Origin of the sequence: Mycolicibacterium baixiangningiae, from assembly GCF_016313185.1 — a bacterium.
Classification (GTDB): domain Bacteria; phylum Actinomycetota; class Actinomycetes; order Mycobacteriales; family Mycobacteriaceae; genus Mycobacterium; species Mycobacterium baixiangningiae.
In genome coordinates, this window is sequence record NZ_CP066218.1 from 4,929,333 (window position 1) to 4,985,433 (window position 56,101).

Here is a 56,101-nt window from a genome sequence, read left to right on the forward strand (position 1 = left end):
TCGCTGTCTGTAGAGAATCCAATTGGGCGACGACGTCTGAGCTCGGCACGACCGGGGTCACCTCACGTCCGTGAACGACGGAGATGCCTGCGTGCCGCACGCCCGGAATGATCTTCACGGCGGCGTTGACGATCACCCGCAACGTGGCATCACCTTGCGAAGTGCCCTGCAGTTCCACGGCGAGGTCGCCGAAGGCCCGTATCAGTCTTCGCTCGTGCGACGCCTCTTCCCCCACCTGCCCACCGTAGGCGATTTCTCATGGGCTGACGGTCCGGAAGGCAGACTTCATGAGGCCGTAAGGAGTGCGCGGGAGACGCGGTGCGAGCCCTACGCGGTGCGCGCCGTCGCGATGTCGTCGGCCAACGGCGCGACCACCCCGATGATCTCGGTGACCAGCGGCTTGGGGACTCCGGCGGCGTTCAGCGTGTCGGTGAGGTGGCCGGCGACGAGATTGAAGTGATGCACCGTGATGCCGCGGCCCTGATGGACTTGGCGCATCGGCGCCCCGGTGTACGGCTCCGGCCCGCCGAGCGCAGCGGCGAAGAACTCCACCTGCTTGCCTTTGAGCCGGGCCATGTTGGTGCCGGTGAAGAACCCCGCGAGTTGGCCGTCGGCCAGGACGCGGCGGTAGAAGTCCTCGACGACGCCCTCGAGTGCCTCGGCGCCGCCGATCTGCTCGTAGATCGTGGTCATGCACCGAGCAAAGTCGGCCACCGTTGCATGGCAGTTGCGCCGTTGTACCGGCGGCGCTAAGAACCGCTCACACCTTCGGGCTGTAGTGCATGGGACTGTCCCGGTATTCGACGGGCGGAAGGTTGCGAGCCGGCGTGTGCACCAGCGGCGCGTCGGCCGGCAGCCGGCCACCTTCGCGGTCCCAGCCGGCGCGGGCGCGCGGGTGGTAGCGCCTGCGCTCGGGCATCAGCTTGAACACCCGGTTCACTACGCGACCGAACAGCCGGTGAAGCCGCTCATCGCGCCGGGACCAGCTGTACCCCATCAGTTCCCGCACCGGCGGGTCGTACAGGCCGACGGTCACCCACACCGCGAACCGTCCGAGCACCTCGAGCTGCATTTTCCACAGCCAGTCCGGAACCCATTGCAGGGACGGATGTTTCGGCATCGTCGACAGGTCGAGCACTTCGCGCGCCGCCCAGTTGTTCTCCAACACGTTGCGGCACATGTGATCCCAGTACTCCTGGAATTGCTCCCACGTCTCGGGCACCGGCCGCATGCTCATCCCGTACATCCGGTACCAGGTGAGGTGCTCGTCGAACAGTTGGCGTTTCTGCGCTTCGGTGAGCCCGTCGCCGAAGCGCTCGGCGGTCAGGATCGTGCCCATGAAGAACGTCGAGTGCGCCCAGTAGAAGACGTCGGGGTTCAGCGCGCTGTAGCGACGCCCCTGATCGTCGACGCCCTTGATGCCGATGTGGTAGTCGCGCACCTCGGCGCCGGTCTGCGGGGCGCGATCGCCGTCGAACACCACCCCGCCGATCGGGTAGAGCGAGCGCAGCAGACGCGGCATCCGCTCGAGGAAGAAGATCGAGTGCTGCTGTACGGCGGCGCCGAGCTGGGGATGCATGTTCTGCATCGACCCCGCCCACGGTCCCTGGAGCAGACCGCGCCAGTCTCCGAACAGCTTCCACGTCAGGGAGTCGGGCCCCAGCGGCGGCGGGCCGTCGTAACCACCCGAGGACACCGGACATCCGCCGGCCACAGGCGCGGATTCGCTGGCCGGGACGGGTACCGCAGACGTATCTTGACTCACTGGTGCACTTCCTGTCGGCGTCAGTGACTAACTTTTGACTACATGCGTTGTCACGGCGAGCTTAGGAGCGATGTGAATTCCGGTCAACGACGCGGACGCTGGTCCGGGGTCCCCCTGCAGGACCGCCAGGCGTTGCGCCGCGACGAGCTCATCGCCGCCGGCGTGCAGCTCCTCGGCAGCGCGGCCGGTTCGGGACTGACCGTGCGCGCGGTCTGCCGCGAGGCCGGGCTGACCGAACGCTACTTCTATGAAAGCTTCGTCGACCGTGACCAATTCGTGCGCGCGGCCTACGACGACGTCTGCACCCGGGCGATGTCGACCCTGCTCAACGCCGAGACGCCGCGCGATGCCGTCGAACGCTTTGTGGCACTGATGGTCGACGATCCCACCCGCGGGCGGGTGCTGCTGCTGGCGCCGGCCTCCGAGCCCGTCCTCACCCAGTCCGGCGCGGAGTGGATGCCGAACTTCATCGACCTGGTGCAGCGCAAGCTCACCCGCATCACCGACCCGGCCGTCCAGGCGATGGTGGCCACCGGACTGATCGGTGCGCTGACCGCGTTGTTCACCGCTTATCTGGACAGCCGGCTGAGCGCCACCCGCGAACAGTTCATCGACTACTGCGTCGACATGCTGCTGAGCAGGGTGTCGAGCCACTGACACCGGGGTGGCCACGTCAGATCCGGGTACTCCGGGCGATATCGGAGAGCCCGAGAAAGTGGTCCCGGGTGCGTAAATGCGTGCTGGTGACCCACGTGACAGTCGCCGGACGAAACTTGATGTCACCGACGTACACAGATATGTTGAGTGCAACCAAGAGGCACAGATAGATAGCGCCGACGGGCTCCCGACGCGAGGAGGACAACGGGAATGCACGAGAACCTGACCGACCTGCACCTGCTGCACGAGTTGGAGCCGGTGGTCGAGAAACTGCTCAACCGGCACCTGACCATGCGCAAGGACTGGAATCCGCACGACTTCATTCCGTGGTCGGACGGCAAGAACTATTACGCTCTGGGCGGTCAGGACTGGGACCCCGAGCAGACCAAGCTCTCGGAAGTCGCCCGGACCGCGATGGTGCAGAACCTGCTGACCGAGGACAACCTGCCGTCGTATCACCGCGAGATTGCGATGAACATGAGCATGGACGGCGCGTGGGGTCAGTGGGTGAACCGGTGGACCGCCGAGGAGAACCGCCACGGCATCGCGCTGCGCGACTACCTCGTCGTCACCCGCTCGGTCGATCCCGTAGAGCTCGAGGAGCTGCGCGTCGAGCAGATGACCCGCGGCTTCTCCCCGGGCCAGAACCAGCAGGGCGACCTGTTCGCGGAGAGTGTGTTCGACTCGGTGATCTACGTGACCTTCCAGGAACTCGCGACCCGTGTCTCGCACCGCAACACCGGTAAGGCCTGTAACGACCCGATCGCCGACCAGCTGTTGCAGCGCGTCTCGGCCGACGAGAACCTGCACATGATCTTCTACCGCGACGTGTCCGAGGCCGGCTTCGACGTCGCCCCCGACCAGGCCATGCATTCACTGCACCGGGTGCTGCGCAACTTCAAGATGCCCGGATACACCGTGCCGGAGTTCCGCCGCAAGGCGGTGATCATCGCCGTCGGCGGCGTCTACGACCCGCGGATCCACCTCGACGACGTGGTCCGTCCGGTGCTCAAGAAGTGGCGCATCTTCGAGCGTGAGGACTTCACCGGCGAGGCCGCCCGCATGCGTGACGACCTCGGCGTGCTGGTCACCGAACTCGAGGAGACATGCGAGAAGTTCGAGAACGCCAAGCAGAAGCGCCTCGAACGCGAAGCCAAGATGGCCGAGAAGAAGGCCAGTAAGGTCCTCGCGTCATCAGCGTCGTAGCCCCGCCCGCCGATACGGCCCGGTCCGCGCCGATGAGCCGCTTGCGCGAAGAGCAGGCAGTCCTGCGGATCGGGCCGATGGCGTTGGCGAGCCCGGTGGTGCTGGCCCCGATGGCCGGGGTCACCAACATCGCCTTCCGGACGCTGTGCCGCGAACTGGAGGAGGCACGGACGGGAACCACCAGCGGCCTGTACGTGTGCGAGATGGTGACCGCGCGGGCGCTCGTCGAGCGGCATGCGTCCACCTTGCACATGACCGCTTTCGCACCGGACGAGTCGCCGCGCTCGTTGCAGCTCTACACCGTCGACCCGGCCACCACCTACGCCGCGGCCAAGATGATCGCCGACGAGAACATGGCCGACCACATCGACATGAACTTCGGCTGCCCGGTCCCGAAGGTGACCAAGCGTGGCGGCGGTGCCGCGCTGCCCTACAAGCGCAAGCTCTTCGGTCAGATCGTCGGCGCCGCGGTGCGCGCCACCGAGGGCACCGACATCCCCGTCACGGTGAAGTTCCGCATCGGCATCGACGACACCCACCACACCCACCTCGACGCGGGGCGCATCGCGGCCGAAGAGGGCGCAGCCGCCGTCGCCCTGCACGCCCGCACCGCGGCGCAACGCTATTCCGGCACCGCCGACTGGGAGCAGATCGCCGCGCTCAAAGCCCACGTCACCAGCGTTCCCGTGCTGGGCAACGGGGACATCTTCGACGCCGACGACGCGCTGACGATGATGGCCGCCACGGGGTGCGACGGTGTGGTGATCGGTCGCGGCTGCCTGGGCCGCCCGTGGCTGTTCGCCGAACTGTCGGCGAAGTTCACCGGCCGGCCCCTACCGGTGCCGCCCACGCTCGGCGAGGTCGCGGACATCATCCGCAGGCACGGCGAGCTGCTCACCGACCACTCCGGTGAGGACAAGGCCATGCGCGACATCCGCAAGCACATCGCCTGGTACCTGCACGGATTCCCCGCCGGATCGGATCTGCGCCGGGCCCTTGCGCTGGTCAAGACCCGCGCGGAGCTCTCCGAACTGCTCGACCGGCTCGATCCCGACGTCCCGTTCCCGCCCGCCGCGACGGGTCCGCGCGGACGTCAGGGCTCGGCCGCCTCGGTGTCCCTGCCCGACGGCTGGCTGGCCGATCCGGACGACTGCACGGTGCCCGCGGGTGCGGACGTCATGCACTCCGGCGGCTGACCCGTCGCGATACCGAGACGTTCTCGAGACGTCGCCGGCTGGATGACTCACAGGATCTCTCAGTACGATGTGGGTCTCGTTGTAGTCCGGCTCCGGTGGCGGAGTTCCGGTCGTGCTGCTACAAGACAGTGAGCACTGCGCAGATTCGCGACGCGTACAACGCTGGACACAGTCGGAGGCCGGTTGGAGATGAGTGATGGCGAGCGCCCAGGTGCTGATGCCACTCCTGACCCTCGGCGTCCCCGCGAGCCTCGGTCCGACTGGGACAACCAAAGGCATACCCGACCCGCACGGCGATCACCAGGTGCCGCGCCGTGGGAGCGCAAGCGCGCCGACCCCGAACCTGACCCCGGGGCCGACGAGTCCCACGAGCCCGACGAATCCGACGAGAGCACAGGCAGCCACACCGTAGGCGCCGTGACCGTCGCCGATCTGATCGCCAAGCTCAACGGCGACGGCGCCGGCCCGGTCGAGGTCGCCCCGAAGCGTCGGCGCGCCGAAGCCGAGCCGGAACCCGATCCCGTACCCGAGCCGCCCGCGCCGGCCACCGAGATCATCGAGCAGATCAACGAACCCGTCCTGGAGCTCATCCGGCGCCCCGCCGATCCGGACCGCCAGGACACCGAGATCATCCCGGCGGCCACCAGTGCCTACGCCGGGGAACTACCCATCCTGGCCGCGGAGCCCGACGACCGCGTGCCGCCGTACCGCATCGGCGACGGGGGCACGGTCACCGAGATCGACGAACCACACCGGCGCCGCCGGGTCATCTTCGCCGGACGCTCCGCGGCCGCACTGCTCGCGATTCTCGCGCTGGTGCTGACCGGCGGCGCCTGGCAGTGGCAGTCGTCGAAGAACAACAGCATGAACAAGGTCGCGGCGCTGGATCAGGCCTCCCGCGACATCATCGACGCCAACGCGCAGTTCGGCGACGAGAACTTCCTGATCGTCGGCGTGGACAGCCGCATCGGCCAGAACAGCGGCATGGGGGCGGGCACCACCGACGACGCCGCCGGGGCGCGGTCGGACACCGTGATGCTGGTCAACATCCCCGCCAACCGCAAACGCGTGGTCGCGGTGTCGTTCCCCCGCGATCTGTCCATCGATCCCATCGAATGCGAACCGTGGAACCCCGAGACCGGCCTGTACGGGCCGATCACCGACCCGGAGTCGCCGATGTACGGGCGCGAAACGGTCTACACCGAGTACAAGCTCAACTCGGCCTACGCGGTCGGCGGACCGAAGTGTCTGGTCAAGGTCGTGCAGAAGCTCTCCGGCCTGTCGGTCAACCGCTTCATGGCCGTGGACTTCGCCGGGTTCTCCAAGATGGTCGACGCAGTCGGTGGCGTCGAAGTGTGCAGCACCGAACCGTTGGAGGACTACGAACTCGGCACGGTGCTGCCGGTCGCCGGACGTCAGATGGTCGACGGGCACACCGCGCTCAACTACGTGCGCGCCCGGCAGGTCACCACCGAGATCAACGGCGACTACGGCCGCATCAAACGTCAGCAGCGGTTCCTGTCGTCGCTGCTGCGCTCGCTGATCTCCAAGGAAGTCTTCTTCTCGCTGTCGAAGCTGAACAACGTGGTCAACATGTTCATCGACGACAGCTACGTCGACAACATCGACACCCGCGACCTGGTGACGCTGGGCCAGTCGATCCAGGGCGTGACCGCGGGACGGATCACCTTCGTCACCGTGCCGACCACCGGTTACGCCGACGAGTACGGCAACGAGACGCCCCGCACCGACGACATGCGCGCACTGTTCGACGCAATCATCAACGACGACCCGCTGCCCGGGGAGAAGAACGCCGACAACACGCCCGTGCCCGGCACACCGGGGTCCACGACGGCGAACCCCGAGGCCGAGGCACCCGCAACCGGGCACGACTCGTCGGCCGAACTGGTCAACGCGGTCACCACTGAACCGCAGGACGTCACCGTGCAGGTGTCGAACTCCACCGGGCAGAGCGGGTTGGGCGCCACCACCGCCGACGCCCTGCAGCAGCACGGATTCAACGTCACCACCCCCGACGACTACCCGAGTGCGCTCAACGCGACGACGGTGTTCTTCTCCCCCGGCAACGAGCAGGCCGCCGCCACGGTCGCATCGTCGTTCGCGAACCCGACCATCGAACAGGTCACCGGGATGGGCGACGTCGTCCAGGTGGTGCTCGGCAGCGATTTCGACGCCGTCGGCGCCCCGACTCCCAGCGGTTCGCCGGTGCAGGTGAACGTGTTGCATGGCACCGGAAGCGCGCCCGGTCCCCTGCCGGAGGACCTCAACGTCACCAACGCCGCCGATACCACGTGTGAGTGACGCTTCCGGGAGCGTTTCGGCAGGTGGCATTCACCTTCAGTTCATCCGCGCCATCGTGACGATGCACCGTCATTACCTCTAGGCTTGACGCATGCGAACCGCGTACCACGAGCAACTAGGGGCTCTCACCGGTCAACTCGGCGAGATGTGCGGCCTGGCCGGCGGCGCGATGGAACGCGCGACGCAGGCCCTGCTGCAGGCCGACCTGGTGCTGGCCGAACAAGTCATCTCCGACCACGATCGGATCGCCACGATGAGCGCCCGCGCGGAGGAGTCGGCCTTCGTCCTCCTGGCCCTGCAGGCGCCGGTCGCCGGGGATCTGCGCGCCGTGGTCAGTTCCATCCAGATCGTCGCCGACGTGGACCGGATGGGCGCCCTGGCGCTGCACGTCGCCAAGATCGCCAGGCGCCGGCATCCGCAGCACGTCCTGCCCGAAGAGGTCAACGGCTACTTCGCCGAGATGGGGCGGGTCGCGGTCGAACTCGGCAACGCGGCCAAGGAAGTGCTGGAGACCCGCGACCCCGAGAAGGCGGCGCGCATCCAGGAGGAAGACGATGCGATGGACGATCTGCACCGTCACCTCTTCACCGTGCTGATGGACCGGGAGTGGAAGCACGGGGTGACCGCGGCCGTAGACGTGACGCTGCTGAGCCGGTTCTACGAACGCTTCGCCGACCACGCCGTCGAGGTGGCGCGCCGCGTCATCTTCCAGGTCACCGGTGCGTACCCGACCGAAGAGGTCATCCCCTCCGCGCGCTGAGGGGTGCGGATCTCTTGCTCGCGCAGAGGAACGGTCAGCCGAACCGGCCGGAGATGTAGTCCTCGGTGGCCTTCTGCGTCGGATTGGAGAAGATCCGCTCGGTGTCGTCGATCTCGATGAGCTTGCCGGGCTTACCGGTGGCCTCGAGGTTGAAGAACGCCGTCTGATCGCTCACCCGCGCCGCCTGCTGCATGTTGTGCGTGACGATCACGATGGTGAAGTCCTGCTTCAGCTCGGCGATGAGGTCTTCGATCGCCAGCGTCGAGATCGGGTCGAGCGCCGAACACGGCTCGTCCATCAGCAGCACGTCGGGCTGCACGGCGATCGCGCGCGCGATGCACAGCCGCTGCTGCTGGCCGCCCGACAGCCCGCCGCCCGGCTTGTCCAGCCGATCCTTGACCTCGTTCCACAGGTTGGCGCCCCGCAGCGATCGCTCGGCGACTTCGTCGAGGGTCTTGCGGCTGCGCATCCCCTGCAACTTGAGCCCGGCGACCACGTTGTCACGAATCGACATGGTGGGGAACGGATTCGGCCGCTGGAACACCATGCCGATGGTCTTGCGGACGCCGACCGGGTCGACACCGGCGCCGTAGATGTCCTCACCGTCGAGCAGCACCGACCCCTTGACGTAGGCGCCGGGGATCACCTCGTGCATGCGGTTGAGCGTGCGCAGCACCGTGGACTTGCCGCAGCCCGACGGGCCGATGAACGCGGTGACGCTCCGCGGCGGCACCGACATCGACACCTCGGCGACCGCGTGGAACGACCCGTAGTAGATGTTGACGTCCTTGAGGTCCAGACGCTTGGCCATGTCAGTAGCTCCGCTTCTTCTAACTGATCAAATCTTCTTGGGGGAAAAGAATTTCGCGAGGTAACGCGCGCCCACGTTGAGCAGCGCGATGAGCACGACGAGCGTGAGCGCCGCACCCCACAGGCGGTCCGTCGGCACCGGGTTGGCGCCTGCGCCGGCGGATGTCTGGTCGTACATCATCCCGGGCAGCGATCCCATGAAGCCGCCGAACATGTCGAAGTTCATCGCCTGGGCGTACCCGACGAGGATCAGCAGCGGCGCCGTCTCACCCATCACGCGGGCCAGCGCCAGCAGGATTCCGGTCACGATGCCCGACAGCGCCGTCGGGATCACGATGGCCGAGATGGTCTTCCATTTCGGTACGCCCAGTGCGTAACTGGCCTCGCGCAGGTCCATCGGCACGACCCGCAGCATCTCCTCGGTCGAGCGCACGATCACCGGGATCATGAGCAGCACCAGCGCCAGCGAGACCGCGAAACCCGACCGCTCGAAGCCCAGCGTCGCCACCCACAGCGCGTAGATGAACAGCGCCGCCACGATCGAGGGCACCCCGGTGAGGATGTCGACCATGAACGTGGTGATCTTGCCCAGCCGCGTCCCGCCGCCGTACTCCACCAGATAGATGCCGACGAAGACGCCGACCGGGATCGAGATGACCGCACACACCAGCGCCTGAAGGACGGTGCCGACGATGGCGTGGTAGGCACCGCCGCCCGCCTGGAACGCCGTCATCCCGGCCTGTGAGTTCGTCCACCAGTTAGCCGACGTCACCGCACCGATGCCCTTGGAGACCACCGTGAACAGCACCCACAGCAGCGGGACGATGGCGACCACCACGGACGCCGTCACCAGCAGGGTGGCGAGGTTGTTGGTGATCTTGCGCCGCGTGCTGACGCCCTGGAAGGTGGGCACCTTGACGGGGCTGTCGAGTGCCGGAGTCGTCGTCACGATGCGGACCTGTCCTTTCCGGAGACCGCGGCACGCGCCAGCGAGTTGACCACGAACGTGAGGATGAACAGCACCAGGCCCGCGGCGATGTAGGCGCCCGCCTTGTACTGATCGTTGAATTCCGATGCCGCGGCGGCGATCTTGCTGGCGAACGTGTAGCCGGCGTCGAACAGCGACCACCCGAACGCCTGCTGGGTGCCACGCAGGATGATCAGCAGCGCGATCGTCTCACCGAGCGCACGGCCCAGGCCCAGCATCGCGCCACTGATGTAGCCCGACATGCCGAACGGCAGCACCGTCGTGCGGACGACTTCCCAGCGGGTGGCGCCCAGCGCGAGCGCCGCCTCGATCTGGCCGCGCGGCGTCTGGACGAACACCTCGCGGGTGACCGCGGTGATGATCGGCAGGATCATCACCGCCAGCACGATGCCCGCGGTGAAGATGGTGCCGCCGCCGGCCACCGACGCGGTGCCGGTCTGGAACAGGAAAAGCCAGCCGAGGTTCTCGTTGAGCCACACCGCGAACGGTTTGATCGCCGGGGCCAGCACGTAGAGCCCCCACACGCCGTAGATGATCGACGGCACCGCGGCCAGCAGGTCGACCATGTATCCCAGCGGGCCGGCCACCCGCTTGTGGGCGTAGTTGGTCAGGTAGATCGCGATGCCGAGGGCGACGGGCATCGCCAACACCAGCGCGAACACCGATACGAACACGGTCACCTGCAGCAGGTCGAGGATGCCGAACTGCATCGCCGACGTGTTCGTGGTGACCCAGTTACCGCCGTAGAGGAAGAAGTTCGCCTCGTTGCGCGCCAGGGCAGGAACGGCGCGCCACAGCAGGAACAGCCCGATCGCCACGATGATGGCGACGATCAGGACGCCGGATCCCTCCGCGAGTCCGCGGAAGACCCGGTCGCCGAAGCGCACCCTCGAGTTCCTCGACGGGTCGGTGGAGATAGGTTCCGGCTCGGGGAAGGGCGCGGCTACTGCCTCGCCCGACCCCCGGTCCGTCGGATTGGGAAATGTCACATCCACCCTGTCGGTCATCGGATTCGCATCCCATCCTCACCGTGTTCGTGTCGCAGCGCCAGCAGGGGTCAGGCAGTTGAGCCGATGGCGTCGATCGAGCCGAGCAACCGCTCCTTGAAGCGGTCGGGCAGCGGGACGTAGCCGGCGTCGGAGAGACCGGCCTGTCCGTCGTTGGCGGCCACCGTGAGGAAGGACTTCACCGCGGCGGCCGTCTCGGGGTCGTAGCCCGTGGAGCAGACGATCTCGTAGGTGGCCAGGACCAGCGGATATGCGCCGGCTTCCTTGGTGCCGTAGAGGGACTCGAGGTCGAGGGTCAGGTCGTTGCCCTCGCCCGCGAACTGCGCGGCGTCGATGGCCGTGCCCGCGGTCTCGTCGGTCAGCTCCACCGCGCCGCCGCCGTTGTCGATCTGGGCGTAGGGAAGACCCGCCTGGTCGGCGAAGCCCTTCTCGACGTAACCGATCGCACCCGGGGTGGCCTGCACGGCCTGCGCCACACCAGCCGACTTCTGGGCACCCTCACCGGCGCCGCCCTGGAACTCGCTGCCGTCGCCCTTGGTCCACGTCTGCGGGGCCGCGGCGGTCAGGTACTTCTGGAAGTTGTCGGTGGTGCCCGAGGAGTCCGAGCGGAAGATCGGGGTGATCGCGGTGTCCGGCAGGGTCTTGCCCTGGTTCAGCCCGGCGATGGCCGGGTCGTTCCACGTCTTGATCTGTCCCTGGAAGATCTTGGCCAGCGTGTCACCGTTGAGCACCACATCGTCGACGCCCTCGATGTTGTAGGCGAGCGCGATCGGGCCGAACACCAGCGGAAGGTTCCACGCCGGGTTGCCGCCGCAGCGCTGTGTGGCCTGCTGCGCCTGCTCTTCTTTGATCGCCGAGTCCGAACCCGCGAAGTCGACGTTGCCTGCCACGAACTGCTCACGGCCCGCGCCGGATCCGGTCGGGTTGTAGGAGAGGTTCTTGCCCGCGCACTTCTGGCCCCACACCTGGTTGAACACCGCAATCGCGTTCTGCTGGGCGGTGGAGCCCTCGGCGGTCACCGAGTTCTTACCGGCGCAGTCCTCGGCGCTGGCGGAACCGGTATCGGATGCTCCGGGGCTGCTGGTGGTGCCGGCGTTGTTGTCGCTGCCGCAGGCGGTCAACGTCAGCGCGGCGATCGCCGTCGCGGACCACACCATGCCCATGCTGTTGAGCTTCACTTATCCCACTTTCCGTTGACGGCTCGAACCCAACGGCAACGTATGCGGCGCTGGTGGACGGATCGCGGATCGTGGGTGAACGCCCAGTGAACAGGTTCAGTGATCTCACAGGTTGGCGGCGGGCGCGGCGTACGCGGCGTCGACGCTGTACACGTCGAAGCCCAGTCGCCGGTAGGTTTTCACCGCTGCGGTGTTGTCGGCCTCGACGTAGAGCATCACCGTCGGATGGGCGGAATCCGACAGGCGATCGGCCAGATGGTGCAGTCCGGTCAGCGTGAGCGTGGCGCCGAGGCCGCGGCCCTGTGCGCCCGGATCGACGCCGACGACGTAGACCTCGCCGAGGTCGGGTCCGTGGATTTTCGTCCAGTGGAATCCGAGCAGTTCGCCCGACGCGTCGTCGAACGCCATGAACAGACCTTCGGGATCGAACCACGGTTCGCCGCGCCGCTCGTCGATGTCGGCGTCGGTCCAGCCGCCCTGCTCGGGATGCCAGGCGAACGCAGAGTTGTTGACCCGCAACAACTCTGGATCGTCGGAGGGGCCGGAGTAGGTGGTGAGATGGACACCGTCGGCCACCGTCACCGGCGGGAGGTCGGTGAGCGGACGGCGCATCTGCAACAGTTCGCGCACCACCCGCAGGCCCAGCGTCCGCGCGGTCGCCCGGGCGGATTCGAGGTTGCCGTGCGCCCAGATCCTCGCCCCGGCGCCCGCTTCGGCGAGTCCGGCGCGGGCCAGCGCCGCTCCGATCCCGCGGCGACGGGCGTCGGGATGCACCACGAGTTCGGCCATCGGCGGCGCGGTGTCCGAGGCGGGCGCGAGGTTGAGATAGCCGACCAGGCGACCGTCTGTGTCGGCGGCCAGCAGGTGGCGGGTCCGGTCGGCGGGAAGCTCGCGCAGCACCTGATCACCGACCGGCGCCACACCGTCGACGCGTGTCGCGGCAGCGATCACCTCGCGAACCCCGGCCTGCTCGTTCTCGGTCAGGGCGGTACGCCATTCGAGGGACGTCACGGGGCGCGCAGCGGGTCCGCCAGCGACGGCGGCACACTGTCGGGCGTTTCGTAGTCGTCGTCCTCGTCGTCGGGCACGTCCGCCTCCGGGGCGGGTGGCCGTCCGCGCGCGGGCCGCACCGCCTTGTAACCCACGTTGCGAACCGTGCCGATCAGCGACTCGTACTCGGGGCCGAGTTTCGCGCGCAACCGGCGTACGTGGACGTCGACGGTGCGGGTCCCGCCGAAGAAGTCGTATCCCCACACCTCCTGCAGCAGCTGGGCGCGGGTGAACACCCGGCCGGCGTGCTGGGCGAGGTACTTCAACAACTCGAACTCTTTGTAGGTGAGGTCCAGCGGACGACCACGCAACCGGGCCGTGTAGGTGCCCTCGTCGATCACGAGCTCACCGAGGCTGATCTTGCCGATGTTCTCCTGGTTGGCGATGCCGCCTCGGCGGCCGACCAGCAGCCGCAGGCGCGCGTCGATCTCCGCGGGTCCGGTGCCGGGCAGCAGGATCTCGTCGAGTCCCCACTCGTGGTTGACGGCGACGAGGCCGCCTTCGTTGACCACCGCGACCACCGGCACCGAGGTACCCGTCGTGCCCAGCAGCCGGCACAGTCCGCGGGCCGCGGCAAGGTCGGTTCGGGCGTCGACGATCGCGACGTCGGCGGTGCCGGCTTCCAGCAGCGACGAGACTTCGGTCGGGGCGGCCCGCACGTTGTGCGCGAGCAGAGACAATGACGGCAGAACCGACTCAGGGTGCGGGTCGACAGTCAACAGCAGCAGATCCACAGGCCCTCCAGCAGTCCGGGGACGTCGCCCGACGTCGATGTCTGTGGTGATCTCCCAGATTTGTGCCTGACATGCGGCCGTTACCGGCCGTTGGTCACGTAACGATAGCGCGGACTCGGCAAATGAGCCGCGTCAAGGCCGAACACGAGTTATGGGTGAGTCAGAATGTGGCGATGCGCAAGGTGCTGATCGGGCTGGCAGCGACGATGACCGCAGTGGTCGTCGGAGCGGTCGGAGTTGACTTCGGCACCGCCATCTACGCCGAATACCGCTGGTCACGGACGTTGCGGGACGTCGCGCACCTGGACTTCGACCCGTGGGTCGGCATCATCGGTTTCCCGTTCGTCCCGCAGGCGATTGGCCACCACTACGGCGAGGTGGAGATCCGGGCCAGTGGCGTTGATCACCCCGTGGTGGGTAAGGAATCGCTGGAAGCCACGCTGCACGACGTCGACCTGAGCGAGGCGTCCTGGCTCGTCCGGCCGGACGCGACCATGGCGGTCGGCAAGGTCGAGAGCCGCATCATCCTCGACTCCACCCACCTCGGCCGTTTCATCGGCATCCCCGACCTCCTCGTCGAAGCACCGACCGGGGAGACCAACGACGCGACCGGCGGCACCACCGAATCCGGCATCTCCAGCAACAGGGGGGTGGTGTTCACCGGCACCCCCGAGTCGGCGGGTTTCGACGAGAGGGTGTCGGTCGCCGTCGACCTGTCCGTCAGCGGACCCGACCAGACCACGCTGGTGGTGACCGCCACCGGCGTGCTGACCGGCGCGGGCACGGCCGGCCAGCCGGTGCCCGACGACAAGACCGCCGCCGTGCTCGAGGCGTTCAGCGCCACCCTGCCGGGTCAGAAGCTGCCGTTCGGCATCGCCCCGACCGCACAGGGTGCGCGCGGTTCGGATGTCATCATCGAGGGCATCACCGACAACATGACCATCACGCTCGACGGGTTCAGGCAGTCATGAGCTCGTCGTGGATCGTCGTGATCGCGGTGCTGATCGCGGTGTTCGGGGTGGCGATGGTGGTGGGCCGGTTGGTCAACCTGCGCGCCGGCCTGTTGAAGGGCGAGGCCGCCGCGGCCAACATCGACACCTCCGGGCTGGGCCTGTCCGACAGCGGCCCGACCGTCCTGCACTTCAGCGCCGTGTGGTGCGGCCCCTGCGAGGCGGTGCGCCGCGTGGTCGACCAGGTCTGCCGGGAACTGCCCGCCGTCTCCCACGTGGAGATCGATCTGGACGCCAATCCGGAAGCGGCCAGGCGGCTTTCGGTGCTCTCCCTGCCGACGACGATCATCTTCGACGCGGGCGGCCATCCGCGCTACCGGACCTCCGGCGTGCCGAAGGTCGCTGACCTGCGGTCGGTGCTGGAACCGCTGTTGGCTTGATCACCCTGTCATTGGGTAGGCTGTCGGCGTGTTCGCCCGCCTCGAGCTGATGCTCACCAAGCGCCGCGCAGTGGATCTGTGCCGCGTTGCGGGTTGTTGCTGTTGTTGTAGCTGCTGAACGCGGTTTTTCGCCGCGAACCGCGCTCGTGCGGAGCAGTCGATCTGGCTTGTCCGCCACCAGACCACCAACGCAACAGGAGTATCACGCCATGTCCATCGCCCCGGGGATGCACACCGATACCGCCAACGCGGTGCCTCAGGTCGACGTGCGCGGCCCCCGGTTCGCCGCCTGGCTCACCACCGCGGTGCTCGTCGTGGTCCTGCTCGTCTCCGCGGTGAGTTCACACGCCGCCGCCGTCATCCTCGGCCTACAGGCCGTCGTCTTCGCGATCGGCGCACTCCGCGGCCCCCGTGCACATCCCTACGGCATCGCGTTCGCTCGGCTCATCGCTCCCCGGCTGGGCCCGGTCACCGACCGGGAACCCGTGCCGCCGTTGAAGTTCGCTCAACTCGTCGGCTTCGTCTTCGCCGCCGTCGGGGCACTCGGATTCGCCGGGGGGCTTCCCGCAATCGGTCTCGTCTCCACCGCGTTCTCCCTATTTGCGGCGTTCCTCAACGCGGCCTTCGGCATCTGCCTGGGCTGCCGGCTCTACCCGCTCGCCGCCCGGCTCCGCCGGGTCCCCACCCCTGTATGACTTCGATCACCACGCAACGAAAGGATCATCGATGACTCGCTCCGACGTCCTGGTCAGCACCGACTGGGCCGAGAGCAATCTCAACGCGCCGAACACCGTGTTCGTCGAGGTCGACGAGGACACCTCGGCCTACGACACCGGACACATCGAGGGCGCGGTCAAGCTCGACTGGAAGACCGACCTCCAGGACCCCGTCCGGCGCGACTTCGTCGATGCCCAGCAGTTCTCCAAGCTGCTGTCCGACCGCGGTATCTCCAATGACGACACCGTGATCCTCTACGGCGGCAACAACAACTGGTTCGCCGCCTACGCCTACTGGTACTTCAAGCTCTACGGCCACGAGAACGTCAAACTGCTCGACGGCGGCCGCAAGAAGTGGGAGCTCGACGGTCGCCCGCTGTCCAGCGATCCGGTGACGCGTCCGGCCACCAGCTACACCGCCAAGCAGCCCGACACCAGCATCCGGGCGTTCCGCGACGAGGTGATCGCCGCGATCGGCGAGAAGAACCTGGTCGACGTGCGCTCCCCCGACGAGTTCTCCGGCAAGATTCTCGCCCCCGCGCACCTGCCGCAGGAGCAGAGCCAGCGCGCCGGCCACATCCCCACGGCCATCAACGTGCCGTGGAGCAAGGCCGCCAACGAGGACGGCACCTTCAAGTCGGACGAGGATCTCGCCAAGATCTACGCCGACGCCGGCCTGGACGGTGAGAAGGAAACCATCGCCTACTGCCGCATCGGTGAGCGCTCCTCGCACACCTGGTTCGTGCTGCAGGAACTGCTGGGACACAAGAACGTCAAGAACTACGACGGCAGTTGGACCGAATACGGCTCCCTGGTGGGGGCCCCGATCGAGTTGGGAAGTTAGTTATGTGCGCTCCTCCTAAGCAAGGCCTGGCACTGCCCGCCGGCGTCGACCTGGAGAAGGAAACCGTGATCACCGGTCGTGTCGTGGACGGCTCGGGACAGGCCGTCGGCGGCGCGTTCGTGCGTCTGCTGGACGCCTCCGACGAGTTCACCGCCGAGGTCGTCGCATCGGCCACCGGTGACTTCCGGTTCTTCGCCGCGCCGGGCACCTGGACGCTGCGCGCGCTGTCGAAGATCGGCAACGGAGATGCCACCGTCGCCCCGTCGGGCGCCGGCATCCACGAGGTCGACGTCAAGGTCGCCTGACCGGATCCGCTTGTTCGCCACGCCGGGGTGCCCTGCACCTCGGCGTGCGCATTGACGGCTTCGCACATTTGTCGCGAAACCCCGCACGATGCTCTGCGGTCAGCCACGATGTGGTCAGTTCCTGCGATGTCGCGGGATTCCACCGGTGAACAGGACTGACCATGAACGTGACCCTCGTGTGCGCGGCCGTCAGCGCCGTTGCGCTGGCGATGGCAACCGCACCCGTCGCGGCCGCGGGGCCGGAGGAGGACTTCCTCACCATCATCGCCAATGAAGGCATCGCGTGGGAACCGGCGGACGCCCCCGCGGTCCTCGACACCGGCCGCGCCGTGTGCACCGACTGGACCAACGGCGCCACGTTCGCCGACGAAGTGGCCGATCTGCTCAGCGTCACCGACTGGACCGACTATCAGGCGCGCGTCTTCATCGGGGCGGCGACCAGTGCGTTCTGTCCGCAGTTCGAATACAAGATCGGCTGACCGGCCGGACGCGAACCGCAGGGCTCCGGCGGTTAGACTGGTCGGCGTGGTCCTGTTCTACGAAATCCTGCTGGTGGTGTGCACCTTGGTGATCACGTGGTTTGCGCTGTATGCGCTGTACCGCCTCATCACCGACGAGTCGTGAACTCGCCGCAAGAACCTGAAGACGCCGCCGGATCCATCTTCTCGACATCCGGCGACCGGGCAGTAGCGGACGCCGCGCAGCGGGCCAGAATCACGGCCGCGCGCAACATCCCCGCCTTCGATGACCTCCCGCTGCCCGCGGACACCGCCAACCTGCGCGAGGGCGTCGGTTTCAACGACGCGCTGCTCGCCCTGCTGCCGCTTGTCGGTGTGTGGCGCGGTGAGGGTGAAGGCCGCGGCGCTGCGGGCGATTACCGGTTCGGCCAGCAGATCGTCGTCTCCCACGACGGCGGCGACTACCTCAACTGGGAAGCACGCTCGTGGCGGCTGACCGAAGACGGTGAGTTCGACCGGGTGGGGTTGCGGGAGACCGGTTTCTGGCGCTTCGTCAGCGATCCCGGGGACCCTGGCGAATCGCAGGCCATCGAACTGTTGCTGGCCCATTCGGCCGGCTACATCGAATTGTTCTACGGCCGCCCGCGCAATCAGTCCTCGTGGGAGTTGGTGACCGACGCGCTGGCGCGCAGCAAGTCCGGCATGCTGGTCGGCGGCGCGAAGCGGCTCTACGGCATCGTCGAAGGTGGCGATCTGGCCTACGTCGAGGAGCGGGTGGACGCCGACGGCGGGCTGGTGCCGCACCTGTCGGCGCGGTTGACGAGGTTCGTCGGCTAGTGCGGGTGCGGATTGTGACGGCCGCTCTTGCCGCCGCCGGATTGCTTGCGGCGTGCGCGGGCGAGGGTCCGTCGTCCGAACCCGCGCCCTCGTCCTCGTCCTCGTCCTCCTCGACGTCGAGCTCGAGTGGCCACGGCTCGTACGCGGAGTGCCTCAACGAGCACGGCGTTCCTGCCGCGCCGGGCCCGAGTACCGGACCGCCCGCGGGTGTCGACCGGGCGGCGTGGGACGAGGCGCTGCTGTCCTGCGCGTCGCTGGCGCCGGGACCGGGCTGAGCAGGCTCTCTAATCGGGTTGGTGGTGCTCCAACCACGGAGTTTGCTCGTCTGCGAGCAAGCCGCTGCGCACAGTCGTGCCCACTTGATTGCCATCAGTTGCGCAGGGCAAAGTTGGACCGAGTGGAAAAATTCGCCACAGGCGACGGTGACAGTCTTTGACACCCACGCGGGTAGGCGCCGTCCCCCAACGTCCGTCGACTGAAAGCGCCTCCATGAGCCTGCCTCCGCCGCCCGACCCCTGGGCGTCCTACCGCCCCTCGCCTGGACCGCAGTCGACTACGCCAAATCCACAACGATCCCACCGGCCGCGGGCATTGGCGGCGGTAGCGATCGGTGCAGCCGCCGTAGCGATCACCTCAGCGATAGTGGTGGTCAAGGCGACCGAAACCCCGACAGCGACACCTTCCCAGCCGACTCCGTCAGACGAAGACCACGGCCAATCCGTGTTGCCGCTTAGCGGACTCGTTGAGCCGCAGGGCGTCGCCCTGGACGCGCAAGGAACCGTGTACGTCGCCGACGCCGGTACGAGCGAGGTGCTCCGGCTTCCACAAGGCGCGACCGACGCTACGACGCTGCCCTTCGCAGACTCCGGTCCGGTCAGTGTGGCGGTAGGCAGCGACGGAAGCGTCTACACCACCGATTACGTCAACGATCGCGCCCTCAAGTGGTCCGACGGTGCTTCGGAACCCGTGGAGCTTCCCTTCACAGGCCTGAACAGGCCCGGCGGGATTGCAGTGGACGGCACGGGCAACGTCTTCGTCGCCGACTCCTACAACGACCGAATCATGAAGTTGGAGGCCGGCACGGGTACCGCAGGCGAACTGCCCTTCAGCGGTCTCAACAACCCGTTCGGTGTCGCGGTGGGTGCGGACGGAACTGTTTATGCCGCTGACACATACAACGATCGAGTGCTCGAACTTCCCGCAGGGGCGAGCGTCGCAAGTGAGTTGCCTTTCCCAGCTCTCCAAGGACCGAACGGTGTCGCGGTAGATGACGAAGGCTCGGTGTACGTCACGGCCTACGGTGACGGCCGAGTGTTCGCTTTGAAGGAGGGCGCCACAGAGCCGACCGCCTTGGCATTCGAAGGTCTCGACGAACCCTGGGGCATCGCCGTCGACGCCGATAGAAATGTTTACGTCGCAGACTCCGGCAATGGCCGAATACTCAAGCTCGCAGTGATCTGACTCTGCGCGGCTCACCCGGCCCCGGATATGGGGCGGCCCCCGAGCCGTTGGATCCTGGTTGGACGGACCGAGGGGCTCGGGGGCCGGGTGACTGCGGGGAATTCGCCAGCGCACACAGGTCGGTGCACGACTCCCCCGGTGCTGCTAGCGGGCAGCCACCTCACATGTCCATATGTCATTCAATTTCCCGGACCACCTCCTTCCTTGTGTACGAGCGACCGTACCCGCGGATGCCGGCACCGACAAGGAAGTTTCGGTTCGCCGTCAGCGATCACTGACGATGGCCGAGTCGACCAGGGCGGCCATCTCCGCGGCCAGCGGCGTCGGACGCAGCGAGGCACCGTCCAAGGTGTGTACCCGCGCCGCCAGCGTGATGCTCGACACAAGCCACACCCCTTGCGCCGCAACGAGATCGGCCGGGCGCAACGCCCGGTAATCGCAGTCGTAACCCTTGTTGCGCGCGACCTCGAACAGCGCCTGCTGGGTGGTGCCGCGCAGGATCGGATACCACGGCGGCGGGGTGAGCAACCCGAGTCCGCCGTCGTCCATCTCGGTGGCGATCACGACGGTCGAACGCGGGCCCTCGAGGATGTGGCCGTCGGAGCTGACGAAGATGACATCGCCCGCACCCTGCTTCTCGGCGTGCCGCAACGCCGCCATGTTCACCGCGTACGACAGCGTCTTGGCGCCCGCGAGCAGCCACGGCAGATCGGCGGCCTCAGTCGGCAGGCCGCGCGCCAGCGTCAGCGCGGCGACGCCTTCTCGGCGGGCGGAGGCCACCCGGGCAGGCAGCGCGCCGATCGTGACGAACGCCGTCGGCGGCCCCCCGCTCTCCCGTCCGCGGCTGTACACCCACCGCATCACCCCTTCGGCACCGCCGTCGGCCGTCCAGCACTGCACCGCGGAGCTCACCGCCGAACGCCAGCGCTCCAGATCCGGCGCCGGTAGCTCCATCAGCCGCGCCGAGTGGGTCAGCCGCCCGAGGTGCGCCTCCAGCAGACACGGTCTGCCGTCGCGGATCAGGAGCGTCTCGAAGATGCCGTCCCCACGAACGGCCGCCAGATCGTCGGCATGCAACAGGGGGGTCTGCGCGTCGTGGAGTGCACCGTCGAGGGTGACGACTACGCCGGGTCCGCTCGCCATGGCCCATCAGCGTAGCCCCGTAGAGTTGACGTATGTCAGCAGTTCCCGTGCCCGAAGGTGGACCCGATGCCGGGGCGGTGTGGCACTACGGCGACCCGCTCGGCGAGCAGCGCGCCGCCATCGACAGCGCCGTCGTCATCGACCGGTCCCACCGCGCGACGCTCGCGCTGACGGGCGCCGAACGCCGGTCGTGGCTGCACACGATTTCCAGCCAGCACGTCAGCGAACAACCGGATGGCACCGTCACCCAGAATCTGAGCCTCGACGGCCAGGGCCGGGTCGAGGACCACTGGTGGCAGACCGAGTTGGGCGGCGTCCTCTATCTGGACACCGAGCCCTGGCGCGGCGAGCCGCTGCTTGCTTACCTGCGCAAGATGGTGTTCTGGGCCGACGTGGCCATCGAGCCGGCCGGCCTGGCGGTGCTGTCACTGCTGGGCCCCGCCCTGAGCGACACGCCCGTCCTCGAGACTCTCGGGCTGGGTTCGCTACCGGCCGAATCGACCGCTGTCGCGCTGCCCGCCGGCGGGTTCCTGCGGCGGCTGCCCGGGCCGGATCTGCACCTGGACCTCGTGGTGCCGCGTGACCAGGCCGCCGACTGGCAGAACCGGCTCACCGCCGCAGGTGTCCGGCCCGCGGGGGTGTGGGCGTTCGAGGCGCACCGCGTGGCGACTCTGCAGCCCCGGCTCGGCGTCGACACCGATGAGCGCACGATTCCGCACGAGGTCGGCTGGATCGGCAGCGCAGTGCATCTCGACAAGGGCTGCTACCGCGGGCAGGAGACGGTCGCGCGAGTGCACAACCTGGGCAAACCGCCCCGCATCCTGGTCCGGCTGCAACTCGACGGGACGACCGACCGCCCGTCGACGGGTGACCCGGTGCTGGCCGGTGGCCGCACCGTCGGGCGGCTGGGGACGGTCGTGGAGCACATCGACGACGGTCCGGTCGCCCTGGCGCTCGTCAAACGCGGGCTGCCCGCGGGCACCGCGCTGACCACCGGCGGAGAGGTCGAGGCCAGCGCGGCCATCGACCCCGACTCGCTGCCGGTCACCGACCACGTGGGTGCGGGCCGGCTTGCGGTAGAGCGGCTTCGGGGTGGCGCCCGGTGAGTCTTGTCACCGCTGACTAGGGCCTGCCAGCAGATGGCGACCGGGCACGGTAAAGTATGGACAGGACAATAACGACATCGGAGAATCGGAGCCGCCTTCGTCTTGGGGCCGCTCCGTTATTGCGCGAGGGGGTCCCCTATGGGCCGCGGCCGGGCGAAGGCGAAGCAGACAAAGGTCGCTCGCGACCTCAAGTACAGCTCGCCTCAAACTGATTTCGAGCGGCTCCAGCGCGAGCTGGCGGGTGATCCCGGCGACGTCGACCCCAGCGACGGCGTAGTCGACGATCCCTGGGTGCCCGAGGACGACTGGCGCCGTTAGGCCTACCGCGTCATCAGAACCGCGGGTGCTGACCAACCAGTAGCGCCCGCGGCTCTTCTTTGCCGGCCTTCTGGACCGTTCCCAGCGTCCAGGAATGGATGTGACGGGCCGTCAGGATGGCCAGCGCGCGGTCGGTGTCCTCGGGCGCGACGACCGCGACCATTCCGACGCCCATGTTGAACGTCTTCTCCATCTCGGTGCGCTCGATGCGGCCCCGCTGGGCGATCATCTGGAACACCGGGGCGGGCGTCCAGGTGCCGCGATCGAGTTCGGCCATCAGGCCGTTGGGCACCACGCGCTCCAGGTTGCCCGCGAGCCCGCCGCCGGTCACGTGGCAGAACGTGCGGACCTGGGTCTCGGCGGCCAGCGCCAGACAGTCCTTGGCGTAGATCCGGGTCGGCTCGAGCAACTCCTCGCCCAGCGTGCGGCCGAACTCCTCGACATGACCGGCCAGGTTCATCCGGTCGATCTCCAGCAGCACCTTGCGGGCCAGCGAGTATCCGTTGGAGTGCAGCCCTGACGACCCCATCGCGATGATCACGTCGCCCGGGCGGACCCGGTCGGGGCCCAGGACGTCGTCGGCCTCGACGATGCCGACCCCGGTCGCCGAGATGTCGTAGTGGTCCGGGGCCATCAGGCCCGGATGCTCGGCGGTCTCGCCGCCCAGCAGCGCGCAGCCGGCCAACACGCAGCCTTCCGCGATCCCGGACACCAGCTGGCTGACCCGTTCGGGCACCGTGCGTCCGACCGCGATGTAGTCCTGCAGGAACAGCGGCTCGGCACCGCAGACCACGAGGTCGTCGACAACCATCGCGACGAGGTCGAGTCCGACCGTGTCGTGCTTGTCCATCGCCTGTGCGACGGCCAGCTTGGTGCCGACACCGTCGGTCGAGGACGCCAGCACGGGTTCGCGGTAGCCGCCGCGCAACGCGAACAGACCCGCGAACCCGCCGAGGCCTCCGCGGACCTCGGGTCGGGTGGCCTTTGCGGCCAGCGGTTTGAACAGTTCGACTGCGCGGTCACCGGCTTCGATGTCGACTCCGGCCGACGCGTAGGAAATGCCGTGTTGTTCGGCGCGTTCGGTCATCGAGGGCAAGGCTACCGGTCCACGCTGCGCGACGGAAAACGCCGTCGGTCATCGTTGCCTGGGCGTTTCCCCGCGGCGCCGGCAGCCGGGTGTGACAGCGTTGGCGATCATGAACCCTCTACGCCTCACCGTGACGGCCGCGGCACTGACTCTCGCGGCCTCGACGGCGCTGGCGGCACCCGCGGCCGCCACACCCCCACGCGATGTCGACGCCACCATCCTGTGGGAGATGACCGACGCCGGGAACGATTACATCTTCCGCGAGATCACCATCGCTCCGGGCGGCAGCACCGGCTGGCACTACCATCCCGGTCAGCTCCTCGCGACGGTCAAGGAGGGGGTCCTGCTGCACCACCGGTCCGACTGTTCGGTCGACGGCCTCTACGTCGCCGGCCAGGACATCACCGAGAAGGGCGGTCCGGGCTACGTGCACATCGGCCGCAGCGTGGGGCCGACACCGCTGGTGCTGCAGGTGCTCTACATCAATCCGGCGGGTGCACCGCTCGCCGACGATGCGCCCGATCCCGGCTGCGGGTTTGCCTGACCCGTCCGGCGGTCATCCGTGCCCATACCGGCTCCGAATCACTGGGCGAGACGGTAATGGGACGGAGATTTGGTGTGGCTGACAACATCCGCTGCCTGGTGACGGGCGCTACCGGTTATATCGGCGGTCGGCTGGTGCCCGCGCTGCTCGACCGCGGGCTTGCGGTCCGCGCGATGGCGCGCACCCCCGACAAGCTGGACGACGCCCCCTGGCGCGCCCAGGTCGAGGTGGCGCGCGGCGACCTGACCGACGCAGACTCGCTGGCGTCGGCGTTCGAGGGGATGGACGTCGTCTACTACCTCGTTCACTCGATGGGCACGTCGAAGGACTTCGTCGCCGAGGAGGCCGAATCGGCGCGCAACGTGGTGGCCGCGGCCCGCACCGCGGGGGTCAGGCGCCTGGTCTACCTCAGCGGTCTGCATCCCAGCGGCATCACACTGTCCCGGCACCTCTCGTCCCGCACCGAGGTGGGTGACATCCTCATCGACTCGGCTATCGAGACCGTCGTCCTGCAGGCCGGCATCGTCATCGGCGTCGGCTCGGCCTCATTCGAGCTGATGCGGCACCTGACGAATCGGCTGCCGGTGATGACGACACCGAAGTGGGTGCACAACAAGATCCAACCGATTGCGATCGACGACGCGCTGCACTATCTGGCCGAGGCGGCGTCGGCCCCGGTGCCGTCCTCGCGGACGTGGGACATCGGCGGACCGGACGTCCTCGAATACGGCGACGCCATGCAGGTGTACGCCGAGGAGGCCGGCCTGCGGCGGCGCTTCCTGGTGGCGGTGCCGGGACTGACACCGACGATCGCCAGCTGGTGGGTGGGCCTGGTGACCCCGATGCCTGCGGGTCTGGCACGGCCGCTGGTCGAATCCCTGGAATGCGACGCGGTGGTGGCTGATCACGACATCGACTCCGTGATCCCGCCGCCCGAGGGAGGGTTGACGCCGTACCGGAACGCCGTGGCAGCCGCCCTGCGGCAGGAGCCCCTGCCCAGCGACCCGCAGTGGGCCGGGAAGCGTTAAGGCGTCAAGGGCGTCTGAGCGCGGAGACGTTGTCGACCTTCTCCAGCGGGATCCCGCTGCGCGCGGCCGTGGCGAGCATGTGCTCGATGACGTTCTTGCCGAGCGCGGACTCGCCCGGCAGTTCGATCGGGTAGACGCCGTCGAAGCACGCGGAACACAGCCGTGACGCGGGCTGCTCGGTTGCCGCGATCATGCCCTGCTGCGAGATGTAGCCGAGTGTGTCGGCGCCGATCGCGCGACGGACGGCGTCGAGCATCTGGTCCTCGTCCTCGGCTCCGTTGGCGATCAACTCCGCGGGTGTGGCGAAGTCGATGCCGTAGAAGCACGGCCAGCGCACCGGCGGGGAGGCGATACGGACGTGCACTTCGAGGGCTCCGGCCTCACGCAGCATCCGGATCAGCGCCCGCTGGGTGTTGCCGCGCACGATCGAATCGTCGACGACGATCAACCGCTTACCGCGGATGACGTCTTTGAGCGGGTTGAGCTTGAGCCGGATGCCGAGCTGGCGGATCGTCTGCGACGGCTGGATGAAGGTCCGGCCGACGTAGGCGTTCTTCATCAGGCCCTGGCCGTAGGGGATGCCCGAGCCCTGTGCGTAGCCGACCGCGGCGGGGGTGCCGGATTCGGGGACGCCGATCACCAGATCGGCCTCGACGGGCATCTCACTGGCCAGCCGGCGGCCGATGTCGACGCGGGTGGCGTGCACCGAGCGGCCGCCGAGGGTGCTGTCAGGCCGGGCGAGGTACACGTACTCGAAGACGCATCCCTTGGGGGTGGGGTTGGCGAAGCGGGTGGACCGCACGCCGTCGGCGTCGATCGCCAGCAGTTCGCCGGGTTCGATGTCACGGACGAAGGAGGCGCCGACGATGTCGAGCGCGGCGGTCTCCGACGCCACCACCCAGCCGCGGTCCAGCCGGCCCAGCGACAGTGGGCGCACACCGTGGGGGTCGCGGGCGGCGTAGAGGGTGTTCTCGTCCATGAACGTCAGGCAGAACGCGCCCCGCACGGTCGGCAGCAGTTCGAGCGCCGCCTGTTCGAGGGTGGCGTCGGCCGCGCCGTGGGCCAACAGTGCGCCGAGAATGTCGGAGTCCGTCGTCGCGTTGCCGGGGGTACGGCCGTTGATCAGGCCGGCGTCGCGTGCGCGGGCGGCCAGTTCGGTGGTGTTGACCAGGTTTCCGTTGTGACCCAGCGCGACCCCGGTGCCCGCGGTGGTGTTGCGGAAGACGGGCTGGGCGTTCTCCCAGGTGGTCGAGCCGGTGGTCGAGTAGCGACAGTGGCCGATGGCGACGTGGCCGTGCATCGCAGCGAGCGTCGGCTCGTCGAATACCTGACTGACCAGGCCCAGATCCTTGAACACCAGAACCTGGGAGCCGTCGGCTACGGCGATGCCCGCGGCTTCCTGGCCGCGGTGCTGCAGCGCGTAGAGGCCGTAGTAGGTGAGTTTGGCGACATCCTCACCGGGGGCCCAGACGCCGAAGACGCCACATTCCTCACGGGGGTCATTCTCGGGCTCGAGTGCGTCGTGACCGATCACGATATGGCTGCTCCCAATGGGTGTGGTGACGGTATGAGTCTACGGGCCGTATACCCGCTTATGTGAATCCGCGACGTGTCGTGGGACACGTATTTCGGCCGGTCACCCGGGAGTGACGACCGGCAGCCAGTTGGCCACCTCGGGGGCACGGGCCCCGGACAGGCGCAGGGCCCCACTTGCCGCCGCATCGCCGAAGGACAGCAGGCCGGTGGCGACCAGCAGCCACGTGCGCGGATCGGTCTCCACCACGTTGGGCGGGTTGCCCCGCGTATGGGTCGGCCCGGCGATGCACTGCACGGCGACGAACGGCGGAACCCGCACCTCCACGCTCGCCCCGGGGGCCAGGTTCGCCACGGTGCGGGCGCTCAACCGGACCGCCTCGGCGAGCGTCGCGCGGTCAGGCGCCGGCGTGGTGTCGTCCCGCAGCCAGTTGACGACGGCGGACACCGCGGCGCGGGTCTGCGCCGGATCGGCGGTGCGGCGGGCGGGCACATCTCTCAGTGTCGCAGCCGGGCCGTGCGATGTCGCCCGGGGGCACGCCGCCGCCCGGCATCACGCGGTCGCGCCCGTCTCGCTCAAAAAACGAGTGACCACGGCTTTCGCCGCACACTGGCGCTTCGCGAACAGGTTGGTATCCATGGCGCGTCGACTCTCCGATCCACATTCCGAGGCATGACACGAAACCCGTTGCGTTTCAAAATCGTTAGACCGACCGCGGGGCGTTGGTGGTGTCACCGTGCCGCCCCCGTCCAACCGGATGGCGTCACACTTTCAAGACGCAGACGCCGCCCGAACGAATTGCATCGGTGCTCTTCTCGATGAACGCGAACGAAGTGCGGTCCGACGACGTTCTGAACCGAAGGAGTCCATGGCGTTTCAGCCACTGGACATCGGCGGAAGGGAATTCACATGGCACGACTGGACGACAAGATCGCCTTGGTGATCGGTGGCGCGAGCGGAATCGGCTACGCCATCTCGGAGCGCTTCGCCGCCGAGGGCGCCGAAACCTACCTGACGAGCCGGAGCAAGAGCAGTCTGGACGAGGCGGTCGAGCGCATCGGTGCCCGCGCGCACGCGGTTCCGATCGACGCCAGTCAGCTCGATGGACTCGAGGTGGGCATCGAGTCGGTGCGCGCGCAAGCGGGGCGCATCGACGTGCTCGTGGTCAACGCCGGCACGGGCGAGCCCGGCGGCATCGGCGAGATCACCGAGGACAACTTCGACCGTACGGTCGGGCTCAACCTGCGCTCGCTGCTGTTCGCTGTCCAGCTGGCCCTGCCACTGATGGGTCCGGGAGGCTCGATCGTCCTCATCGGTTCGTGTAGCGATGAGATGGGTTTCCCCGGCCTCGGCGTTTACGCGGCGACCAAGGCCGCCGTCAGGTCTCTCGCACGCACGTGGACGCTCGAACTTGCTCCACGCGCCATTCGAGTCAATGTGATCAGTCCCGGCCCCACCGACACCCCGATGCACCGCTCCGCCCCCGAGGAGGTCCGCCAGTGGTTGATCTCGAAGGTCCCCCTCGGACGGGCCGGGCGCCCCGAAGAGATCGCCGCCGCCGCACTGTTCCTGGCCAGTGATGAAAGCAGCTACGTGGCCGGGACCAGCCTCAGCGTGGACGGCGGCATGGCCCAGGTCTAGCAGCGGCCTCGCTGTACTGCCAGCGCGGCGAGCGCCCCCGCTTCGTTGACGGCCAGATGCGCCAGCATCGGGGCGACGAGGCTCCCGGACCGCTCCGCGAGCCGTGCGAACACCCAGCCCGCCACCCCGGTGGTCACCACGGTCCCGACCACCGGCTCACCGGCGGCGCGGGCATCCGCGATGTGTGACAGCCCGAACGCGGCCGACTGCAGCAGCCGCCCGCGGGCCGGTCCGAACGCCTCGGCAGCCAGATGCCCTAACGCGCCACGGTAGCTCGCCTCCTCGGCCCACACCGTTCCGAGCGGGATGCGCACCAGCAGCCACCAGGCCGGGGCATCGGGCAGACGCCGCTTCCTCATCGCCGATCGGACAGCGGGCAGCGCGGTGGACGCCGCGACACCTGAGGCCACGACGGCCGCGGCCGCCGCCCCTGTCCGCAGACCGCGTTGCAGCGCGGGAGGGCGCAGCCCCAGCGGTGCCCGGGTGACCCCCGCCAGCACGGCGCCGAACACCGCATGCACGACGACGACCCATCGCCCGGGCAGGCGCGGACTCACCAGACCGCTCAGCAGAACCAGCGCGATGGCCAGTGCCACAGACGTGATCCGGTTGTGCCGCATCAGTATTCGGGCCCGTCGATACCGGCGGAGTCGCGCAGCGCGGCGCGGATGCGTTCGGTGTCGCGCGGGGTCCACCCGGATGGCGGTGCGACAGCCGCCCACCCGTCGAGAACGGATTCGCCGTAGTTGTGTCCATGGCCGCCCGGCATCCCGGCGGCGTTGGTCATATCGGCGCTCACCTGCCAGAACGTGACGATGGGATACCAGCGCATCGATGCGCTGCGGTCCCGGCCCGGCGGCTCTCTCAGCCAGTCCGGGCGGGCAGTGAGCAGGTCCGGTGTCCACCAGACGATCGGGTCGGACGCGTGCTGCAGGAAGAGCACGCGGGCGCCGTGCCACTCTGCGGCGGTGTCGCGGGCGATGACGGCCGGATCGTTCGCCTGCGAGAACCGCACTGTGCGGCCACCGTCGTAACGCGGTTGCACCTCAGGAGTGCCGGGGTCACGCCTCTCGGTGATCGCCGTCCAGAGCGGGCTGGCGTTGGGCGGACCCACCCACAGCACCGACGTGAACCCCAGGTCGGCGATGTCGGGCAGCCAGGCGAAGGCGCCCTGGCCCGCCATCGACCCGAGGCTCTCGCCGTAGAGCACCAGCTTCGGCCGCTGTTGCGGCGGGCGCTGCGACCACCGCTGCTGCACCGCGTCGATCAGCATGCGGCCCGACTCCACCGACTTCTGCTGATCGCCGAGGAACGAGATCCAGCTGGGCAGATACGAATACTGCATCGCCACCATGGCGGTGTCGCCGTTGTACATCAACTCCAGCGCGCGGGCGGCGACCGGGTTGACCCACCCGGTTCCGGTGGTCGGCACGATCACCAGCAGTTCGCGGTCGAACGCCCCGGTCCGTTCCAGTTCGCTGAGCAGCACGGCGATCCGCTGTTCGTCGGTCCCGGCTGTCTGCAGGCCGGCGTAGACGCGAATGGGCTCCTGCGCCGGTCTGCGGTTGACCCGCTCGAGTTCCGCCGCGTCGGGTCCGGTGGCGACGAAGTTGCGGCCCTGATAGCCCAGAGTGTCCCACTCTGCGAAAGACGCAGGGCTGCCTGAACGTTCGCGCTGGGCCGGCTGACTGATGCCCTCGCGGGTAGTGGCGTTCTGCGGCTGGAAGATGCGGCTGGCACCGGCCAGGAACCCCTGCAGCAGTACCCCGTTGATCAAGGTGACGATTAAGACGACGACGACCGCGGTGCCGATCAGAAGCGCCATCTCGTCGCTGAGGCGCCACCGGCGGATGAGCAGGCGTGCAAGGGTTTTGATGGTGTCGAGCACTACTCGGGTGACCGCGACGCACACCGCGCCGACGAGGACCGCGACCACCAGCACCCGCAGGTAGCCGACCGTGTCGGGCCCCGGTAGACCCATCTCTGCCGAGACCTGCCGCTGCCAGGCAGCCGCGGGAACGACCATCAGCACGCTGGCGCCGAGGGCCAACCCGACGGTGCCGGCCTTGAGTGCGTACAGCTTCCGCCGAGACGGCGGCCACCCGGGCTGTCCGCGTACCACGAAGCGCGCCAGAATCTTCGAGAGGAAGGCACCGATTCCATAGCCGATCGCGCCGTTCAACCCTCCGATGAGGCCCTGGAACAACCAGTCGCGCGGCAGGAGCGACGGGGTCAGCGACAGGCAGAAGAACAGCGCGCCGAAAGCGACGCCGGTGAAGTCCAACCGGACCAGGCCCCATGCCCAGATGAGCAGGGGGTGGCGCCGCGGGCGTTCGGGAGTGTCGGTGACGGTGTCACCGGAGACGTCATTGGTCTGCGAAGTCACCCGAACAGTCCGGGCAGCACGCCCTCGGAGGTGGTGCGCAGTTCCGCGAGCGTCACCGTGAACTGGTCCTGCACCTCGACCGCGTCACTGCCCGGATCGACCACGCCGATCCGGGTGGCGGGCAGGCCGCGGGCTTCACACATCGAGCGGAACCTGCTCTCCTCCGTGCGGGGCACCGCCACGAGCACCCGGCCGGCGGACTCGCTGAAGAGGGTGACGAACGGGTCCGCGCCCTCGGGAAGCAGTAAGCGGCAACCGGTTTCGCCGGCCAGGGCGGCTTCCACCACCGCCTGGATCAGGCCGCCCTCGCTCAGATCGTGTGCGGCCGAGACCAATCCGTCCCGGGAAGCAGAGGTGAGGACATCGGCGAGCAGCTTCTCCCGGTCGAGGTCCACCTGCGGCGGTAGTCCGCCGAGGTGCCCGGCGATGACCTGCGCCCAGATGGACCCGTCGAATTCGTCGCGGGTGTCGCCGAGCAGGATCAGCGTCTCGCCCGGTTCGGTGCCGAAGCCCGTCGGGATGCGGCGTTTGACGTCGTCGAGCACCCCGAGCACACCCACCACCGGGGTGGGCAGGATAGCGGTGCTGCCCGTCTGGTTGTAGAAGCTGACGTTGCCGCCGGTGACCGGAATACCAAGGGCCGCACAGCCATCCGCGAGCCCCCGCACGGCCTGGCTGAACTGCCACATCACGCCGGGATCCTCCGGGGAGCCGAAGTTGAGGCAGTTGGTCACCGCGACCGGCGTCGCGCCGGTGACCGCGACGTTGCGGTAGGCCTCGGCCAGTGCGAGTTGCGCACCGGTGTACGGGTCGAGTGCGGTGTAGCGGCCCGAGGCGTCCGTCGAGACCGCGATGCCGCGCCCGGTGGCTTCGTCGATGCGCAGCACGCCGCCGTCGGCGTGCTCGGCGAGCACGGTGTTGCCACGCACGTAGCGGTCGTACTGTTCGGTGATGTAGCCGCGGCTGCACAGGTGCGGGCTGCCCACCATGGCCAACAGGGTGGCGCGCAGTTCGTCACCGGTGGCAGGTCGGGGCAGGCCGGCCGAGGTGTCCGCGTTGAGCGCATCCTGGGTGTCGGGCCGCGCGAGGGGACGCTCGTACACCGGCCCCTCGTGGGCGACGGTGCGCGGCGGCACGTCGACGACGGTCTCGCCGTGCCAGGTGATCTCCAGCCGGTCCCCGTCGGTGACCTCGCCGATCACGGTGGCCAGCACATCCCATTTGCGGCAGACCGCCATGAACGCGTCGACGTTGTCCGGGGTGACCACCGCACACATCCGCTCCTGCGATTCACTCGACAGAATCTCGGCGGGGGTCATATTGGCCGCCCGGAGTGGGACGCTGTCGAGCTCGACACGCATCCCGCCGTCGCCAGCGGATGCGAGTTCCGATGTCGCGCAGGACAATCCGGCTCCGCCGAGGTCCTGGATACCGACCACGAGGCCCGCGGCGTAGAGCTCGAGACAACACTCGATGAGCACCTTCTCCATGAAGGGGTCACCGACCTGCACCGAGGGGAGTTTCTTGCGGCCGGGGCCCGAACCCTCGTCACCGCCGAAGGTCTCGCTCGCCAGCACCGACACCCCACCGATGCCGTCGAGACCGGTGCGCGCGCCGAACAGGATGATCTTGTTACCCGCTCCGGACGCGAACGCGAGGTGCAGATCCTCTTTGCGCATCGCGCCGACGCACAGGGCATTGACCAAGGGATTGCCCGCATAGGAGGGGTCGAAGACGGTCTCGCCGCCGATGTTCGGAAGTCCCAGCGAGTTCCCGTATCCCCCGACGCCGCGGACCACGCCGTCGAGCACCCGCTTGGTGTCGGGGGCGTCGGCGGCGCCGAACCGAAGCTGGTCCATCACCGCGACGGGGCGCGCGCCCATCGCCATGATGTCGCGCACGATGCCGCCGACCCCGGTGGCCGCGCCCTGGTAGGGCTCGACGTAGGACGGGTGGTTGTGGGACTCGACCTTGAAGGTCACCGCCCAGCCGTCGCCGATGTCGACGACGCCGGCGTTCTCGCCGATACCCGCGAGCATCGCCGCGCGCATCTCGTCGGTGGTGGTCTCCCCGAAGTAGCGCAGATGCACCTTGGAGGATTTGTACGAGCAGTGCTCACTCCACATCACCGAGTACATCGCCAACTCGGCGTCGGTGGGCCTGCGGCCGAGAATGCCGCGAATGCGCTGGTACTCGTCGTCCTTGAGGCCCAGTTCGCGGAACGGTTGGGGCTGGTCTGGGGTGGCTGCGGCCCGCTCGACGGTGTCCGGCGATGGGGCAAGCTCCTGCGTCACGCAGACAGTCTATTTGCCTGGGTCGCTGTGTTCCGCCTCACGGGACGAACCGCGCCTCGCGGCGTAGGTGTGAGCGGCGGCCGGCGCGGCCAGACCGTGCATGACGACGCTGCCCAGCACGCACAGCACCACCACCAATCCCACGGTGGTCTCGTCGTGTCCGTCCAGCACGTTGAACGCCAGCAGACCGAACACGATGGTCGTGGTGCCCCGCGGTCCCAGCCCACCGACCAGCAACCGTTCATGCCCGCTGAACCGGGATCCGAGCATCCCGATCGCCACCGGCACGATGCGCACCACGGTGAGCGCCAGCAGGCAGAACACCACGGTGCCGACCGGCACGCCGCGCTCGAGGATCGCCACCGCCGTCACCCCGAAGGCGAACCACATGCCCACCGCCAGCAGGAAGCCGACGTCGTCGACGAGTTCGAGGTCACGACGGATGTCGTCGGAGTGCCTCAGGTACTTGAAGGCGATCCCGCAGACGAACGCCGATACGAAGCCGTTGCCGTCGACAGCGAGGCTCAGGCCGAAGGCCAGCAACGGCGCAGCCACCAGCACCAGCCGCTTGGACTGGACGGTCATCCAGTCGCGGCGCTGCGCGGCGTTGGCGGCGACCGCGAGGAGGGCGCCGATCACCAGACCGACCACGATGGCCTTGGCCGCCTGTGGCACCGCCGCGCCCAGCGCCTGCAGCGGGGTGTCGGCACGGGTGTCCTGGTCGGCGAGCACGAGCGCGAAGATGAAAACCGGGGACACGATGCCGTCGTTGTAGCCGGCCTCGACGTTGAGCACGTTGCGCACCCGCTCGGGCACCCGCCGGTCCCGCAGGATCGACGACACCGGCGCGAAGTCGATGGGCACGACGATGCAGGCGATCACCAACAGCACCGCCCACGACGAACCGGGCAGCAGCCACAACCCGCACAGCAGCGCGACCGCGACACTCAACGGCAGCGCGATGAACAGGATGCGCAGCGCGGCCTTCGGTTCGTAGCCGAGCAGTCCGCCGCGCACGTCGGTGGCATCGACGAACAGCAGGATGGCGAGGATGATCTCGGCGACGTGTTCGGCGATCTCGGTGTTGAGGCCGGCCGCCACCCGATCCGAGGTGGCGAGGCCGATCAGCACACCGGCCAGGACGATCACCATCGGCGCGGTGACACGCCAGCGCTCCATCCGACGGGCTGATACCGCCCACGCGGCCAGCACGGCCGACACCGCGATCAGGGACAGCAACACGGCGGGGTCAGGTACCCGCCACGCAGAACTCGTTGCCCTCGGGGTCGGCGAGCACGACCCAGCTGAAGTCGTCACCGAAACTGTGCGTGCCCCGCTCCGAAGCACCCATTCCGATCAGCCGTGTCACTTCGGCCACGACGTCGCCCGCGGTGAAGTCGATGTGGACGCGGTTCTTGCCCGGTGTCACGTCGGGCACCTTCTGGAAGCCCAGGCGTGGGCCGGTCTCACGCATGACGACGACGAATTCCCCCGGCGCGAAGGCACTCACCTCGCCACCGACGGCTTCCGCCCACCAGCCGGCCAGCGTGTCGGGATCGGTGCAGTCGAACGTGATCATCTCCACGGTGAGGGTCATGGCGCCAACCCTAAGTCAGCCCGGCGACAGAAACGCCTGCAGCGCTGCCGAGTACGCCGCGACGTCCGCGGCGCCCATGAGCTCCCGCGCGGAGTGCATGGCCAGCTGCGCCGCGCCGACGTCGACGGTGGGGATGCCGGTCCTGGCCGAGGTCATCGGGCCGATCGTCGATCCGCACGGTAGGTCGGCGCGGTGTTCGTAGCGCTGCATCGGCACCCCGGCTTGCGCGCACGCCAGCGCGAAGGCCGCGGCCGTGCGTCCGTCGGTGGCGTAGCGGAGGTTGGGCTGCACCTTGAGCACCGGCCCCGCGTTGACCTCGATGAGGTGGTTGGGCTCGTGCCGCTCCGGATAGTTGGGGTGGGTCGCATGCGCCATGTCGCCGGAGGCGACCATCGACCCGGACATCCGCCGCAGCAGGTCTTCGCGATGTCCGCCGGCCGCCAACGTGATTCGCTCCAGCACCGTGGGCAGCAGCTCGGACTGGGCGCCGTGATCGGAGGTGGAGCCGACCTCCTCGTGGTCGAAGAGCGCCAGCACCGGCACCACGTCGCGGGGCTGCGCGGCCAACAGTGCCTCCACTCCCGCGTAGCAGGTCGCCTGGTTGTCCAACCGCGGCGCACTCACCAGCTCCCGGTCGGTGCCGGCCAGTGTCGACGGTGTCAGGTCGTGGGTCATCAAATCCGCGGCGAGCACAGCATCTTCGGCCACTCCGGCGCGGTCGGCGACCCAGCCCAGGAAGGATCCGGCCGCACCGCCCACCCCCCACACCGCATTCACGTGACGCTGCGGATCGAGGCTGACCCCCTTGCGGTCGTCGGAGAGATGAATCGCCAACTGCGGCACCCGCAGAATCGGGTCGTCGATGCGGAGCAGCCGGTGCTCGATCCCGTCGCCGACCCGGATGGAGAGCCTGCCGCTGATTCCCAGATCCCGATCCAGCCACGAGTTCAGCCACGCGCCGCCGTAGGGCTGCAACGCCACGATGCGCCAACCGGCGACGAAGCGGTCCGGGTGTTGCTTGACGCGAAGGTTCGGGCTGTCGGTGTGACCGCCCACGATCCGGAACGGTGTGTGCGGGTCGGCACCTGCCCGCCATGCGACCAGCGAGCCGGCCCGCACGGTGAAGTAGTCGCCCGCCGCGGAAGGCCACGCGTCGCCTTCGGCGAGCTCGGTGAACCCGGCGCCGCGCAAGCGGTCCGCGACGGTGCTGCACACGTGGAACGGGGACGGCGAGGCGTCGATGAACGCGCACAGGCTCTGGGGGCTGGGTGGCATCTTCTCATCTTGACGGTCGTTTCGTTGATCTTGAAGCTAGGGTTCACTTTGTGCCCGATCCACTGCCGTAACCGGTACTGGCGCCGCTGACCCCGTCGGCCATCTTTCTGGTGGCCACCATCGACGACGGCGGCGAATCCACGGTGCGGGAGGCGCTGCCGGGCATCGCGGGTCCGGTGCGGGCGATCGGTTTCCGCGATCCTTCGAAGAATCTGTCGGTCGTCACCTCCATCGGGTCCGACGCCTGGGACCGCCTCTTCACCGGACCGCGTCCCGCCGAACTGCACCCGTTCCGGCCCCTCGACGGTCCGCGCCACCGCGCACCGTCCACGCCGGGCGACCTGCTCTTCCACATCCGGGCCGAATCCATGGACATCTGCTTCGAACTGGCGATGAAGCTGACCCGGTCGATGGCCGGGGCGATCACACTCGTCGACGAGGTGCACGGTTTCAAGTTCTTCGGCAACCGCGACCTGCTGGGTTTCGTCGACGGCACCGAGAACCCGGACGGTCAGCTGGCGCGCAGCGCCACCCAGAGCGGTAACGAGGACCCCGCATTCGCCGGCGGCTGCTACGTGCACGTCCAGCGGTACGTGCACGACATGTCGGGGTGGAACTCGCTGTCGGTCGAGGAGCAGGAGCGCGTGATCGGACGCATTAAACTCGACGACATCGAACTGGGCGATGACGTCAAACCGGCCGATTCGCACCTGGCGCTCAACGTGATCGAGGATAGCGACGGCAACGAGCTGAAGATTTTCCGTCACAACATGCCGTTCGGTGAAGTGGGCAAGGGTGAGTTCGGCACGTACTACATCGGCTACGCGCGCACACCGACCGTCACCGAGCGCATGCTGACCAACATGTTCATCGGCCATCCGCCGGGCACCACCGACCGCATCCTCGACTTCCCCACGGCCGTCACCGGATCGCTTTTCTTCACCCCGACCGTCGAGTTCCTGAACACCCCGCCCCGCTGCCGGAACCGGTGGCTGCGCCGACACCACCGGCGCCGGAATCGCACGGCTCGCTCGCCACATCGCCGGAGGGCGGGTCATCGACGTCAGCGCCCCCGGCGGCCCTGTCACCGCGGCGATTTCGACCGGTCACCTCCGCGACGTGACGCCCCCCAGTGACGGGGTGGTCGTCACGCTGCGCGAGAGCAAGCCCACGGTGCGGTTGCGGGTGCCGTTTACCGTGTCCCGCGCCGCGGCCGACGACGTCGAGCGGGGTGCGCAGGACTCCGACTGGATCCGGTCAAGGATGTGGCGAAGTAGCTGGCATTCGTGGAAGACCGCGCGATCTTCGACGGCTGCAAAGCGGCGTCGATCAACGGCATAAGGACGTACAGCAGCAATCCGACGCTGACGCTGCCCGACGACGCTCGCGGGATCCCCGACGTGATCGCCCAAGCCCTGTCGGCGCTGCGCCTCGCCGGTGCCGACGGCCCGTACTCGGTCCTGCTGTCCGCTGAGGCGTACACCAAACGCGAGCGAGACCACCGAACACGGCTATCCGATCCTCGAGCAACTGAACCGAATAGTCGACGGCGACATCATCTGGGCGCGGGCGGTCGACGGCGCGTTCGTATTTTCAACGCGCGGCGGCGATTTCGACTTGCAGCTCGGCACGGACGTGTCCATCGGCTACCTGTCCCACGATGCGGGGACGGCGCAGCTCTACCGCGAGGAGACGCTGACGTTCGTGTGCTACACCGCCGAGGCATCCGTCGCGCTGACGGCCTGACGAGACCCACGAGCGTGCATGTCTGCACGCCGCGCGGGACGCACACCACGCGCGCCCCCGGGCGTATCGAGCGTGCGTTTCAGGGCGCAACCAGCGAGAAGAGCCTGTCATTGGTGCGCTGGACCAACGTGGTGTTCACCTTCCACACCTCTTTGGCTTCATTCGGCGCGGAGCCCGGGATCGACCACAGGACTTCACAAGTCGCCAGGTCCACGCCCTGGGCGGGTGAGCGGTCGCCGAGCGCGACAGCCACTTCGCCGTCGGACGCGAGGTAGTACGCGCCGAGGCCCTCACCTTCACACGTCTTTCCGGCGTCGCCGGTGTCGAGATCGAATTGCTGCCAGACCCGGTTCTCCGGGTCGGCAGCCAGATAGAACCAGGATCCGATCAGGCGGGCGCTCGTGGCCGGCTTCGACGGCGGCAGTTCGAGCAGTCGACGGCCATCAAGAGTGATGACTACACGACTTCTCTCGGCGGCGATCATCGGAATGTCGACGGACCCGCTGTCGAGCTTTCCGTGCACTGACGGCTCCGCGAGCTTACTGCCCGTGTCGTCGAAGAATGCCACTTGGTCCTTGGTGAAGTCGTCCGCTGGGACGAATTCGTATCCGAAGCCGCCGGGGTAGACGACAGCGCGCCCCAACTGAACACCATGCGACACCGCTGGATCGACGACCTGTCCGTCGACGACCGAGAACACGACATCGGCGACCTTGCCACTGCCCTGTACGGCGAGCGTCGAGGGAGCAGTGTCCCGTCCCGGACGGGTGAACTGGGTGGGCAGTATGCCGTCGCCGGGCACGAACCAGGTCACCTCGGCGCGTGCCCCCACCCCGTGCACACCCTCACCGGTGACGGCCGCTACCGCGTAGTCACCGACCTGCTCGAGACGCGGGTGACCCTGCGTCATCGCCACGCGTAGATCGGTCGGCCCATCGTAGGTCAGCTTGCCCGCCGACGTGTCGACAACCCATGCAGTCGACGGCGCGCTGGGATCAGGCCCTTGCCGGACGCAGAGCACCCTGGGTGGACCGTTGACGTAGCAGTTGAAATCTGTTGCGTCACCGGCTGATCCGAGTTGTAACGGACCGAACGATCGTTCTCCGCTGGTGACGTCGATACCGAGCAGCCACCAATCCTCGTCGGTGATACCGAGGAAGATGCCGCGGTCACCGATGTTCCCCACCGGACGGACGACAGTGCCAGCCGGGAGCCCGAGATTGTCGACAGTGACCGTCCATCCTGGCACCGGTTCCTGGCGCATCGATGCGGAGAGCAGAACCTGCTGTGGCAGCTTCGGTAGGGACGGTGCCTGCGGAGCACCTTCTGTGGTGCCGGCACAGCCGACGAGCGCAAGCAAGATGACCCCGAGAATCGACCATGCCTTGAGCCACAACGGGCGGTCACCCTTCGTCGTCATCAGGCACCCCGCGCCTGAGAGCGGAGCCGTGCCGCTGCGCTGCCGTCGGTCAATTCACTGCGATGCTCGGGATGCTGCCAGTAGAAACGCAAGAACTCCCTCAGGTCACCTCCCCCGGGCGTGTACCAGTCCGTCGGCAACTCCCGCATGCGACCGTCATCTCCGACGATGTATGTGGTTCCGGTTGGCCGGTCCTCCTTCTTCGCCCTGTCGGCGATGTCCGCGATCTCCTCCCACGGTCGCTTCACGGAGGTCATCGTGTTCCCTGTCTCGACGCCGTCAACGGTGAGCCGTAGGTAGCTGGTTCCACGCCGCCAGATGATCTGCCTCAAGCTGAGAACGCCGACGAATAGACCTGCAGCGCATATGAAGACGAAGTAGCGCTGATTTCCGCTCGGCACATCGACGTCGAGCATGGCAAGCGGGGCGAAGACCGCATAGACGGCCATGGCGACGTATGCCCCAACGGTCGACGCCATTAGCGAACCGTCCACTTTTTTGTCCGGGCGCACCATGACGGCTCCGTCATCGTAGGTCACGCGAGGTGCCACCTTTCGCGACGCGACGCTCAACAACATGGCAACCAGTCCGAGCGTGAAGACGGCGAACCCCAGGGCCACCACGGCGGAAAGGTATTCGCCTCGCATCACGAAGCGAAGAGTCCAGGTAAGGCAGAAGATCCCGAAAGGTGCGAAGACAATGCAGAGGAAGGCGACAGCGATCGGCGATTTCATGGTCCACACACCACGTTGCCGATCAATTTCCCGACATAGCCGAACGCGAAGCCGCCGGCGACGTTGGCGCCCATCGCCGCGAAGGGACCAACGCCCGGAATGGCTCCGACGGCGACGGAGGTCGCGATGCCGCCGGCGAAGCCGACACCACCCGACCACGTGGCGACACACTGCTCGTACACCGTATTGGCCGTATAGACGCCGAGGACGGCTTGAGCAATGCCCATCGCCGGACCACCCCACTTGGCGCCGGCCTTGAGTCCGTCGAGAACCGGGGCACTCAGCCCCTGAATGCCCTTACCCGCCTGCACCTCCAGTCCAGACAGCGCACCGCCGGCCAACGTAGGGATGGGATCTTGAAAGAACGAATCCGGCAGGGCGGAGTGCTTTCCGTCAGGGGTGGTGCAACCGCCGGACTGCGTGCCATCCGGATTCTGTGAGATGTCGATCTTCGTCCCACCGGCGTACCACACCTCGGTGAGCTTGCCACCATCCTCCCGGGGCGTGGTCATGGTCTCTGAGACGAAGTTCCCGTTCTTGTCGGTGTGCACCACCTTGAGAGTCCCTGCGGCATACATCTGTTGACTGGGCAATCCCTGATCGATGTACTCGGTCGCGACCTGTGTACTGCCGTCGAGCATTCTGTAGGTCGTGACCAGGTTGCCGTCTCGGTCGGTCGACTCGCTGACGTCGCGCACCGTGGTCGCCAGGTCCTGGTCGCGCGCCATCTCCTGGAACTGCTTTCCGTCCGGCGTTGAGGGATCGGGAACGTCATCCGGTGGTGGGGCGGGCACCGGGCCGGGCGGCCCGTATTCGAGATTCTCGAAGCTCAGGCCCTCGCCCCTTGCCACGATGAGTTGCTGCGCAGTTCGGTCGTCGCTTTCGCCGACCGCGTTCAGCATTCCATTCACTTCGGCTTGTGCTGCCTCGGCCAGCTTCTGGAGCTCTGCCGCCTGCTCCGCGGACATCTCCGCAGGGTCGATCATCACGACCCACTGATCCGTGACGTTCAGCGGGCCTGCGTCGATCTCGTCTGCCTTGGCGAGCAGGGTGGTCCGGGCGCTGCCGATCGACGCACTTCCGGTACGCAAAGCTCGAGCGAATGCATCGGTGTAATTCTTGAGACTCGACGACCGCTCGGTCGCCCGGGTGAACATCCGGGTGGCAGCGTCGTGGCCCTGCCCGGCCCAGCCCCGCGACTCGGGCATCCGGTCGATGCGGTCGTCGAGGTTGACGACTGAGTTGTAGATCGATTCGCCGGAAGCCGCGATCGTCGATGCGGCCGCCGCCAGCGACTCGGGGCTCCAGCTCTTGAGCCGTGAACGTGAGGGCAGCACTGTCAGAACAGCTGGTCGAAGGTGCCTGCCAAGCCGGCGTCCTCGACTTCGTAGCAATCGCCTGCCCCGCGGACCGCGACGCCCATCGCCTGGACGTCCGTGACGATGTCGCTTGCCGCCAACCCGAGGTGGTGGCCGACCTCCCGGGCCGCCCACTGCGTAGACGAGCCGGGCAGCCCGTCCGCCGCAGAAGGCGCGAGATTGCCGACATTCAACCCGCTGATCGCGGTCGCGGCCGCATCTACCTGCGCAGCAAAGGCGCGCAGCACCTCGGGATCGACCAACACCGCTCGAACCTAACACCGGTCCGAACCGGCTCAGCGCACGAATTCAGACCGTGAGCACCGCGTCGAGCGCCGACAGGAACAGGCCGAGCCCGTCGTCGGACGGTCCGGTGAGCGCCTCTGTCGCATGTTCGGGGTGCGGCATCAGGCCGACGACGCGGCCGTTGGCCGAACTGATCCCCGCGATGTCGCGCATGGACCCGTTGAGGTTCTCGCGGTAGCGGAAGACCACCCGGCCCTCACCCTCGAGTTCGTCGAGCACCTTCTCGCTCGCGACGTAGCGGCCCTCCCCCGACTTCAGCGGGATGAGGAGGTCGGCGCCGTTCTCGTAGCGCGTGGTCCACGCCGAGGTGTTCGAGGCGACCTGCAGCCACGTGTCGCGGCAGATGAAGTGCAGCCCGATGTTTCGGGTCAGCGCCCCCGGCAGCAGGCCGGATTCGCACAGCACCTGGAACCCGTTGCAGATGCCGAGCACCGGCATGCCCTGCTCGGCCGAGCGGATGACCTCACCCATGACGGGCGCGAACTTCGCAATGGCGCCCGCGCGCAGGTAGTCACCGTAGGAGAAACCGCCCGGCACCACGACGGCGTCCACACCCTTGAGGTCGGCGTCGGCATGCCACAGGCTGACCGGCTCGGCACCGGCGAGCCGCACTGCGCGTGCGGCGTCGATGTCATCGAGTGTTCCCGGGAACGTGATCACTCCCACCCGTGCGCTCATGCGTCACCCCTGGACACGGACCAGTCCTCGATGACGGTGTTGGCCAGGAGGGATTCGGCGATTTCGGCCACCGTCTCGTCCGTGACGTCGCCGTCGATCTCCAACTCGAATCGTTTGCCTTGCCGGACATCTGAGACACCCGTCACACCGAGACGTCCCAACGCGCCGACGATCGCCTGACCCTGGGGGTCGAGGATCTCCGCCTTGGGCATCACGTGCACCACCACCTTCGCCACGGCGATGACTTTACCGGTGCCGCGGCACCTTGCCGGTTACCGGCATGAGCCGATGTACGCGGTACAGAGTGGCGCGGCCAGCGCGTCGAGCACAGCGGCGTCCGCAACGGGACGCCAGAGCACCGACGGTTGTGCCGTGGACCACAGCGCCAGCTCGGTGATCGTGCTGTTGCGCGTGTCGGCGACGAGGTACTGGTGCAGCACCGTACGGTCGGGTGCGCTCAGCACGGCCGCCATCCGTGTGGGTTCGGCGGCGGTCACCGACGGCGAGGTGGACGGGGCGCTGAGCTGGCAGTTCCGCAGCGCGGTGACCGCCTCGTCGAACACCGCGGTCGCCAGCTCGCCGCCGCGCCAGGTCTCCCCGCGCCAGTGGATGACCTGGGCCTGCAGGTGCCACTGCCGGTCCGGCGAGGTGATGGACGCCCGGGACGCGACCGCCCAGGTGCGTGGGTCGTCGACGGCCGCCGCCGGCGTGGCGCACATCTCCTCGAATCGGAACAGCGGAGTGACCGCGGTGACCGACAGCGTCGACAATTCCGGCCAGCGGTACACGTCGTACAGCGGTATCGAGGGCGGCGCGATCCATGCCGACCGGGGAATCCGGTCGCAGTTCGGTGGACAGTCGAGTGGGTTGGCCGGAGCCGAAACCGGGGTGATCAACGCCACCCCGCAGCTGGCCAGCACCGCCGCCACAAGTAACCGCATCCGAACCCCCACCCACGGCCCCCGCCTGAGCGCCAGAATATAGCCATGCAATTGACTCATTTCGGCCATTCGTGCTTACTCGCGAGCTTTCCCGACGGTTCCGGGACCGATACGACGGTTTTGTTCGATCCGGGCACTTTTTCGCACGGATTCGAAGGCGTCACCGGGCTGTCGGCGATCCTGATCACCCATCAACATCCCGACCACGCGGACACCAGCCGCCTACCGGCCCTGCTCGAGTCCAATCCGCAGGCCGCTCTGTACTGCGATCCGCAGTCCGCGCAGCAGCTCGGCGGCACGTGGCGGGCAGTGCACGCCGGCGACGCGTTCACTGTCGGACACCTGAGCGTGCGCGGCGTCGGCGGCCACCACGCGATCATCCACCCGGAACTGCCCGAGATCGACAACATCTCGTACCTGCTCGGCGACGGCGACCACCCGGCCAGGCTGATGCACCCCGGCGACGCCCTGTACGAACCGGGGGAACCCGTCGACGTGCTGGCGACACCCGCGGCCGCGCCCTGGATGAAGATCTCCGAAGCGGTGGACTATCTGCGGGCCGTCGCACCCGCCCACGCGGTACCGATCCACCAGGGCATCATCGATCCGAGCGCTCGCGGAATCTACTACGGTCGCTTGAGCGAGATGACCGACACCGACTTCCAGGTCCTCGACGAGGAGAACGGCACCGAGTTCTAAGCGGCGGCGGTCTGAACGGCGGCGGTCTGAACGGCGGCGGTCTAAGCGGCATCCCTACGCGCCAGGCCCAATTCCCACCGGTACACGTGCGGTGTGCACTGATGCATCAACGCGAGGTCGATCGCGTCCAGTACGGCGTGGCGTGGGCCGGGGCGGCCGAGTTGCTTGGCGGAGACCGCGAGTCGGACCATGCCGGCACGGCGGGCGGTCCGCTCGGCGGAGAGCACCACGGTGCGGCACCACCACGGTTCGGCGACGAATCCTGCGCCGACGCCCACCACGCGTGCCCGCTCCGTGGTCCGACGAACCAGATCGGTCACCCCGCCGAAGCCGGCAAGCAAACGAAACCCGTTGCGTGGCAATGCGATAGACGTCCCATGCGACACCGTCCACCCCGGCGCGGCGAACAGCCGGGTGCGCAGCCCGAGGTGTTCGAGCACCCGGTCCGCGCCCATCAGCCGCAGATTCGCCTCGTGGGCGGCCAGCGAGGCGAACTCGCTGCGCCGCTTCTTGGTGGCGGCCTCGTCGAACCCGTGCAGGACGATCGCATCCCCGGCCGTCCGCCGCTCCTGGAGCCACTCGACCGTCGGGATGTCGCGCTCGAGGCGGTAGCCGCCCTTGAGGCGCGGGGCCACCAGGAAGGACACCGGCACGCCACGGGCGTCGAGGTCGGCACGGAAGTCCGCGACATCGCCGAGGGTGCGCGCACTGACGTGGGAGATGGAGACGATCAGTTGTCCTGCCACGCCCGAAGTGTGGCAACCCGAGGTGTCGCCACGGTTGCCGTCACGTCGACGGCAGCTGTCTATTTCGGCAGCACCGCTTCGATGGCCGCGATGACCTCGGGGGCGTCGGGTTCGGTGCGCGGGCGGAACCGGTTGACCACCTCGCCGCCGGGCGCGAGCAGGAACTTCTCGAAGTTCCACTGCACGTCGCCGGCCTCGCCGCTGTCGTCGGGCGTCTGCGTCAGCTCGGCGTAGAGCGGGTGGCGGTCCGGGCCGTTGACGTCGGCCTTGGCCAGCAACGGGAAGGTCACCCCGTAGGTGGTCGAGCAGAACGTCTGGATCTCCTCGGCCGTGCCGGGTTCCTGTCCCATGAACTGGTTGCACGGCACACCGATCACCGTCAGCCCGCGGTCGCCGTAGTCCTGGGCCAGCTTCTCCAGCGCGCCGTACTGGGGGGTGAGCCCGCACTTCGACGCGACGTTGACCACGAGTGCGGCGCCGTCGGCGAGTTCCCTCAGCGTGGTCGATTTACCGTCGAGGGTGTTGAGCTCGATGTCGAGCAGGTACGACTCAGTCATGCCCGGACGCTACCCCACGTCGCTAACCGGCGAACAGCATCTGCGCGGCCCGCTCGATCTGGGCGAGCGGATCGCCTTCGGTGGCGATCAGGTCGTTGAGCCACAGCATGATGAAGCCGTGCACCAGCGACCACGCGGCGAGTGCGGCACCCTCGGGGTCGGACCGGGAGCGGGCGTCCGTGAGTGTCGCGACGCCTCGTCTGAGCTCGGCCTCGGCCGCCGCTTTCGCTTCGCCCAGTTCAGCATTCGCGTCCTCGATCAGCGATTTGTCGAACATCACCTCGTAGTGGCCGGGATGTTCCAGCGCGAAGCGCACGTAGGCGCCGGCCGCGTCGAGGAAATCCGGGCGGGCGGTTGCCAGTGCTTCGGCGAGCATTCGCCACCCTTGGGCGGCCAGCGCGGTGAACAGCCCCCGGCGATCGGTGAAGTGGTGGGCGGGCGCCGCATGCGATACCCCGGCGGCACGGGCCAGTTCTCGTAGCGAGACGCCGTCCGCACCGCGCTCGGCGACCAACACCGCCGCCTGCGCCAGGATCACCGATCTCAGGTCACCGTGGTGGTAGCTCGACTTGGCCACTCCGCCATTCTAACCTGCGTCTTGACAGTGACTAGTTAGCCGTAGGTCTCCGGATCCGCGGTCGCCAGCACCCAGGCGTACTGGAAGGCGGCTTCCTTCCATCGCTCGTAGCGGCCGCTGATCCCGCCGTGCCCGGCACTCATCTCCGTCTTGAGTAGCACCGGATTGGAGTCGGTCTTCGAGTGACGCAGTGCGGCAACCCATTTGGCTGGCTCGACGTAATAGACCCGGGTGTCGTTGAGCGAGGTCATCGCCAGGATGGGTGGGTACCCCTTGGCGACGACGTTCTCGTAGGGCGAGTAGGACTTCATATAGTGGTAGACGAGTTCGTCCTCGAGCGGGTTACCCCACTCATCCCACTCCGTGACCGTCAGCGGTAACGACGGGTCGAGGATCGTGGTCAACGGATCCACGAACGGCACCTGTGCCAGGAAACCGGCGAAGAGTTCGGGTGCCAGGTTCGCGACCGCGCCGATCAACAACCCGCCCGCGCTTCCGCCGAGCGCCACCAGGTTCTGCGGCCGGGTGGTGTCGGTGGCGATGAGATGCCGTGCCACGGCGATGAAGTCGGTGAAGGTGTTGCCCTTCTCCAGGAGCTTGCCGTGCTCGTACCAGGGCCGGCCGAGTTCACCGCCCCCACGGACATGGGCGACCGCGAACACCATGCCGCGGTCCAGCAGCGAGAGCCGGGCGATCGAGAACCGCGGATCCTCACACGATTCGTAGGCGCCGTAGCCGTACAGCAGCGTCGGCGCCGGGAACTGAAGGCCGGTGCGGTGGACGATCGAGATGGGCACCCGTGCGCCGTCCGGTGCGACGGCCCACTCGCGCCGTTCGACGTAATCCTCGGGACGGTAGCCGCCCAGCACCGGCTGCTCACGCAGCAGCGTCCGCTCCCCCGTCGCCAGGTCGAGGTCGTAGATCCGCACCGGTGTGACGAAAGACGTTGCGCCGATGCGGAGTTTGGGCGCATCCCAGTTCGGGTTGGCGCCCAGGCCCGCCGAGGTCAGCTCGGTGTCGAACGTGATGTCCTCGGCGCGGCCGTAGGATCCGTCGGCGCCCAGTGGCCACAGCTGGATCTTGGGCAGCGCCTCTTCGCGGTAGCTCAGGACCAGGTGAGCGGCGAACGCGTCGACCCCGTCGAGCCGCACGTCCTCCCGGTGTTCGATGAGCGTCTGGACCGCGGTCGGATCCGCCACCGGGGCGTCGACCAGCGTGAAGTTCTCGGCGCCGTCGTTGTGCATGATGAGGAACCGGTCCTCACCGCCGACCACCGCGTGTTCGACCGAGTACTCGACCCCGTCGCGGCGCGGCCACACCACCGCGAACTCCGCGTGCGGATCAGTGGCATCGGCATAACGCACCTCCGAGGTGACGGCGCTGCCCGCGGCGATGATCAGGTACTGGTCGCTGCGGGTACGGCCGACGCCCAGCCAGTATTTCTCGTCGGGTTCGTGGTACACCCGCTCGGCGGGCAGCCCCGCGCCAAGCCGGTGGCGCCATACGGTGTCGGGCCGCCAGGCGTCGTCGACGGTGCTGTAGTAGACGGTCCGGTTGTCGGCGGCCCAGGTGGCGCCCGCGCCGATACCGACGATCGTGTCGTCGTACTGCTCACCGGTGCGCAGGTCCCGGAACCGCAACGTGTACCGCTCGTCACCGACGGTGTCCACGGAGTAGGCCAGGATGTTCCCGTCGATGCTGACGGTGGCCGCTCCCAACGCGAAGTATTCGTGGCCTTCGGCTTCGACGTTCTCGTCGAGGAGCACCTGTTCACCCGGAATCGTGGTGTTCTCGTCGAGTTGCGGAGGCGTCCAGTCGCCGGGATCGCCGACGCGGCAGCGGCATTGGACGCCGTACTGTTTACCCTCGAAGCTGCGGCCGTAGTACCACCAGTCCCCACGCCGCGTCGGCACCGACAGGTCGGTCTCCTTGGTGCGGGCCTTGATCTCGTCGAAGATCTTCTGCCGCAACGGCGCCAGATCCGCCGTCTGCTCCTCGGTGTAGGCGTTCTCGGCCTCGAGGTAGGCGATCACCTCGGGATCGGACTTGTCGCGCAGCCACTCGTAATGGTCGAGGAACACGTCGCCGTGGTGTTCGCGGCGCTGTTCGACGCGCTTGGCCTGCGGTGGCAGCACTGTCATGCGCTCTTCCCGATCCACGCGTCGAAGCTCAGGCCTGAAATGCGTTCGTAGGCTTCGATGTAACGCGACCGGGTGGCGTCGACGATCTCCGGCGGAAGCGGTGGCGGCGGCTGGTCGGTGGCGCGGTCCCAGCCGGAGTCAGGTCCGGTGAGCCAGTTGCGCACGAACTGCTTGTCGTAGCTTGGCTGCACCTCCCCCTCACGGTAGGTGTCGGCATACCAATACCGCGACGAGTCGGGAGTGAACACCTCGTCGGCGAGCACCAGCTCCCCCGCCTGGTCGACGCCGAATTCGAACTTGGTGTCCGCGATGATGATTCCCTTCGTCAGCGCGTGTTCGGCGCCCTGGGTGTAGATCTGCAGCGTGCGCTCACGCAACTGGCCGGCACGGTCTTCCCCGACCAACTCGACGGTGTCGTCGTAGCTGATGTTCTCGTCGTGTGCGCCGAGTTCGGCCTTGGACGCCGGGGTGTACAGCGGTTCAGCGAACTTGCTCGCCTCGGTCAGCCCGGGCGGCAGCGTCAACCCGCACAGGGTGCCGGTCTCGCGGTAGTCGATCAGCCCCGAGCCGGTGAGGTATCCGCGGGCCACGCATTCGACGGGCATCATCTCCAACTGGCGCACCACCAACGCGCGGCCGAGCACCTCCTCGGGGATCCGCGCGTCGTCGGGCGGGCCGGCGAGGTGATTGGGGGCGTCGATGAGGTCGAAGAAGAACACGCTCATCGCGGTGAGGATGCGGCCCTTGTCCGGGATCTGCGACGACAGGATGTGGTCGTACGCGGAGATGCGGTCGGTCGCGACGAACAGCAGATTCTCCTCGTCGATGCGGTACAGCTCGCGAACCTTGCCGCTGGCCAGATGGCGGTAGTCGGACAGAGCGGGGCGCATCGGGCCAGCCTATCGGGCACCATCTACACACATGACTTCGCGGTTTGTGCCCTACGCCACTACCCCCGGTCGACTGCTCGGCCAGCTGATCAGCGACATCGTCATCGCCGTATGGGTGTTGATCTGGGTCTTCGTCGGGATGGCCGTGCACTCTGCGGTGGCGACCATCGCGCAGGTCGGGCGCCAGGTCGAGGACGGGGCGAACGGTATCGCCGACAACCTCGAGTCGGCGGGCGACCAGACGGGCGACGTGCCGCTGCTCGGCAATGCCCTGCGCGGCCCGCTCAACGCCGCGGGCGAGGCCGCCCTCGACATCGCCAGCGCCGGCCACAACCTCGACACCACCGCCTCGTGGCTGGCCTGGGTGCTGGCGCTCGCGGTCGCGTCCCCGCCGATCCTCGCGGTCGCCATGCCGTGGGTGTTCCTGCGCGTGCGGTTCGTGCGGCGCAAGTGGACCGCGATCACGCTGGCCGCCACCCCCGCCGGCCAGCAGTTGTTGGCGCTGCGCGCGCTGGCCAACCGGCCGCTGGCCAAACTCGTCAGCGTCGACGCCGACCCGGTCGGCGCGTGGCGCAATCAGGACATCGCGGCGATCCGCGGCCTGGCCGTGCTGGAACTGCGGGCCGCCGGCATCGCCCGCCACTTGTAAGCCTGCGATTTGTGCACGATCAGGAGCGCCCACCGCTCGTGAATGTGCACAAATCGCATGGCGGGGAACCGTCGGCCGGGACACTCCGTCCTTTCAGACATGCTCGACGACCATCTCCGCCGGCACGACGGCGTGATCACGCTCGCGCAGGCTCAGCAGTGCGGGCTCAGTCGGCACGCCGTCGACCGGCGCGTCCGTTCCGGCCGCTGGCTCCGTTGCTCGCCGGGAGTGTTCTTCGCCGACGACAGGCCGTTCACCGACGCCGCCCGGGTACGAGCCGCCGTCTGGGCGTTCGGCCCGCGCGCGACGGCCAGCGGCCTGGCTGCGGCGTGGTGGCACGACGTCACGCGGTTCGCGCCGGAGATCGTCGAGGTCACGGTTCCTCGGGTGAGCAACCACCCACGGCGGCCCGGCATCCGCGTACGACGCCGCGACCTCGACCCGCACGACATCGTCGAGCGCAACGGCCTGCGGATTACCGCGCTGCCGCTGACGGTCGTCGAGGCCGCGGTGCGACGCGGCGGCGGCTCGAAGCTGATGGACACCGCGTTGCAGCGCCACGTCGAACTGGCCCAGCTGTGGCGGGCACACCTGCGAAACAAGGGCAGGCACGGTTCGCCCGCCGCGCGCCGGCTGTTGCGGGCGGCGCAGGACGGAGCGCGGTCGGAAGCTGAGCGGTTACTGGTGAAGCTGCTACGCGAGGCCGGGTTGACCGGCTGGAAGACGAACTACCCCGTCGGCGGCTACAAGGTGGACGTCGCGTTCCTTGGACCGAAGGTCGCGATCGAGGTCGACGGCTGGGCATTCCACACCGACAGCGAGGTGTTCCAGATCGACCGCCAACGGCAGAACGCCATCTCACTGCTCGGCTGGAACGTCCTGCGATTCACCTGGCTGGACCTCACCGAGTACCCCGACCGGGTGCTCGCGACGATCCGCTACGCGATTTCGGCGCGCTGATCGACGCTGGTGGGCGCACGTATCCGCGCCGAAATCACCGCAACACGCGCCGCAGCGCCGCGCCGAAGGGGTGCCGCACCGTCACTGAGCCCATGCGGACCCGCCCGCGGACCACGACGTGCAGGCGAGGCGACGGCGGCATGGCGGCGACGGTCACCGTGACGCTCCCCGCGACGGTCTCCACCTCGGTGGTGGCGGTGGCGTCGTCGGGCAGGATGATCTCGGTCGAACTGCAGTAGTCGTCGACGTGAATCTCGACGACCGGGCGTTGCAGGGTGGCCGCCCGGAAATCCAACGTGGTGTCGCACATCCGGGTGTCGACACGGATCCGCGGAGGTGCCACCCACCGGCCACGACGCGACAGCGACGTCATCCGTCCGCGCAGCACCAGCGGCTCGGGCGCCTTCGGCCCGCCCAGTGGCAGGTCGTCGAGAACGGCGGCGAGGTCGCCTCGGGTTCGCGCCGCCAAGACGACGTCGATACGTTCGGTGAATTCGTCGAGCGTCAGCATCCCTTCGCCGACGGCATGTTCCAGCAGCCGCCGCGCCTCGGCTCGCTCCGTGTTCGAGATGCGCAGGTGCGCGTCACCACTCGCTGGGTCCACGCCTTCCGAGGGTAGGCGCTCAGGACGCCGCGAGCCGCACCACCATGTGCCGGATCCCGGTGTGCCGGTTGCTGCGGGCCCACTCGACCGGTTCGACCAGCTGCACAGTGTCACACCGAGCCAGCAATTCCTCGAACAGCACCCGCAGCTCGAGCCGCGCGAGGTTGGCACCAAGGCAGTAGTGGACACCCTGCCCGAATCCCAAGTGAGGGTTGGGTTTTCGTGCGATGTCGAATACGTCCGGATCGGCGAACCCTGCCGCGTCGCGGTTCGCCGAACCCTCCCACACCAACACCTTCTGCCCGGCCAGGACGAGGTGTCCGCCGAGTTCGGTGTCGCACGTGGCGGTGCGGCGCTTGGACGGCGACGGCGATGTCCACCGCACCATCTCCTCGACAGCGGTGGGCAGCAGCGACGGATCGGCGCGCAGCGCGTCGAAGGCAGCCGGGTGTTCGACCAGCGCCAGCAGGCCGCCGGCGATCGAATTGCGCGTGGTTTCGGCGCCCGCGCTGAACAGCAGATAGAAGAACAGGTACAGCTCGGCGTCGGTCAGCCACGATTCGGCGGCCACCACCGACAGCATGTCGTCACCGGGCTCGGCGCGCTTGCGGGCCACCAGTTCCGAACCGTAGGCGTACATCCGGGAACCGGCGTCCTCCACCGTCAACCGCTCGATCGCGGCCTTGCGGGATCCGCGGAAGTCGAAGCCCGGTTCGACGGCCTCGAACAGCCAGTGCCGGTCGGACTCCGGCACGCCCAGCAGAATGCAGATCATCTGCATCGGCAGTTCGGCGGCCACCTGCGGCAGGAAGTCGAAAGCCTCCCCGTCGGCGACCTCATCGAGCAGCGTTCGGGCGCGCCGGCGCAGATCATCGGTGACGCGGGCGATCATCCGTGGCGACAGACCTGACGTCACCAGCCGGCGGATCTGCGAATGCCGCGGATCGTCCATCATGTTGAGCACTTGACCGGCGATCGGCAGATCCTGCAGCAACGTGCCGCCGTACGGCCTCTCGCCCCCGGTCACCGAGGAGTAGGTGGCCTGATCACGAAGCACCGCAAGGGTTTCGGGGTAGGTGGCGACAGACCAGAAGCCTTCGCCGTCCGGGGTGTGCTCGGTGGCTTCGTGCCAGTACACGGGCGCGTCGCGGCGGTGGATCGCGAACAGGTCGTGAGGGAAGCCGTCGGCGAAGTTGTCAAGATCGGTGAAGTCGATCTGCGACAGCTCCGCCGCCCGAGTCACAGGATGGCGCCCGAGGTGTACTTGGCCGCCTCCGGGTAACGGCTGACCAGCTCGTCGACCGCGGAAGCGACCCGGTCCACCTGGTCACCTGCGGCTCCGGTGAACGCCTGCTTGTCGGCCAGCGCATCCTCGAGTGCGACACGGTCCAGCGGCAACCGTGGGTCCGCGGCCAGCCGGTCCAGCAGGTCGGGTTCCTGACCCTTCTCGCGCATGGCCAGCGCGACGGCCACCGCGTGCTCCTTGATGACTTCGTGGGCGGTCTCCCGTCCGACACCGGCCCGCACCGCGGCGATCAGGATGCGGGTGGTCGCCAGGAACGGCAGGTAGCGGTCGAGTTCGCGCTGGATGACGGCCGGGTAGGCGCCGAACTCGTCGAGCACGGTCAGGAAGGTCTCGGTCTGCCCGTCGATCGCGAAGAACGCGTCGGGCAGCGCGACGCGGCGCACCACCGAGCAGAACACGTCGCCCTCGTTCCACTGCGCGCCGGCCAGTTCGGCGGCCATCGATGCGTAGCCGCGCAGCACCACCTGCAGGCCGTTGACCCGTTCGCACGACCGGGTGTTCATCTTGTGCGGCATCGCCGACGAGCCGACCTGCCCTGGCGCGAAGCCCTCGGTCACCAGTTCGTGGCCGGCCATCAGCCGGATGGTGTGCGCCATCGAGGACGGGCCCGCGCCGAGTTGCACCAGAGCCGAGACGGCGTCGTGGTCGAGCGACCGCGGGTACACCTGGCCGACGCTGGTGAAAACGTCTCGGAAACCCAGGAATTCGGCGACCCGCCGCTCGAGGTCGGCCAGTTTGGCGGTGTCGCCGCCGAAGAGGTCGAGCATGTCCTGCGCGGTGCCCATCGGGCCCTTGATGCCGCGCAGCGGATAGCGCGCGATCAGCTCCTCGACCCGCTTCAGCGCGAGCAGCATCTCTTCGGCGGCCGAGGCGAACCGCTTGCCCAGCGTGGTGGCCTGCGCGGCGACGTTGTGGCTGCGGCCGGCCATCACCAGGTCGCGATAGCTGACCGCGCGTTCGGCGAGCCGCGCGACGACGGCGACGCCGTGGGCGTGCACGAGTTCGAGGGAGCGACGGATCTGCAACTGCTCGACGTTCTCGGTGAGGTCGCGGCTGGTCATGCCCTTGTGCACGTGTTCGTGACCGGCCAGCGCGTTGAACTCCTCGATGCGCGCCTTGACGTCGTGGCGGGTCACCCGCTCGCGGGCCGCGATCGAGGCCAGGTCCACCTGCTCGAGGACGCGTTCGTAGTCGGCCACCACCCCGTCGGGCACGTCGACGCCGAGCTCGGCCTGGGCGCGCAGCACCGCCAGCCACAGCCGGCGCTCGGCGACGATCTTGGCCTCCGGCGACCAGATGGCCACCATCTCCTCGCTGGCGTAGCGGCTGGCCAGCACATTCGGAATCGTCACAGACACACAGCTTACGGCGCGGATCGGGCAGGCTGGCCAGGTGTACTTCGTCGGCATCGACCTCGCGTGGGGTGAGCGCAGCCCCACCGGCGTCGCGGTCGCCGACGCCCGCGGCAGGTTGGTACACCTCGCCGCCGCACGCGACGACACCGACATCGTGGCCCAGCTCGCGCCGTACACCGCCGAGGAGAGTCTGCTGGCGATCGACGCCCCACTGGTGGTGACGAACCCGACCGGCAACCGGCCGTGCGAGGCGGCCCTCAACCGCGACTTCCGGGCGTTCGAGGCGGGCTGTCACCCCTCGAACACCGGCCACCCGTGGTTCGCGGCGGGCAGTCGCGGCGCCCGCGTGGCCGAGGCGCTCGGCCGGCCCGCCATCGAGGTGTACCCGCATGCGGCAACGGTCGCGCTGTTCGGGCTACCCAGGACGCTGAAGTACAAGCAGAAGCCCGGCCGGGATGTGGCGCAGCTGCGCGCTGAACTGCTCCGGCTGATGGCTCTGGTGGAATCCCTCACGGACGCGAGCCCCCCGCTCGACGTCGCGCGGAACCCGCGGTGGGCCGCGCTGCGGGAAGCGGTCGAGGCGGCCACCCGCAAGTCGGAGCTGCGCCGGGCCGAAGACCCCGTCGACGCCGTCGTCTGCGCCTACGTCGCGCTCTTCGCCACCCGCAGGCCCGGCGACGTCACCACCTACGGCGACGATTCCACCGGGTGCATCGTGACGCCGGCCCTCAGTCGGGCCGCTCCGCCAGGTGAGTGGGGTCGGTGATACCGGTACCGCGGATGCCGAGTTGGCGGTTGATCAGCATGGTGACGAAGAACAGCACGATGCCGATCGCGACCAGGATCAGGGCGACGTAGTACTGCTGGGAGGGGCGCCCGGAGAAGGGCAGCACCAGGTACAGCGACGCGGCGAAACCGATCCAGGGCAACACGGTCGGCGTCTTGAAGTGCCCGCCGCCGGCCTGCACGTCGCGCCGCAGCCGCAGCACCGCGATGTTGACGACCGCGAACACGCCGAGCAGCAACAGCGACGTGGTGCCACCGAGCACCGTGATGGCGCTGCTGCTGGCGAACACGCTCACGTAGAAGATGAGGCCGAAGGCGATCAATGTGGTGAACACGATCGCCACCCACGGCGTCAATCGCCGCGGATGGATGGTGCCGAACACCGGCGGCAGCACGTGCTGGCGGGCCATCCCGTAGATCAATCGGCTGGCCATCAGCATGTTGATCAGCGCGGTGTTGGATACGGCGAACATCGAGATGAACGGGAAGATGTCGTCGATCGGCATGCCGGGCGCCCCGGCCTTGACCACCTCGACCAGCGGGGTGTCGCTGTCGGCGAGGGTGCCAACGGGCACCAGTGCCACGGCGACGACGGCGACCAGCATGTACACGATTCCGGCGATGGTCAGGCCGGACAGCAGCACTTTGGGGAACGTCCTGACCGGGTCCTTGGTCTCCTCGGCCATGTTGACCGAGTCCTCGAATCCGACCATTGCGAAGAAGGCCAGCGACGTCGCGGCGGTGACGGCCATGAACGCGTTCTTGTCGCCTTCGGTGTCGAAGGCGACGACCCGGGCGAAGTCGACGTCGCCACCGCGGGTGAACGCCCACATGCCGACGAAGAGCACCAGCATGAGGCCGGTGGCCTCGATGATGGTCAGGACGACGTTGAGTTTGATGCTCTCGCCGACGCCGCGGAAGTTCACCGCCGCCAGCAGCGCCATGAACCCGAGCGCGACGGCGGCCACACCCGCTGCGCCCCATTCCAGCCCGAAGCCCTCGATGAGGTTCGCACTGAAGAACCGCGACGCCGTCGAGGCCGACGTGATGCCCGAACACATCACCACGAACGCGACCAGGAAGGTGACGAACTGCACTCCGAAAGCCTTGTGCGCGTAGAGCGCAGCCCCGGCCGCCTGTGGATACTTGGTCACGAGTTCCAGATAGCTGAACGCGGTGATGGTGGCGATGAGAAAGGCCACCAGGAACGGAAGCCACGCTGCGCCACCGACTTCGGCGGCCACGTCACCGGTCAGCGCGTACACGCCGGTGCCGAGGATGTCGCCTACGACGAACAGCAGCAACAGTCCGGGGCCCATCACCCGCCGCAGTTCCGGCTGCTTCTCCCCGACCGTGTCTGGCTGGCTCATGCGCTCCTCCGTCACTGTTGGTCGGTCATCATCATCGGGCAGTGGCGGCCACAACGCAGCGTCAATGCCGCAATCGATGCCCGACCGACGGTCAGCCCACCGGTGCGAGTACGTCGATGACGTCGATCAGCGTGGCTCGGGCGGTGGCGCGCGGACCGTCCCCGTCTCCGACCAGCGCTGCCACCACCGCACCGTCGACGGCACAGACGAGCGCGGTGAGGAATTCGGCACGCACCGACCGCCCGCAGCGCTCCACCACCTCCACCACCGCGTCGGTGCGCTGACGCAGGATCCGGCCTTGTACGTCGCGCAGCGCCGGTTGACGGGCGCACGCGATATAGCGCTCGTAGCGCGAGATCAGTTCCTCGCTGCCGCGGGTGTCCAGCGCATCCCCGAGCAGCAGATCCACCAACACATCGGCGGTGGATTCCGCGCCGCGCCGCCGCCGTGACAGCGCCGCCACCCGTTCCCGCAGCCGCTCAGCCTCCCGGATTCCCTCGTATTCGACGGCCTTGACGATCAGGTCGTCCAGCGACGAGAAGTAGTAGGTCGTCGACGCCAGCGGCAGGCCGGCGCGGCGCGCCACCGCCCGATGCCGAACGGCGTCGAATCCGCCTTCACACAGCAGATCAGCGGCCGCG

General features: G+C 68.1%; 61 protein-coding genes and 1 pseudogene (2 of these 62 only partly in view). 26 read left to right on the plus strand and 36 right to left on the minus strand.

Annotated features, from left to right (window positions below; genetic code table 11):
* The 3 genes from I7X18_RS23370 to I7X18_RS23380 form a co-directional block, all read right to left on the minus strand.
* On the minus strand, positions 1-235 hold the start of the coding sequence (locus I7X18_RS23370) for a GAF and ANTAR domain-containing protein (RefSeq protein WP_232375313.1). The gene continues 464 nt to the left of window position 1, outside the view; the window shows 235 of its 699 coding nt (coding positions 1-235); its start codon is at positions 233-235; its stop codon lies beyond the left edge, outside the window.
* Positions 236-327: 92 nt separating this feature from the next.
* Positions 328-693 (minus strand): group I truncated hemoglobin, encoded by a 366-nt coding sequence (locus I7X18_RS23375; RefSeq protein ID WP_193046344.1) that lies wholly within the window; start codon positions 691-693, stop codon positions 328-330.
* 67 nt (positions 694-760) lie between these two features.
* On the minus strand, positions 761-1,765 hold the full coding sequence (locus tag I7X18_RS23380; RefSeq protein WP_193046345.1) for an oxygenase MpaB family protein: 1,005 nt from the start codon (positions 1,763-1,765) through the stop codon (positions 761-763).
* Positions 1,766-1,837: 72 nt separating this feature from the next.
* Between I7X18_RS23380 and I7X18_RS23385 the strand changes: the two genes are divergently transcribed.
* The 5 genes from I7X18_RS23385 (at position 1,838) to phoU (ending at position 7,906) form a co-directional block, all read left to right on the plus strand.
* On the plus strand, positions 1,838-2,422 hold the full coding sequence (locus tag I7X18_RS23385; RefSeq protein ID WP_193046346.1) for a TetR/AcrR family transcriptional regulator: 585 nt from the start codon (positions 1,838-1,840) through the stop codon (positions 2,420-2,422).
* A gap of 210 nt (positions 2,423-2,632) precedes the next feature.
* Complete coding sequence (locus I7X18_RS23390; protein WP_193046347.1) at positions 2,633-3,628, plus strand: acyl-ACP desaturase; 996 nt, start codon at positions 2,633-2,635, stop codon at positions 3,626-3,628.
* 62 nt (positions 3,629-3,690) lie between these two features.
* Complete coding sequence (gene dusB, locus I7X18_RS23395) at positions 3,691-4,824, plus strand: tRNA dihydrouridine synthase DusB (RefSeq protein WP_193046465.1); 1,134 nt, start codon at positions 3,691-3,693, stop codon at positions 4,822-4,824.
* Between the two features lie 189 nt (positions 4,825-5,013).
* Positions 5,014-7,146 (plus strand): LCP family protein, encoded by a 2,133-nt coding sequence (locus I7X18_RS23400; RefSeq protein ID WP_193046348.1) that lies wholly within the window; start codon positions 5,014-5,016, stop codon positions 7,144-7,146.
* 91 nt (positions 7,147-7,237) lie between these two features.
* Positions 7,238-7,906: a phosphate signaling complex protein PhoU gene (gene phoU, locus I7X18_RS23405; RefSeq protein ID WP_193046349.1), complete on the plus strand. Its 669-nt coding sequence runs from the start codon at positions 7,238-7,240 to the stop codon at positions 7,904-7,906.
* A 34-nt stretch (positions 7,907-7,940) separates the two neighbouring features.
* On the opposite strand, the gene pstB is transcribed toward phoU, so the two are convergent.
* The 6 genes from pstB to I7X18_RS23435 all read right to left on the minus strand — a co-directional run bounded on the left by pstB (position 7,941) and on the right by I7X18_RS23435 (position 13,673).
* Entirely contained in the window at positions 7,941-8,717 is a 777-nt protein-coding gene (gene pstB / locus I7X18_RS23410; protein ID WP_193046350.1) for a phosphate ABC transporter ATP-binding protein PstB, read from the minus strand.
* A 27-nt stretch (positions 8,718-8,744) separates the two neighbouring features.
* Positions 8,745-9,665 (minus strand): phosphate ABC transporter permease PstA, encoded by a 921-nt coding sequence (gene pstA / locus I7X18_RS23415; protein ID WP_193046351.1) that lies wholly within the window; start codon positions 9,663-9,665, stop codon positions 8,745-8,747.
* Positions 9,662-10,711 carry a phosphate ABC transporter permease subunit PstC gene (gene pstC / locus I7X18_RS23420; RefSeq protein ID WP_193046352.1) on the minus strand — a complete coding sequence of 350 codons (1,050 nt, stop codon included), beginning with the start codon at positions 10,709-10,711 and terminating at the stop codon, positions 9,662-9,664. The genes pstA and pstC overlap by 4 nt, the downstream gene beginning before the upstream one ends.
* Positions 10,712-10,761: 50 nt before the next feature.
* The gene (gene pstS / locus I7X18_RS23425; protein WP_232375314.1) at positions 10,762-11,889 is read right to left on the minus strand and encodes a phosphate ABC transporter substrate-binding protein PstS; all 1,128 of its coding nucleotides are present in this window, start codon (positions 11,887-11,889) and stop codon (positions 10,762-10,764) included.
* Between the two features lie 105 nt (positions 11,890-11,994).
* Entirely contained in the window at positions 11,995-12,900 is a 906-nt protein-coding gene (gene mshD / locus I7X18_RS23430; RefSeq protein ID WP_193046353.1) for a mycothiol synthase, read from the minus strand.
* Positions 12,897-13,673 carry a winged helix-turn-helix transcriptional regulator gene (locus tag I7X18_RS23435; protein WP_193046354.1) on the minus strand — a complete coding sequence of 259 codons (777 nt, stop codon included), beginning with the start codon at positions 13,671-13,673 and terminating at the stop codon, positions 12,897-12,899. Before I7X18_RS23435 ends, mshD begins: the two co-directional genes overlap by 4 nt.
* Positions 13,674-13,846: 173 nt before the next feature.
* On the opposite strand from I7X18_RS23435, the gene lmeA reads away from it, so the two are divergent.
* The 10 genes from lmeA to I7X18_RS23480 all read left to right on the plus strand — a co-directional run bounded on the left by lmeA (position 13,847) and on the right by I7X18_RS23480 (position 19,684).
* Positions 13,847-14,644: a mannan chain length control protein LmeA gene (gene lmeA, locus I7X18_RS23440; RefSeq protein WP_193046467.1), complete on the plus strand. Its 798-nt coding sequence runs from the start codon at positions 13,847-13,849 to the stop codon at positions 14,642-14,644.
* On the plus strand, positions 14,641-15,063 hold the full coding sequence (locus tag I7X18_RS23445; RefSeq protein ID WP_193046355.1) for a thioredoxin family protein: 423 nt from the start codon (positions 14,641-14,643) through the stop codon (positions 15,061-15,063). The genes lmeA and I7X18_RS23445 overlap by 4 nt, the downstream gene beginning before the upstream one ends.
* Before the next feature lie 28 nt (positions 15,064-15,091).
* Positions 15,092-15,181 carry an Ms5788A family Cys-rich leader peptide gene (locus tag I7X18_RS30140; RefSeq protein WP_372442983.1) on the plus strand — a complete coding sequence of 30 codons (90 nt, stop codon included), beginning with the start codon at positions 15,092-15,094 and terminating at the stop codon, positions 15,179-15,181.
* A gap of 91 nt (positions 15,182-15,272) precedes the next feature.
* Entirely contained in the window at positions 15,273-15,758 is a 486-nt protein-coding gene (locus tag I7X18_RS23450) for a DUF4395 domain-containing protein (RefSeq protein ID WP_226863538.1), read from the plus strand.
* Between the two features lie 31 nt (positions 15,759-15,789).
* Positions 15,790-16,623 carry a sulfurtransferase gene (locus I7X18_RS23455; RefSeq protein ID WP_193046356.1) on the plus strand — a complete coding sequence of 278 codons (834 nt, stop codon included), beginning with the start codon at positions 15,790-15,792 and terminating at the stop codon, positions 16,621-16,623.
* A gap of 2 nt (positions 16,624-16,625) precedes the next feature.
* On the plus strand, positions 16,626-16,928 hold the full coding sequence (locus I7X18_RS23460; RefSeq protein WP_193046357.1) for a DUF1416 domain-containing protein: 303 nt from the start codon (positions 16,626-16,628) through the stop codon (positions 16,926-16,928).
* Positions 16,929-17,089: 161 nt separating this feature from the next.
* Positions 17,090-17,407 carry a DUF732 domain-containing protein gene (locus I7X18_RS23465; RefSeq protein ID WP_193046358.1) on the plus strand — a complete coding sequence of 106 codons (318 nt, stop codon included), beginning with the start codon at positions 17,090-17,092 and terminating at the stop codon, positions 17,405-17,407.
* 141 nt (positions 17,408-17,548) lie between these two features.
* Complete coding sequence (locus tag I7X18_RS23470) at positions 17,549-18,223, plus strand: heme-binding beta-barrel domain-containing protein (protein WP_193046359.1); 675 nt, start codon at positions 17,549-17,551, stop codon at positions 18,221-18,223.
* A 5-nt stretch (positions 18,224-18,228) separates the two neighbouring features.
* Positions 18,229-18,498 carry a hypothetical protein gene (locus I7X18_RS23475; protein WP_404822818.1) on the plus strand — a complete coding sequence of 90 codons (270 nt, stop codon included), beginning with the start codon at positions 18,229-18,231 and terminating at the stop codon, positions 18,496-18,498.
* Between the two features lie 214 nt (positions 18,499-18,712).
* Positions 18,713-19,684, plus strand: a complete 972-nt coding sequence (locus I7X18_RS23480) for an NHL repeat-containing protein (protein ID WP_226863540.1) — start codon at positions 18,713-18,715, stop codon at positions 19,682-19,684.
* A gap of 264 nt (positions 19,685-19,948) precedes the next feature.
* Here the strand turns inward: I7X18_RS23480 and I7X18_RS23485 are convergent, their stop codons facing one another.
* Positions 19,949-20,827, minus strand: a complete 879-nt coding sequence (locus tag I7X18_RS23485) for an aminodeoxychorismate lyase (RefSeq protein WP_193046362.1) — start codon at positions 20,825-20,827, stop codon at positions 19,949-19,951.
* Positions 20,828-20,859: 32 nt separating this feature from the next.
* On the opposite strand from I7X18_RS23485, the gene ygfZ reads away from it, so the two are divergent.
* Together ygfZ and I7X18_RS23495 are read left to right on the plus strand one after the other, a co-directional pair.
* Positions 20,860-21,933, plus strand: coding sequence for a CAF17-like 4Fe-4S cluster assembly/insertion protein YgfZ (gene ygfZ, locus I7X18_RS23490; RefSeq protein ID WP_193046363.1), 1,074 nt, complete (start codon positions 20,860-20,862; stop codon positions 21,931-21,933).
* 138 nt (positions 21,934-22,071) lie between these two features.
* A complete protein-coding gene (locus tag I7X18_RS23495; RefSeq protein WP_193046364.1) occupies positions 22,072-22,251 on the plus strand; it encodes a DUF3073 domain-containing protein in 180 nt (59 codons plus the stop codon).
* Positions 22,252-22,264: 13 nt separating this feature from the next.
* Here the strand turns inward: I7X18_RS23495 and purM are convergent, their stop codons facing one another.
* Positions 22,265-23,338, minus strand: coding sequence for a phosphoribosylformylglycinamidine cyclo-ligase (gene purM, locus I7X18_RS23500; RefSeq protein ID WP_193046365.1), 1,074 nt, complete (start codon positions 23,336-23,338; stop codon positions 22,265-22,267).
* Between the two features lie 109 nt (positions 23,339-23,447).
* On the opposite strand from purM, the gene I7X18_RS23505 reads away from it, so the two are divergent.
* Positions 23,448-23,882: a cupin domain-containing protein gene (locus I7X18_RS23505; protein ID WP_193046366.1), complete on the plus strand. Its 435-nt coding sequence runs from the start codon at positions 23,448-23,450 to the stop codon at positions 23,880-23,882.
* 74 nt (positions 23,883-23,956) lie between these two features.
* Complete coding sequence (locus I7X18_RS23510; RefSeq protein WP_193046367.1) at positions 23,957-24,910, plus strand: NAD(P)H-binding protein; 954 nt, start codon at positions 23,957-23,959, stop codon at positions 24,908-24,910.
* 4 nt (positions 24,911-24,914) lie between these two features.
* Here the strand turns inward: I7X18_RS23510 and purF are convergent, their stop codons facing one another.
* The gene (gene purF / locus I7X18_RS23515) at positions 24,915-26,444 is read right to left on the minus strand and encodes an amidophosphoribosyltransferase (protein WP_193046368.1); all 1,530 of its coding nucleotides are present in this window, start codon (positions 26,442-26,444) and stop codon (positions 24,915-24,917) included.
* 102 nt (positions 26,445-26,546) lie between these two features.
* The gene (locus I7X18_RS23520; protein ID WP_193046369.1) at positions 26,547-26,936 is read right to left on the minus strand and encodes a sterol carrier family protein; all 390 of its coding nucleotides are present in this window, start codon (positions 26,934-26,936) and stop codon (positions 26,547-26,549) included.
* Between the two features lie 417 nt (positions 26,937-27,353).
* On the opposite strand from I7X18_RS23520, the gene I7X18_RS23525 reads away from it, so the two are divergent.
* Positions 27,354-28,085: an SDR family NAD(P)-dependent oxidoreductase gene (locus I7X18_RS23525; protein WP_193046370.1), complete on the plus strand. Its 732-nt coding sequence runs from the start codon at positions 27,354-27,356 to the stop codon at positions 28,083-28,085.
* Here the strand turns inward: I7X18_RS23525 and I7X18_RS23530 are convergent.
* The 6 genes from I7X18_RS23530 to I7X18_RS23555 are packed head-to-tail and all read right to left on the minus strand — an operon-like array spanning position 28,082 to position 35,637.
* Positions 28,082-28,705, minus strand: coding sequence for an Rv0804 family intramembrane glutamic endopeptidase (locus I7X18_RS23530; RefSeq protein ID WP_193046371.1), 624 nt, complete (start codon positions 28,703-28,705; stop codon positions 28,082-28,084). The genes I7X18_RS23525 and I7X18_RS23530 overlap by 4 nt on opposite strands.
* The gene (locus tag I7X18_RS23535; protein WP_193046372.1) at positions 28,705-30,471 is read right to left on the minus strand and encodes an alpha/beta hydrolase; all 1,767 of its coding nucleotides are present in this window, start codon (positions 30,469-30,471) and stop codon (positions 28,705-28,707) included. The genes I7X18_RS23530 and I7X18_RS23535 overlap by 1 nt, the downstream gene beginning before the upstream one ends.
* Positions 30,468-32,765 (minus strand): phosphoribosylformylglycinamidine synthase subunit PurL, encoded by a 2,298-nt coding sequence (purL, locus tag I7X18_RS23540; protein ID WP_193046373.1) that lies wholly within the window; start codon positions 32,763-32,765, stop codon positions 30,468-30,470. The genes I7X18_RS23535 and purL overlap by 4 nt, the downstream gene beginning before the upstream one ends.
* Positions 32,766-32,774: 9 nt before the next feature.
* On the minus strand, positions 32,775-34,007 hold the full coding sequence (locus tag I7X18_RS23545) for a cation:proton antiporter domain-containing protein (RefSeq protein ID WP_193046374.1): 1,233 nt from the start codon (positions 34,005-34,007) through the stop codon (positions 32,775-32,777).
* Between the two features lie 7 nt (positions 34,008-34,014).
* On the minus strand, positions 34,015-34,362 hold the full coding sequence (locus I7X18_RS23550) for a VOC family protein (protein ID WP_193046375.1): 348 nt from the start codon (positions 34,360-34,362) through the stop codon (positions 34,015-34,017).
* A 15-nt stretch (positions 34,363-34,377) separates the two neighbouring features.
* Positions 34,378-35,637 (minus strand): M18 family aminopeptidase, encoded by a 1,260-nt coding sequence (locus I7X18_RS23555; protein WP_193046376.1) that lies wholly within the window; start codon positions 35,635-35,637, stop codon positions 34,378-34,380.
* A 110-nt stretch (positions 35,638-35,747) separates the two neighbouring features.
* Here I7X18_RS23555 and I7X18_RS23560 point away from each other — a divergent pair, with 110 nt between their 5' ends.
* Both I7X18_RS23560 and I7X18_RS23565 read left to right on the plus strand, forming a co-directional pair.
* Positions 35,748-36,773, plus strand: coding sequence for a Dyp-type peroxidase (locus I7X18_RS23560; protein WP_232375316.1), 1,026 nt, complete (start codon positions 35,748-35,750; stop codon positions 36,771-36,773).
* Positions 36,670-37,383 (plus strand): annotated as a pseudogene (locus I7X18_RS23565) (family 1 encapsulin nanocompartment shell protein); the annotation flags it as partial. The gene I7X18_RS23560 and the pseudogene I7X18_RS23565, both read left to right, overlap by 104 nt.
* 79 nt (positions 37,384-37,462) lie before the next feature.
* Here I7X18_RS23565 and I7X18_RS23570 read toward each other — a convergent pair.
* From I7X18_RS23570 to I7X18_RS23600, 7 genes are read right to left on the minus strand one after another with little or no spacing between them, the layout of a single operon-like run.
* Positions 37,463-38,803 (minus strand): 9-bladed beta-propeller domain-containing protein, encoded by a 1,341-nt coding sequence (locus tag I7X18_RS23570; protein ID WP_226863541.1) that lies wholly within the window; start codon positions 38,801-38,803, stop codon positions 37,463-37,465.
* On the minus strand, positions 38,803-39,537 hold the full coding sequence (locus tag I7X18_RS23575) for a hypothetical protein (RefSeq protein WP_193046377.1): 735 nt from the start codon (positions 39,535-39,537) through the stop codon (positions 38,803-38,805). The genes I7X18_RS23570 and I7X18_RS23575 overlap by 1 nt, the downstream gene beginning before the upstream one ends.
* Entirely contained in the window at positions 39,534-40,874 is a 1,341-nt protein-coding gene (locus tag I7X18_RS23580) for a hypothetical protein (protein ID WP_193046378.1), read from the minus strand. The genes I7X18_RS23575 and I7X18_RS23580 overlap by 4 nt, the downstream gene beginning before the upstream one ends.
* A 2-nt stretch (positions 40,875-40,876) precedes the next feature.
* On the minus strand, positions 40,877-41,161 hold the full coding sequence (locus I7X18_RS23585) for a type VII secretion target (RefSeq protein ID WP_193046379.1): 285 nt from the start codon (positions 41,159-41,161) through the stop codon (positions 40,877-40,879).
* Positions 41,162-41,204: 43 nt separating this feature from the next.
* Positions 41,205-41,879 carry a phosphoribosylformylglycinamidine synthase subunit PurQ gene (purQ, locus tag I7X18_RS23590; protein ID WP_193046380.1) on the minus strand — a complete coding sequence of 225 codons (675 nt, stop codon included), beginning with the start codon at positions 41,877-41,879 and terminating at the stop codon, positions 41,205-41,207.
* Positions 41,876-42,115, minus strand: a complete 240-nt coding sequence (purS, locus tag I7X18_RS23595; protein ID WP_193046381.1) for a phosphoribosylformylglycinamidine synthase subunit PurS — start codon at positions 42,113-42,115, stop codon at positions 41,876-41,878. Before purS ends, purQ begins: the two co-directional genes overlap by 4 nt.
* 36 nt (positions 42,116-42,151) lie before the next feature.
* Positions 42,152-42,820, minus strand: coding sequence for an ATPase (locus tag I7X18_RS23600; RefSeq protein WP_193046382.1), 669 nt, complete (start codon positions 42,818-42,820; stop codon positions 42,152-42,154).
* Between the two features lie 45 nt (positions 42,821-42,865).
* On the opposite strand from I7X18_RS23600, the gene I7X18_RS23605 reads away from it, so the two are divergent.
* Positions 42,866-43,519: an MBL fold metallo-hydrolase gene (locus tag I7X18_RS23605; RefSeq protein WP_193046383.1), complete on the plus strand. Its 654-nt coding sequence runs from the start codon at positions 42,866-42,868 to the stop codon at positions 43,517-43,519.
* 41 nt (positions 43,520-43,560) lie between these two features.
* On the opposite strand, the gene I7X18_RS23610 is transcribed toward I7X18_RS23605, so the two are convergent.
* Genes I7X18_RS23610 through I7X18_RS23630 form a run of 5 tightly spaced genes read right to left on the minus strand, consistent with a single transcriptional unit; the run spans position 43,561 to position 48,430 of the window.
* A complete protein-coding gene (locus I7X18_RS23610; RefSeq protein ID WP_193046384.1) occupies positions 43,561-44,265 on the minus strand; it encodes a DUF2334 domain-containing protein in 705 nt (234 codons plus the stop codon).
* A 59-nt stretch (positions 44,266-44,324) separates the two neighbouring features.
* Entirely contained in the window at positions 44,325-44,822 is a 498-nt protein-coding gene (locus I7X18_RS23615) for a glutathione peroxidase (RefSeq protein ID WP_193046385.1), read from the minus strand.
* Positions 44,823-44,844: 22 nt separating this feature from the next.
* A complete protein-coding gene (locus tag I7X18_RS23620) occupies positions 44,845-45,399 on the minus strand; it encodes a TetR/AcrR family transcriptional regulator (RefSeq protein ID WP_193046386.1) in 555 nt (184 codons plus the stop codon).
* Between the two features lie 35 nt (positions 45,400-45,434).
* Positions 45,435-47,540: a S9 family peptidase gene (locus tag I7X18_RS23625; protein WP_193046387.1), complete on the minus strand. Its 2,106-nt coding sequence runs from the start codon at positions 47,538-47,540 to the stop codon at positions 45,435-45,437.
* A complete protein-coding gene (locus I7X18_RS23630) occupies positions 47,537-48,430 on the minus strand; it encodes a phosphoribosylaminoimidazolesuccinocarboxamide synthase (RefSeq protein WP_193046388.1) in 894 nt (297 codons plus the stop codon). The genes I7X18_RS23625 and I7X18_RS23630 overlap by 4 nt, the downstream gene beginning before the upstream one ends.
* Positions 48,431-48,461: 31 nt before the next feature.
* On the opposite strand from I7X18_RS23630, the gene I7X18_RS23635 reads away from it, so the two are divergent.
* Both I7X18_RS23635 and I7X18_RS23640 read left to right on the plus strand, forming a co-directional pair.
* The gene (locus I7X18_RS23635) at positions 48,462-49,079 is read left to right on the plus strand and encodes a hypothetical protein (protein ID WP_193046389.1); all 618 of its coding nucleotides are present in this window, start codon (positions 48,462-48,464) and stop codon (positions 49,077-49,079) included.
* 99 nt (positions 49,080-49,178) lie between these two features.
* Positions 49,179-50,039, plus strand: coding sequence for a type IV toxin-antitoxin system AbiEi family antitoxin domain-containing protein (locus I7X18_RS23640; RefSeq protein ID WP_193046390.1), 861 nt, complete (start codon positions 49,179-49,181; stop codon positions 50,037-50,039).
* A 34-nt stretch (positions 50,040-50,073) separates the two neighbouring features.
* Here I7X18_RS23640 and I7X18_RS23645 read toward each other — a convergent pair whose 3' ends face one another.
* The 3 genes from I7X18_RS23645 to purB are packed head-to-tail and all read right to left on the minus strand — an operon-like array spanning position 50,074 to position 53,301.
* Positions 50,074-50,643 carry a DUF1707 SHOCT-like domain-containing protein gene (locus I7X18_RS23645; RefSeq protein WP_193046391.1) on the minus strand — a complete coding sequence of 190 codons (570 nt, stop codon included), beginning with the start codon at positions 50,641-50,643 and terminating at the stop codon, positions 50,074-50,076.
* Between the two features lie 19 nt (positions 50,644-50,662).
* Positions 50,663-51,886, minus strand: a complete 1,224-nt coding sequence (locus I7X18_RS23650; RefSeq protein ID WP_193046392.1) for a cytochrome P450 — start codon at positions 51,884-51,886, stop codon at positions 50,663-50,665.
* Positions 51,883-53,301 carry an adenylosuccinate lyase gene (gene purB, locus I7X18_RS23655; protein ID WP_193046393.1) on the minus strand — a complete coding sequence of 473 codons (1,419 nt, stop codon included), beginning with the start codon at positions 53,299-53,301 and terminating at the stop codon, positions 51,883-51,885. The genes I7X18_RS23650 and purB overlap by 4 nt, the downstream gene beginning before the upstream one ends.
* Before the next feature lie 40 nt (positions 53,302-53,341).
* On the opposite strand from purB, the gene I7X18_RS23660 reads away from it, so the two are divergent.
* Positions 53,342-54,070, plus strand: coding sequence for a DUF429 domain-containing protein (locus tag I7X18_RS23660; RefSeq protein ID WP_193046394.1), 729 nt, complete (start codon positions 53,342-53,344; stop codon positions 54,068-54,070).
* Here I7X18_RS23660 and I7X18_RS23665 read toward each other — a convergent pair.
* Together I7X18_RS23665 and I7X18_RS23670 are read right to left on the minus strand one after the other, a co-directional pair.
* Positions 54,033-55,460: an APC family permease gene (locus tag I7X18_RS23665; protein ID WP_193046395.1), complete on the minus strand. Its 1,428-nt coding sequence runs from the start codon at positions 55,458-55,460 to the stop codon at positions 54,033-54,035. The two genes, I7X18_RS23660 and I7X18_RS23665, sit on opposite strands and share 38 nt — an antisense overlap.
* Before the next feature lie 91 nt (positions 55,461-55,551).
* Positions 55,552-56,101: the 3' portion of a TetR/AcrR family transcriptional regulator gene (locus I7X18_RS23670; protein WP_193046471.1), read on the minus strand. The gene runs 62 nt beyond the window's last position; only the last 550 of its 612 coding nucleotides appear in the window; the start codon falls outside the window, past its right edge; it ends in the stop codon at positions 55,552-55,554.

Bases quoted from the DNA above. Each gene is read 5' to 3' on its own strand.
- I7X18_RS23480 (WP_226863540.1), top strand. From the start codon at position 18,713: ATGAGCCTGCCTCCGCCGCCCGACCCCTGGGCGTCCTACCGCCCCTCG.
- I7X18_RS23550 (WP_193046375.1), bottom strand. From the start codon at position 34,362: ATGACCCTCACCGTGGAGATGATCACGTTCGACTGCACCGATCCCGAC.
- I7X18_RS23460 (WP_193046357.1), top strand. From the start codon at position 16,626: ATGTGCGCTCCTCCTAAGCAAGGCCTGGCACTGCCCGCCGGCGTCGAC.
- I7X18_RS23615 (WP_193046385.1), bottom strand. From the start codon at position 44,822: ATGACTGAGTCGTACCTGCTCGACATCGAGCTCAACACCCTCGACGGT.
- I7X18_RS23505 (WP_193046366.1), top strand. From the start codon at position 23,448: ATGAACCCTCTACGCCTCACCGTGACGGCCGCGGCACTGACTCTCGCG.
- I7X18_RS23375 (WP_193046344.1), bottom strand. From the start codon at position 693: ATGACCACGATCTACGAGCAGATCGGCGGCGCCGAGGCACTCGAGGGC.
- I7X18_RS23625 (WP_193046387.1), bottom strand. From the start codon at position 47,540: ATGACAGTGCTGCCACCGCAGGCCAAGCGCGTCGAACAGCGCCGCGAA.
- pstC (WP_193046352.1), bottom strand. From the start codon at position 10,711: ATGACCGACAGGGTGGATGTGACATTTCCCAATCCGACGGACCGGGGG.
- I7X18_RS23640 (WP_193046390.1), top strand. From the start codon at position 49,179: ATGCTCGACGACCATCTCCGCCGGCACGACGGCGTGATCACGCTCGCG.
- I7X18_RS23555 (WP_193046376.1), bottom strand. From the start codon at position 35,637: ATGCCACCCAGCCCCCAGAGCCTGTGCGCGTTCATCGACGCCTCGCCG.
- I7X18_RS23575 (WP_193046377.1), bottom strand. From the start codon at position 39,537: ATGAAATCGCCGATCGCTGTCGCCTTCCTCTGCATTGTCTTCGCACCT.
- I7X18_RS23605 (WP_193046383.1), top strand. From the start codon at position 42,866: ATGCAATTGACTCATTTCGGCCATTCGTGCTTACTCGCGAGCTTTCCC.
- I7X18_RS23390 (WP_193046347.1), top strand. From the start codon at position 2,633: ATGCACGAGAACCTGACCGACCTGCACCTGCTGCACGAGTTGGAGCCG.
- purM (WP_193046365.1), bottom strand. From the start codon at position 23,338: ATGACCGAACGCGCCGAACAACACGGCATTTCCTACGCGTCGGCCGGA.
- pstB (WP_193046350.1), bottom strand. From the start codon at position 8,717: ATGGCCAAGCGTCTGGACCTCAAGGACGTCAACATCTACTACGGGTCG.
- purQ (WP_193046380.1), bottom strand. From the start codon at position 41,879: ATGAGCGCACGGGTGGGAGTGATCACGTTCCCGGGAACACTCGATGAC.
- I7X18_RS23450 (WP_226863538.1), top strand. From the start codon at position 15,273: ATGTCCATCGCCCCGGGGATGCACACCGATACCGCCAACGCGGTGCCT.
- I7X18_RS23455 (WP_193046356.1), top strand. From the start codon at position 15,790: ATGACTCGCTCCGACGTCCTGGTCAGCACCGACTGGGCCGAGAGCAAT.
- phoU (WP_193046349.1), top strand. From the start codon at position 7,238: ATGCGAACCGCGTACCACGAGCAACTAGGGGCTCTCACCGGTCAACTC.
- I7X18_RS23400 (WP_193046348.1), top strand. From the start codon at position 5,014: ATGAGTGATGGCGAGCGCCCAGGTGCTGATGCCACTCCTGACCCTCGG.
- I7X18_RS23665 (WP_193046395.1), bottom strand. From the start codon at position 55,460: ATGAGCCAGCCAGACACGGTCGGGGAGAAGCAGCCGGAACTGCGGCGG.
- I7X18_RS23630 (WP_193046388.1), bottom strand. From the start codon at position 48,430: ATGCGCCCCGCTCTGTCCGACTACCGCCATCTGGCCAGCGGCAAGGTT.
- I7X18_RS23485 (WP_193046362.1), bottom strand. From the start codon at position 20,827: ATGGCGAGCGGACCCGGCGTAGTCGTCACCCTCGACGGTGCACTCCAC.
- I7X18_RS23635 (WP_193046389.1), top strand. From the start codon at position 48,462: ATGACTTCGCGGTTTGTGCCCTACGCCACTACCCCCGGTCGACTGCTC.
- I7X18_RS23525 (WP_193046370.1), top strand. From the start codon at position 27,354: ATGGCACGACTGGACGACAAGATCGCCTTGGTGATCGGTGGCGCGAGC.
- I7X18_RS23495 (WP_193046364.1), top strand. From the start codon at position 22,072: ATGGGCCGCGGCCGGGCGAAGGCGAAGCAGACAAAGGTCGCTCGCGAC.
- I7X18_RS23570 (WP_226863541.1), bottom strand. From the start codon at position 38,803: ATGACGACGAAGGGTGACCGCCCGTTGTGGCTCAAGGCATGGTCGATT.
- lmeA (WP_193046467.1), top strand. From the start codon at position 13,847: ATGCGCAAGGTGCTGATCGGGCTGGCAGCGACGATGACCGCAGTGGTC.
- ygfZ (WP_193046363.1), top strand. From the start codon at position 20,860: ATGTCAGCAGTTCCCGTGCCCGAAGGTGGACCCGATGCCGGGGCGGTG.
- I7X18_RS23600 (WP_193046382.1), bottom strand. From the start codon at position 42,820: ATGCGGTTACTTGTGGCGGCGGTGCTGGCCAGCTGCGGGGTGGCGTTG.
- I7X18_RS23445 (WP_193046355.1), top strand. From the start codon at position 14,641: ATGAGCTCGTCGTGGATCGTCGTGATCGCGGTGCTGATCGCGGTGTTC.
- I7X18_RS23465 (WP_193046358.1), top strand. From the start codon at position 17,090: ATGAACGTGACCCTCGTGTGCGCGGCCGTCAGCGCCGTTGCGCTGGCG.
- I7X18_RS23530 (WP_193046371.1), bottom strand. From the start codon at position 28,705: ATGCGGCACAACCGGATCACGTCTGTGGCACTGGCCATCGCGCTGGTT.